Genomic DNA, 55987 nt, shown 5'->3' with positions numbered 1-55987 from the left:
TTATTTATATAATTTTAGGAAAATAAAAATTTTATGATTTATAAGAAAGTAAAAAAAGGTGATATCCGTTATTATCAACTTTTTGGATTAAATTGTGTTAAAGTCGTAAATTCAAAAAGCTTAATGTGCGTTTATTTTTTGGGCTTCAAAATTTTGAAAAGAGTTAAATTAAACTATATTAAGTCTCTTACAGAAAAATTAGCAAATGAAGTTAGTATTATTCGAACTGAGAATGTAGCTAGGTATGAAAAGTTGGAAGGCTATATCAGTGAGCATATAAGTAATATCACTTATAATATAGATAATAAATTCAATATATTTATGAATGAAATTGATGGACGCATTAATAATATTAATAGTCTATCTAAAAATATTGATAACCAATTTAATGGGTTATCTTTGAATATTAACAATATTAATGCTTATTCAAAAGCTCATATGGAAAGTTTTGCTGGTTTTAAAAATAAATTTACAGGTCAAGATATAGTCATTTTATGCACTGGTCCCACGCTTGCAAAATATCAGCCAATTGAAAATACAATCAATATTGGTGTAAATAGGGCTTTCAGACGTGATGATATTAGCCTTGATTTTATTTTTATTCAAGATATCACTGGTCTTAAAAACGATATTGATGCAATAAATAATTATAATCCTGAAACATGTCAAAAATTTTATGGAAGCAGCATAACTTTTGGTGCTTCCATACCGGAAAAAGATTTAATTAAAGCCAATGCTAAGCGATATTATGTTGGCAGTTTCTTTACCGATTTTTTCCCTGATATTACATCTTCAGTTTTTCCAGAATATGGATCCGTTGTATTTTCTGCATTAGCATTTGCTCTTTATACTCATCCAAAGCGAATTTATTTAGTTGGGTGCGATGTATGCCAAAATGGCTACTTTGATAACGATGATCAAAATGCATTTTCTTCTAATATTGATTCTCTTTTAAATGGATGGCACGTATTTAAAAAGTTCAAAGATCAGTTTTATCCTGATATAGAAATAGTTTCTATTAATCCAATAGGATTGAAAGGAGTTTTTGAAGATGTTTATCAATAGAGTTTTAATTTTTAATGCTATAAAAAGTATTTAATAATTATTTCTATTAGAAATCATTTAGTTATAAGATGTAAATAATTAACATAGAAATTAATTATATACTAGTATATATACTTTGAATGTTTTATTTTTTCTGCAATTATTTCAGCGCATTGTAAATGATTTCTAATTTTGGGATAGGTAAAAACTCAAATATAATTAATAGCTAGTATTAAATAATGTTCTGAAAATTGATTACATTATGTAATGTAAAAAAAAGGTAATAGTTCGATAATTTAATCAATACCGTTTTTTTTATAGTATAATCTTTCCAATTTACTTATATAAAATTTTAAATTATGTCCAAAAAATATAATTCCTTGACTGCACTTATAAAACTTTGGCCATTTGTAAAGCCATACAAAAAGGCTTTGTTTGTTGCAATTTTGGGTCTTTTATTAAATGCAATTACAGATTCAACTTTAATATCGTTGACCAAACCGTTGCTTGATAATGGTCTAATGGATAAAAACTATGGGCTTTTAATTACTATTGCTATTGCTATTATTGGGTTAATAGCATTAAGAGGCTTATCCAATTATGGATCAACCTATTGTTTATCTTGGTTGTCAGGTAAAGTTATCACTAAATTTAGACAAATGATTTTCAACCATTTAATGAAAAGTCCAGTTAGTTATCATGAAAAACAGTCTATTGGTGATTTAGTATCAATTATTACGTTTAACACTCAAATGTTATCGAAAGCTTCTTCTGATGCATTAATTATTCTTGTGCGCGAAATAACATACGCTGTTGGTTTATGTATAGTGATGTTTTATGGTAATTGGAAATTAGCATTAGTATTAATTATTCTTGTACCTTTAATTATTCTGGTTGCTCAATTTATTGCAAAAAGATTTAGAGAAACACTTACTTCGATGCAAAAAGGTATGGGGGAGATTACTGCCGCAGCTGATGAAATGCTAAAAGGGCATAAGGAAGTTTTAGTTTTTAATGCGAAAGAGTATGAACGATCTAATTTCAATGAAATTACTGACACTTTTCGACGTGGTTTACTTAAAATCGAATTTGTTTCCCGATTATCTACGCCGATTATACAGTTGATTGCAACATGTGGTTTAGGATTAATATTATATCTCGTTGCAAGCCAGAGTTTAGATATCACACCAGGTTCTTTTACTGTGGTTTTTTCTGCTATGGTTGCGGTGATGCGTCCACTACGGGAATTAACCAGTTTACATGTGGAATTACAAAAAGGTGCTGTGGCATGTGAATCATTATTTGAATTGCTTGACTCACCATTAGAAGAAGATAGTGGAACAATTGTTGCTAATCATATTCGAGGTGATATTGAGTTCAAAAATGTAACATATCAGTATCCAACGGCTCATTCACCAGCTCTTAATAATATTAATTTAAAAATTAATGCAGGACAAACGTTAGCTTTAGTTGGGCGCTCGGGAGCAGGTAAATCAACTATTGCAAGCTTAATTCCTAGATTTTATGACTTAGAACAAGGTGAAATATGTTTAGATTCTATAAATGTCAAAGACTATACTTTAAAGTCATTAAGAAATCAAATTGGTTATGTGTCTCAGCAAGTACATTTATTTAATGGAACTATTGCAGATAATATTGTTTACGGTGAAAAAGGTCAGCATAGTCTAGAAGAGATTATTAATGCGGCTAAACTTGCTAATGCAATGGAATTTATTGATAAATTAGAGCATGGTATTGATACTGAAATTGGTGATAATGGTATTTTATTATCTGGAGGTCAGCGGCAACGTATTGCTATTGCAAGAGTATTATTACGAAATAACCCAATTTTAATTTTGGATGAAGCAACCTCAGCTCTCGACAACGAGTCAGAAAAGCTGGTCCAAGAAGCCATTGAAAGATTACAAAAAGGTAGAACTTCGATTATCATTGCTCATCGTTTATCGACGATTGAAAAAGCTGATCGTATTTTAGTTATTGATAGCGGTAGAATTGTAGAAGATGGCAATCACCAATCACTTATCGAACAAAATGGTATTTATGCATTAATGCATAAAATGCAATTTAACTCTTAAAATAGTTGATTTAGTAAAAAAATATGACTCAAAATAACCATAAAGATATTAATGATATAGATCGAGATTCATCAACATGGCAAACTTTTTTGAAGTTATGGCCATATATTGCACAACATAAATTTATTTTATTTATATCAGTAATTTTGTTAATTATTAGTGCATTTGCTGATACTTCATTGATTGGCATATTGCGCCCATTGCTTGATCGTGGGTTTTCAATGAATGATCAAGAGTTTTTATATATGGCACCCTTTTTCATCTTTGGTTTAGTACTGATGCGAGGTATTGCAAATTATGGTTATTCTGTATTTTTAGCCTTAGTTTCAGGTAAAATTGTTATGCGGATTCGACAAAGGTTATTTGCTCACTTTGTTGATGCTCCTGTTAGCTTCTACGATCAATCTTCAACAGGAAGGTTATTATCTAGAATTACTTATGATACAGAACAAGTCGCTGCTTCATCGTCAGATGCCTTAATTACAATAATACGTGAATCAGCTTTTGTATGTGGGCTTTTCTACACAATGTTTTATAACAGCTGGCAGTTATCGTTGTCTTTAATTATTGTTACTCCTATTGTTGTTATCTTAATTACCTTTATTTCTGTAAAGTTTAGAAAATTAGCCAAAAATATGCAAAACTCCATGGGTAATGTTACCATGTCGGTCGAGCAAATGCTTAAAGGGCATCGAGAAATAATTGTATTTGGAGCCCAAGATGAAGAGTCAAAAAACTTTGAAAAAGTAAGTAATAAATTTCGTCGTGATGGTATGCGTTTAGTGTCTATATCAGCATTGTCTACACCAATTATACAATCAGTTATTTCCTTCGCAATAGCATTTGTCTTGCTTACTGCAAGTGATCCTGAACTAAATATAACACCAGGTGAATTTACTGTTGTTTTTTCATCATTAGTTGCATTAATGCAACCAATCAAAAGTTTAACGAGTGTTAATGCTAATTTTCAAAAAGGTATGGCTGCTTGTCAGACACTCTTTGCTATTTTAGAACAACCAGTAGAATCAGATAAAGGCACTGTAAATATCGAAAGAGTCAAGGGCGATATTAAGTTTAATCATGTATCTTTTGGTTATGAAACACGGCAAGATTTGGCTTTACAAGATATTAGTTTTTCAGTCCCAGCTGGAAAAACTGTAGCATTGGTTGGGCGATCAGGTTCAGGAAAAACGACAATAGCTAGTTTATTAGCGCGTTTTTATGATATTTCTGAAGGTGAAATATTCATTGACGGTTACAATATACAGGATTTAACGTTAAATTCTTTGCGTAATCAAATTGGATTAGTATCACAAAATGTTCATCTCTTTAATGATTCTATTGCTAACAATATTGCTTATGGTCGGATTGGTGAGTACACAATAGAGGAAATAGAAGAAGCTGCAAAAAAGGCTTATGCTTATGATTTCATTATAAAATGTGAAAATGGATTTGATACCAAGGTTGGTGAAGGTGGTTCGCTATTATCTGGTGGGCAAAGACAACGAATTGCTATTGCTAGAGCACTTTTACGGAATAGCCCAATTTTAATTTTAGATGAGGCTACTTCTGCGCTAGATACTGAATCAGAAAGAGCCATTCAAAAAGCCTTAGATGAATTGCAAAAAGGCCGAACAGCTATTGTTATAGCACATAGATTATCTACTATTGAAAAAGCTGATGAAATATTAGTTATTGATAATGGGCATATAATTGAACGAGGTAATCATAAAACATTACTTCAAAAAGAAGGTATTTATGCTAAATTATATTTATCAAATCAATTAGGATAATTTATTGTGGCATTGCAGATTTTACGGTTATATATTTAACAATAAATAAAATTCAAAAAAATTTGATTTGTATCGATATATTCATTGTTTATGGTGATTAATTTTAAAGCAGCAATGTAGTAAAGTTAGCTTAGAAATATAAGGTAATATGATGAGTTTAAAAAGGATTGTAGTCGATTTTATTTGTCTATTTATAAAAGATAACAAAAAAAAATATTTCTTTAAAAAGAAATATGGTAGTAAAACTCCTTATATATTATATAGAAAAAATGCAAAAATTTATGAAAATATCTATATTCCTATCTACAAGCCTAATGTAAGACTATGTTCCATTGAACCCGAAATTTACAATAAAAAAGGTGAAAAAATTCGGGTCATGTTTTTAAGAGATCGCTATCGCCCTGATGCTTCATCGCAAACAAGTAACCTTATCTATTGGGATAAATACAATTTCGAATTGCCTTTACATTTATATACCCATGGTCGTATGTTAGAAACAATGGGGTCACCACGTAATCGTTTTGGTGCTCTAGTTGAAACAAAAGGTATAAAACCAGATAGTTATGATATATTCAAAAACTATCAGGGGTTAGAAAAAGATTTTGATTTGATATTTACCTATGATGAAAAATTATTAAACGAAATACCAAATGCTCGATTTGTTCCTTTTTGTGCAGACATAAAACTTTTTACAAGAGATTTTATTATGTTACCTAACTTAGAGGGAATCTTTCAACAAAACTTATTTTATGAAAAGATAAAAAATATATCCATGATATCTTCCGGAAAAAGATTATGTGATTTACATCTTAAACGAATTGCGACTGCGATTAAATTAAAAAATAATCCCAATGTTGATACGTTTGGAACGTTTGACGGTGGTAACATTGTTGAACCTTATGATACTTTGAAAGATTATCGGTATTCTATTATCTTTGAAAATGAAATATCACCATATTGTTTTACCGAAAAATTGACAAATTGCTTTGCAACTCAGACAGTGCCTATCTACATTGGAGCGACTAAAATTTATGAATTTTTTGATGAAGATGGTATTATCCGAGTAGATGAAAGTGAAATTGATAATATTGAATATATAATTAATCAATGTAATGAGGCAGATTATTTATCTCGAAAAAAGGCGATTATGAAAAATTTCATTACCGTCCAAAAATTTGCAAATAATGAAGACTATATGTACAAAACTTATATAAAAGATAATTTTTGATATCGCATTTTAATAATTTGTTCCAAAACTATTGGATTTAACTCAAAACGATAGCTTTTAATTAGTTGGTACAACAGTGGAAATAATAAATGATTAATATTAATGAATTCCTACAAAATAAAAAAGAAATAATTTTAAATAATAAAACATCGCCCGAACAATGGCATGTGCTTCTTTGTTTTGATGATGATTATGCCTTACCTGCAGGAGTAAATATCCACTCAATTATTAAAAATAATGCAGATAAAGCATTACATTTCCATTTATTTATGCAGAATGTATCAGATGCGAATAAAAGTAAAATAGCCCAACTTGCTTCGGATTTAGTATCATTAACTGAATATGATATTAACGATAAACTCCAAATTCATACAAATAACACCAAATATTTTCCTGTTTCAGCTTGCCTACGCATAATTGCTCCATTAATTATATCTAAAGATATTAACAAATTACTTTATGTTGATAGCGATACATTATGTTTAGGATCATTAGAACAACTATTTAATACTAATTTAACTGATCAAGTTGTTGCTGCTGTCCCTGATGTTGAAAATACTCAAAAATCCCAATGCAAAAAATTTGAAATCGAATATGGTAATTATTTTAATTCCGGTGTAATTCTATATAACATCGAAAACTGGAATCAGTTAGATGTAACAAATAAAGCGCTAAATCTATTAAATGAAGGCGTAGCTTATAAATTCCCAGATCAAGATGTATTAAACCTTTTATTGAAAGATAAAGTATATTATCTTCCAAGAAAATATAATAATATTACAGTACTTACAGTTGAAGGAAATGAGGATTTGAAAATATCTGATAACGCCATTTTTATTCATTATGTATCAGGTAGCAAACCATGGTTTAGACTTTATTTGACCCCTGTATATCAGCAATATATTAATGGATCGCCTTGGAGGGACACTTCATTATTATTAGCCAATAACAAATCGCCTTCAACTACTCGCCGTTACGCTAAAATTTTATCGAATGAAGGTAAATATTGGAGAGCTTTTCTTTATTATACTCTATATTTAAAGCATAAAATTTGGAAAAAATGATTTAGCGAACTCAATAACATTTAGCTAAAATTGTATAAATCCAAGTAATCATTATTGGTGAAGAATAAAATCAGTTATATTATGAATGCAAAACAATGTATAACACATTAACGGTTTATAATTATTTTAATTAAGGTTTACATGAATATTAACCCTCTAATATCGGTAGTTATCCCTGCTTATAATACAAAAGATGTGATTGAAAAGACCCTTAAATCAGTGGAGGCGCAGACTTATCAAAATTACCAAATGATAATTATTGATGATGGATCAACCGATGGCACATCACAATTGCTAGATGAATATCAGCAAAATAATAATAAATGTATTGTTTATCATCAAACTAACAGTGGGGTATCAGCAGCAAGGAATAAAGGGATAGAATGTTCTACAGGTGAGTTTATTTGCTTTTTAGATAGTGATGACACTTATGCTCCTACCTTTTTTGAAACAATGTTATTACGACAACAGCAAACACATGGCAACATTGTTTATTGTGGATTTTATCGGATAAAAAAAAGTAGTATTGTTAAAGAGATATTTAATTTTAATGAGGGTAATATTGTCAAAAGTTTTCTTGAAAAATGCTTTCATATCTCAGGTATGCTGTTTAGACGTTCATTTTTAATCGACAATAACATCACATTCGATATCGATCTAAAAGTGTGTGAAGATATTTTCTTTACGATCAAAACAATAACTAAAAGTGATGTCTTTGTGGTAAAAGAGCACTTATTTAATTATTTTTATCGTGAAAAATCAGTAACAAATGCAACTGCAATAATTGATTTATATTTAGAAGATATTAACACATGGTCACGTATACAATTTTATTTAAATCAGAATTATCATTGTGAAGATCAACTTATTGTAAAGCAGTTGGTTCAATCAATTTTAGTCAAACTAAAAACAAAACTATTAATTGAATATTTAAAAAACTTCAACTACAAGCAAATTCGTAATTATCTTAATAAAGATTTAGGATTTATCAATGAGATAAAAATTGTTGATACACAATACTTACGTAAAACTGATCAAAAAAAAATAAAAATTATCAAATCTACTAACTTAATGGTTTGGATTTTTGGTAGCTTATATTATCGATATATTAGGCGTGGTTCAAAAAAGTAACTAAATGGATAAGTAGAAGTGTTTAATCTAATTAAACTGTAATAACAGGGCAGAAACAATATGAATAATCAAAAAATAAATATAGCCTTTTGTACAGATAGTAATTATCTTGAATATGTCGCAATTGCAATAAAATCAATTCAATTAAATAATTTACATAATTCTATACAATTCTATGTATTTTTATATGATGTTCCGAAAAGTGAACTTCAAATCTTTCAAAAACTTGATGCCCCTATTGAAATTCTGACAATTGACCAGCAAGAAATAGAAAAATATCAAAATGAGCATAAATTAAAACATATTAACCGTTCAATGTATATTCGGTTATTAGTCCCTCGACTACTATTAGGTAAAGTGGATAAATTTATCTATTTAGATGCTGATACGCTCTGTTTCAAAGACATATCTTCAATTAAACAGGTTGATATTGATACTGTAATATGTGCAGTAGTTTCAGACTCATTAAAACAGCAAAACGTAGCTAAAAATGTTAGTCGATTAAAATTAAATTCAGCGAATTATTTTAATTCTGGGTTCCTTTATATTAATACCAAAAATTGGTGTGAATTTGACGTTGAAAATAAAGTTAATGCCATTTTATTAAATCCTCAGTCAAAACTGATTTATCCAGATCAAGATGCATTAAATCTTGTTTTACAAAATCATGTTAAATTTATTGATTGTAGATGGAATTATCTTTTTACTTGGATGACTGAATCTGAAAAAGAACAATTTTTTTACCATGAAGATACTCTTCCTTATATTATCCATTTTACTGGAGCAAGAAAGCCTTGGTATCTTGAGCATATTGGGTTAGCTCAAAACTTATATGTTTTTTATAAACATTTCACGCCATGGCATAAGCAACCTTTAAAAAGTTATCTTCCGAGAATGAGAATTAATGATTATCGTATTTATGGAAAGTCCTTTTTAAAAAAAGGTAAATTATTTAAAGGGACAAAATTTTTAATAACTTATTTATTATTGAAATTAAAAAAGAAAGAAAAAAATAACAAACCAAGCTAGGATTTAAAGAGTATGAGTAATTTTGTGTGGCAAATAAAGTTTTTACGTAAAAAAATAAAATTATTTTTTCTAAATACAATAAACAAACTATTAATATGCTGTTTTCCTAAAAGAAAAGAGGAATTTGATCCTTCAAAAATAAAAACAATTTTAATTGCTCGTAATGACAAAATTGGCGATTTGGTAGTGACCACCCCGTTAATCAAAAATCTCGCGCAAGCAGGCTATGATGTATATGTATCATCGCAACAAGGAAGTCTGGCTATTATTGAGCATAACCCATATGTAAAAGGCACTTTTAGCTACAATGACTATTCAATAAAAGATTTATTTCATACCATAAAAAAAATTAGGAAAAAGCATTTTGACCTTGTTATTGACACTAGGCCTTTTTATTCTTTCGAGATGAGAAAAATTATATTTTGCGCTTTTACCAACTCAACTCATTTAATGGGATTTAATAAAAGCAATGTGAAAACTTATAATATATCTATCCCTTATTATGATAATAATGCTCATATAACAAATCAGCTAAATATGGTATATACCTATTTAAATGTGAGAACTCATGATTACAGTTATGACCTTCATACATCATCAGCAAACGAAAAATATATATTAGATTTTTTATCCCAAAATAATATAGACAAATTTGTTATCGTTAATCCTTTTGGTGGAGCAAGAAAGCGGGAATTATCTCAATGGCAAATGGAATGCCTTGTATCAAGTTTGAAAGAAACAAAGTTTGGTTATCAAATAGTATTTATTGGTGAACCTAATAAACTGAATAAAATTGATGCAAAATTAGGATTAAAATTTAAATCTAACTCAATTTTAGATATTGTTGCCTTAGTAAAAAAATCATCATATGTAGTAACCGTTGACACTTCTATTGTTCATATCGCAGCCGCCTTTAATTTGCCATGCTTAACGATCTATTCTGAATCTATCTTATATGAAGAAACTGATGATATTAATTTAAAAATGCGAAGAAAATGGAAAAACTATTTTAAGCAGTCTTGTAATTATCTTGTTGATAAGACTTATTTAAACCAACATAACTTAACAGTTGAATTACCTTATTGTTATGAACAATTATGGGCACCAAATAACCCAAATGCCAAACAAATTGTTTTTTATAAGTCTTTTTTAGGTAAAGTAGATAATAATGAATTTATCAATCGGATTTCGGATAGTATGCCATAATGAAATTTAACAAATTATTTTTATAGACTCAAATCAATATTAATCTGCCATTTGGTAATAAAACCTAATTTACCAAATGGATAATTTATTTAGTAAATATTTTTTTAGTTACTCTTATTTTTAGTATTATTTCATTAAATTAGGTTTGAATTCAAATATATCTTTTTTGAAAAGTTATTGTTATAGTATGACTAATTCATAGGTTATTAATTATCCCATTCCATTGTAATAAATACAGCTGTTTTACACTGTTTCTTATAGTATAACCTTGTATAATTTATTAAATAATTTTTAAAAGTTTATTTAAAGCTGTTTTTTTTAATTAGGTGTGATTTAAGTGATTGATGATTTTGCAGATAATGGTTTGCTAGCTAAAACTATTGAAGGCTTTGTGGCTCGAGAACCACAAAGGATCATGGCAAGTAAAATTACTGAGTCAATAAAAAAACAGCAATCGCTTGTTGTTGAAGCAGGAACTGGAACGGGTAAAACATTTGCTTATTTAGTACCTGCTTTGCGAAGTGATAAAAAAGTAATATTGTCAACTGGTTCTAAAAACCTACAAGAACAGTTATTTAGTAAAGACTTGCCAATTATCAAAAAGGCATTGAATTACACGGGCAAAGTATCGTTGCTTAAAGGACGCTCTAATTACCTTTGTTTAGAACGGTTGTATCACCAATATGCTGCTGCGGGTGATCTTAATAAAGAGCTAAGAGTGGATTTAGCACGTGTAAAGAACTGGTCAATTAAAACAAAAGATGGTGATATTAGCAAATGTGCTAACGTGACTGAAGAGAATGCAATTTGGACAATACTGACGAGCACTAATGAGTCTTGTCTTGGCAGTGATTGCGAGCATTATAACGATTGTTATGTTGTCAAAGCCCGTAAACGTGCATTAAATGCAGATATTGTTGTAGTTAATCATCATCTATTTTTGGCGGATATCGTTGTTAAAGATACTGGATTTGGCGAACTTATACCTAAAGCTGATGTCATGATTTTTGATGAAGCACATCAATTGCCAGATTTAGCTTGTCATTATTTTGGGCAACAATTGAATAGTAGGCAATTATTTGATTTATCTAAACAAATTATGCTTTGTTATCGGACGGAAGTAAAAGATATGTCTCAATTACAGCAGTGTGCAGATAAATTGCAAAAAAGTGTTCAAGATCTACGTATCATTGTTAGCCAGCAAGCCCCAAAAGGAAACTTGCGATATCTTTTGAGTCAAGAATCAATAAAAAATGAGTTGTCTTATCTATTTGATGCATTGAACTTTTGTCATGAGATTCTATTATTGGGTTTAGGGAGGTCCACCACATTAGATAACTGTTTTGAACGAGTGAATCAATATATTTTACTTTTAAAAAGATTAAGCGAAACAAAAGTAATGGGGTTTAGTTACTGGTATGAAAGTACACCTAACTATTTTATATTTGCTTTAACACCCTTATCCGTTTCGGATAAATTTGCTGAACTGTTAGTTGAACGAAAAGGAAGCTGGATATTTACTTCTGCAACATTATCGGTTGATAATCAATTAGGCTATTTTACTAAACGTTTAGGACTAATTAATGCCGATTCATTGATACTAGAAAGCCCTTTTGATTATCAACATCAAACGATATTATGTGTTCCTCGTTATATTCCTTCTCCTAATGAAAAAGGTAATGCTGAAAAACTTGTTGAAATTTTATTACCTGTAATCGAAGCAAATAACGGGCGTTGTTTTTTCTTATGTACTTCTTACGCCATGGTGAATGCTTTAGCTAAGCAATTTAGGGAACTAATACAATTACCAGTGCTAGTCCAAGGGGAAACCAGCAAAATTAAGTTACTTGAACAGTTTATTCAAAGCGGCAACGCATTATTAATTGCTACTAGTAGCTTTTGGGAAGGCATTGATGTTAGAGGCGATACTCTATCATGTGTTATTATAGATAAATTGCCTTTTATATCACCAGAAGATCCATTGATTAAAGCTCGGATGGAAGATTGCCAAATGCAAGGTGGTGACGCATTTGATGAAGTACAGTTACCCGAAGCGGTAATCACTTTAAAACAAGGTGTTGGGCGATTAATTCGCCACCATGATGATCGGGGGGCGATTATTATCTGTGATAATCGTCTAGTGATGCGACCTTATGGTGCAACTTTTATTAATAGCTTGCCACCTTCGCCAAGAACTCGAGATGTTAATAAGGTTATTAATTTCCTATTAACTAAAAGCTGATTTGAAAAGATTAATTATTTTGAGGAAAAAATGAGTACTATTTTAGCCATTGATACTTCAACAGAAGCCTGTTCAGTAGCTTTGTCCTACCAGAACGAAATCACATATGATTTTATTATCTCTGCTCGCGATCATACCAAACAAATATTGCCAATGGTTGATAAATTACTCAAACAATCTGATTGTTCACTTTCAAAAATTGATGCAATCGCTTTTGGACAAGGTCCTGGTAGTTTTACTGGTGTTCGAATCGGCATTGGGGTTGCACAAGGTTTGGCTTTAGGCATTGGTAAACCAATGATTGGTGTATCAACTCTTATGACTTTAGTGCAAGGTGTATACCGTACAGAACAGGCAACAGATATAATTGCAGCTATTGATGCGAGAATGAATGAAGTTTATTTAGGGCAGTATCGTTATATTAATAATCAATGGCAAACGATAATACCCGAATGCGTTATTGCTCCGGAACAAGTAATCGAAAAAGTGCAGAATATTAATGAAAATAGTTATAGTGCTGGTACCGGATGGCAAACTTACCCAAATATGCTTAACAATATAAAACGAAGTAATATTTTACTGCCTCATGCTCAAGATTTAATTGTGATTGCAGATCAAAAATGGAAAAGAAAAGACATAATTAACGTTGAAGAAGTTGAACCAACTTATTTGCGTAATGAAGTAACATGGAAAAAACTACCTGGACGTCAATAAAATAGAGTAAACATAAAAATTTAAGCCTCATTTTTGGGGCTTAAATTTTATATGAAAATTATTAATATTACTTATTCTTTATAAAGTCCTAAATGCTCTTTTGCATAAGCTTCGAAATCAGTACAACCGCCGATTGGTTTTTCATCAATAAAAATCTGTGGAACTGTTTCTACAGGTTTTCCAACGCTCTTAGATAAATCTTCTTTCGTGATACCTTCAGCATTAATATCTACATAACGATATGAAAAATCATCGCGTTCTTGTGAAAGCTTTTCGGCAAGCTCTTTTGCTCGCACACAGTAAGGACACCCTTGACGCCCGAAAATTACGGTATACATTTAACACCTCTGGTAAGTGAATTTAAGTTGCATTTACTATACTTAACTTTTAGAAAATTAAAAGTATCTAATTATAGTTAATCAAAAAGATTATATCCATTAATTTGACTGTTTGAAAGTGAGTTAGCTTTAAAAATAGTATCTAGCGAGTTTTTCCATTATTTTCAATTTTATGTTCTATTTATCAATACATAAGCAGTGAGCCATCTTTTGTTATCTTTGTGACCAAATAATAGATTATAATCTAACTTTGATAACTAATTGGGTGTAAATATGTTAAAAAAAATTTTATTTGTTTTAGTATTATTTCCCTTCATGGTTTTTGCATCTTATAAGGAATGCATGGTTAAACCAAGTTACAATATAACAATTAATGACCAAAATGTGCATATTTTTAATAAAAAAAGTGATATGTTAATATTACCTGATGGTGAGGTAATTTTTAATGGTAAATCGATAACCTTAGGGTCACAATTACAAAATGTAACAACTCAATTTCAGCAAGAGTTACGGCAACATCTACCACAATTGGAACAACAGACTTTAAATTTGTTAAGAGAAGTATATGAAATATTTGAAAAGGCGATTCAAACAAGATTAAATAATGATAGCCAACTAAGTAGCGAATTAAAAACATTATATAAGCGTCTTGTAAACTTATTACAGCAATCAATAGTTACTATCAACAATGAAACCTATTTTAATTATAAGAATTATAATAATTTAAAAAAAGATGGTGAAGCTATTGGTCAAGAAATTTTTTTAAATGTTGTGGGAAACAGTATTTTACAACTAAATATATTTAAAAATTACAATGCAATTAAACAAATATCTAAAAAAGAATGGAAATTGCAAAAACCGAAATTAAAAGTATTTGATGAGTATGTTTGTTCTGTTATTACCCATATAGATGAGCAATATCAAAAAATATTAATTTATCTTAATCAATTGAATGACAAGTGAATAGACATTAATAAAAACTTTTGCGAGAATATTATTTTTATTTGGATAAAGAATTAAAGCCCATGACTGCACATATAATTGATGGTAAAGCATTAGCACAACAAGTGCGAAATGACATTGCGACTAAGGTAAAAATTCGGATTGAAAAAGGGTTATCTGTCCCTGGGCTTGCAGTAATACAAGTGGGTTCAGATCCTGCATCGAAAATTTATGTTAAAAATAAGCGAAAAGCTTGCGAAGATGTTGGTTTTATTTCATTTGATTATGACTTTCCTTATTCGACGACGGATGAACTGTTAGCACTAATTGATGAATTAAATTGTCGCATTGATGTGCATGGGATTTTAGTACAACTTCCATTACCCGATAACATCGATAAAACTAAAGTGCTTGAACGCATAGAGCCGAGTAAAGACGTAGATGGTTTTCATCCATATAATATTGGGCATTTATTACAACGTGACCCAATTTTACGCCCATGTACTCCTTATGGTATAGTTAAACTATTAAAATCTACAGGTATAAACCTATCTGGATTAAATGCTACTGTTGTTGGTGCATCAAGTATTGTTGGTCGCCCAATGGCCTTAGAATTGTTGCTATTAGGTTGTACAACAACCATTACTCATAGTCGAACAATAGATCTTGCAAAACATGTAAATAATGCTGATATTGTGATTGCTGGTGTAGGTATACCTAATTATGTAAAAGGTGAATGGATAAAACCAGGTGCAATTGTAATTGATGTTGGTATTAATCGTTTACCTGATGGTAAACTAGTTGGGGATGTTGAGTTTGATACAGCCATGAAACGTGCTGGTTGGATCACACCTGTTCCTGGTGGTGTAGGTCCGATGACAGTAGCAATGTTAATGAGCAATACGCTTGAAGCATGCGAAAAATTTAATAAATAAATTATTTTATGTTAGACACATTTTTAATGTATTGAAATAAATCATTTAAAAATGGAAAATAAGGAACATGTTATGATCATACTTCATACTAATTTAGGTGACATTAAAGTTAAAACTTTTAATGATAAAGCACCAGAAACAGTTAAGAATTTTATTGAATATTGCCAAGAAGGTTTTTATAATAATACTATTTTTCATAGGGTTATTGATGGTTTTATGATTCAAGGCGGTGGCTTTGAACCCGGTATGAAACAGAAAAAAACAAAGGCGCCAATTAAAAATGAGGCGGATAATGGCATAAAAAATAATCGTGGGACATTGGCGATGGCTCGCACCCCAGATCCTCATTCGGCAACTGCACAGTTTTTCATTAACGTGGTTGATAATGATTATTTGAATTTTCGCTCGCCAGATATGAGTGGTTATGGCTATTGTGTTTTCGCTGAAGTTGTAGACGGGCTTGACGTTGTAGATAAAATTAAATCCGTAAAAACCGGACGCGATGGTATGCATTCTGACGTTCCAGTTGAAGATGTCATCATTACGAGTGTTACGGTTGAATAATCCTGCCCGTTATTTTATTGCTGATATTCATCTAGCAGACAATGAGCCTGCCTCCGGTCATTTTGGCGTGTTGGGAGGCTTTCTATCTTTTTTAGATACCTTACCTGAGAAATGTGAATTATATATTTTAGGTGATCTGTTTGATTATTGGGTTGGTGATGATGTGAGAACCAATTTGAATAAGAAGATTGCTCAAGCATTAAATGCACTATCCCAAAAGCAGATTACTAAATATTTTGTACATGGTAATCGTGATTTTTTATTAGGGAATAAATACGCTCAATTATGTGATATGACGATTTTGTCTGATATTAGCAGCTTACCAAATCAGGACAAAAATATCATTTTATTACATGGAGATTTATTGTGTATAGATGATCTGCAATATCAAAAATTTCGTAATGTTATGCACAATAAATGGCTTCAAAAGCTATTTTTATTTTTACCATTTTTCATTCGACTGAAAATTGCAGATAAATTGCGAAAGAAAAGTAGCCAGCATAATCAAATAAAACCTCAAATTATTATGGATGTGAATCAGCAAGCTGTAGTTGAAATGATGATTAAACATAATGCAAATATTATGGTACACGGTCATACTCACAAACCAGCAAACCATCATTTTTTCATTGAAGGTAAATCTGTATCTAGAATTGTACTGGGTGCATGGCATGATGGTATTTCGTACATTAAACAGGAACAAAATAGTAACCAATTAAAACTCTATAGCCATTCTTTCAAATAGTTGGTCTTTAAAATATGTTCTGTTTTACCATAATTTATTAATTTACCTTGTTCTAAAATGGCGACATGATTAGCTATTTTTTTTACTTCATTAATATTATGCGTGACATAAATAATGGGAATATCAAAATTATAATTTAATTTTTGAATATAGGTTAATAACTCTTTTTTTCTAGGCATATCAAGTGCAGAAAGTGGTTCATCCATTAGTAATAATGTTGGATCCGTTAATAATGCTCGGCCTATAGACACACGCTGTTTCTCACCACCTGATAACATTGCTGGATAACGGTTTAACAATGAACGAATATTAAGTACATCAACGATCTCGTCAAACCTATTATAGGTTAATTCATTCATCCCATAAGTGAGATTTTTGATGATTTTATAATGAGGAAATAGTAAAGCATCTTGAAAAACAGTACCAATATGCCTGTTTTCTGGTACGACAAATAGATTATTATTAGTATCAACAAGTAGTTTATCATTAAGGATAATATAACCGTGATCCGGCTTAGTTAATCCATTAATCATGCTTATTAATGTTGACTTACCTGAACCGGAAACACCTAATATTGCAGTAATACCTTGGCAGGGAATGTCATGATGAAATTGAAATAAAAAAGAAGGAATCTGCTTATTAATATGTATCTTTAACATAGTTTATTGCCCAGATAATTTATTTTTATGCCTACGGTTCAATGCTTCTGATAAAACTAGTGCAATTAATGACAATAGAATAGAAATAGTACATAATCGTAACGCTGCTGATTCACCATTTGGGGTCTGTAATAATGTATACATTGCTAATGGTAATGTGCGCGTTTCACCTTGAATATTGGATACAAAGGTAATAGTTGCGCCAAACTCACCTAAACAACGTGCAAAGCTTAAAATCACCCCCATTAAAATCCCCGGAAAAGCTAAGGGTAAAGTGATAGTCATGAAGACACGAAATTTATGTGCACCGAGTGTTCGAGCTACATTTTCTAAACGCGTATCTATTGATTCAATAGCCAAACGAATTGAGCGCACCATAAGTGGAAAAGCAACCACTCCTGAAGCTAACGCAGCACCTTGCCAATTGAAACTAAAGCTAATGTTTAAATATTCATTTAACCACTGACCAATAACACCACGTCGCCCCATAGTTAATAGCAATAAATAACCTAAAACAACAGGCGGTAACACTAACGGAAGGTGTACAAAACTGTCAAACAAGGACTTACCAAAAAATTTGCATCGAGCTAAAACCCAAGCAGTTAAAATTCCTATCGGCAAACTAAAAAATATTGCCGCACTAGCTATTTTTAAGCTTAGTAATAATGTTTGCCATTCAATTTCGGTCAATATCATATGCGTAATTTACTGTTTAGTTATAAACCCGTATTTTTCAAAGATAACTTTGGCTTGTGGTGATTGTAAATATTGATAAAAATTTATCGCATTAGTATTTAGTAAGGTTATTGGATATTCAATTGACTTAAAAGTATTGGTAGGAAAGATACCGATAATTTTTACTTTATCACTTACTTTAGCGTCAGTATTATATACAATCCCGAGGGCAGCTTCATTACGCTCCACTAACATAAGAGCATCACGAACATTGGTGGCAGGAGCAAATTGTGATGATAATTTATCAAAAACGCCTAAATTAATGAGTGATTCTTTGGCATAAAGTCCTGCTGGAACATGTTCAGGATCACCAAGAGCTATTCTTTCTTCTTTAGGTAAGATTTTATCCCAATCTGTTTTAGCATTAATTTCAATAGAATTTAATTTAGATTGTATTGGTGCGATTAAAACGAGAGTATTTTTTAATAAATCTTCTTTATTAGTCGTTAAATGATGATCAATAAGATAGGTCATCCATTTTTGATCCGCTGACATAAATATGTCTGCTAACGCACCTTGTTCAATCTGTTTAGCTAATATTGAGGAAGATGCAAAAGAAAACACAATATCGGCATTATTATGTTCATCTTTATAAATTGTTGCAATATCTTGCATAGCGTTGGTTAGGGACGCAGCTGCAAAAACTGTTATTTTTTCAGTAGCATTCGATGAGAAAATCAGCACCATTGTAGCAGCAGTAAAAATCATTCCAAATATTTTTTGCATTTTATTCCTTACATAATTGAGATGCCGATCTTATTTTTTATAAGTATGCTGCCATAACTTATATTTATCACCTTTATTAATTAGTGTTATGTAAAATGAAATATAATGATATTACCAAACTTAATTTATAAAGTACAACTAAAGTTCAGCTTTAATACAATATTCTATAAATATTAAGTTTATTTAATTTTTCGTATTATCAAAATTTTTATATAAGTAAATATGACCAATATTTGAGATGATTTTTCGTAAGTTTTGATGTCATATTTAAAAAGATTACAATGAGCTTTAGTGTGAGCAATAATTAAGCAAAAATGCTTTTTATGGTGTTAACATTATGTTTTTTCAAGAAATACAATTAATATTAAATTAAAAACGATGGTCAAGAGAGTGATTGATTGTTAATTATCATCGGGTATAAAGTTATATATCACCAAGTTAACTCAATATATCGAAATTCTATGATTAATGGAATAGAGGTAAATTATGCTATCCATTAATTTACAGCATATAATTATCGTGACTATCGTTTAGGTAAAGGAGGGATCATGTTAGAAATAGAAAAAGCATGCTTTAAGATAAATGACTTTAAAGTCTTTGATATTCAATCCCTGACTATTAAGCAAGGTAGTAATACGGCTTTTATTGGACGTAATGGAAGTGGAAAATCCATATTAGTTAAAGCATTGGTTGGCGAGCAGCAACTCTTATTTGGTAAAGTGCTTAACGAATTTAAATCGATAACGCATATTTCGTTTGAGCAGCTACAAAAGCTGATTGATGATGAATGGAAACGAAATAATACCGACATGTTGAGTGAAGGTGAAAACGATACCGGATTAACAACAGCACAGATTATCCAAGAAAATAATTCGGACAATGTGCTTTGTCAAATGTTGGCTAAACAATTTGGAATAACTAACCTTTTATCTAGACGTTTTAAATATCTTTCGACAGGTGAGGCTCGTAAAACGCTTATTTGTAAGGCATTAATGCAACAACCAGAGTTACTGATATTAGATGAACCCTTTGATGGTTTAGATGTTGCATATCGAGAAAATTTGACCAATATACTTTCTGCCTTATCTGAGCAAGGTATTACTATTGTTTTAGTTTTAAATCGGTTTAATGAAATTCCCGCATTTATTAATAATATTGGTATATTAGCTGATTGCCAGCTGTTGAAATTTGGTTTAAAAGACACAATATTAGAGGATACAATGGTTAAGCAGCTAGTCTATTTAGAAAACATATCTAACTTACCATTGCCTGATGCTGATGGCCCATCAATCCAACTAGCAGATGAATTAGATCGTATTAGTTTAAATAATGGTTATGTTAGATATGACAATAAAATCGTTATTAATGGATTAACTTGGCATGTTAAAGCACATCAAAATTGGCAAATTATCGGACCTAATGGTTCTGGCAAATCAACATTGTTAAGTTTAATCACAGGGGATCATCCTCAAGGTTATAATAATGACCTTACTTTATTTGGCCGCAAGCGAGGTTCTGGTGAGACAATATGGGAAATAAAACGACATATTGGTTACGTTAGTAGCAGTTTACATCTTGAGTACCGTATGAATATTAGCGTTAAAGCAGTATTAATATCGGGCTATTTTGATTCGATAGGTTTATACCAAGCTACAAGTGATAAACAAGTTAAATTGGCTGATGAATGGCTACAATTATTAGGTTTGCAATTGCAATCTGATAAACCATTTCATTCGCTTTCATGGGGGCAACAGCGATTAGTTTTAATAGCCAGAGCCTTGGTTAAACATCCCTCGCTGCTTATTTTAGATGAACCGTTACAAGGGCTCGATCATTTAAATAGAGAATTGGTTAAGAGATGGATAGATCGTTTAATTAAAGAGGGAAATACACAATTACTTTTTGTGTCTCATCATGTTGAAGATGCTCCAAAATGTATCACACATCGACTAACTTTTGTGCCTAATGTTGATTTTAGCTATCAATATAAGTTAGAGCAGATAAAATAATTTGTTAGTTTTCTACTATCAAATAATAGAATAAAAATAGAAAAAAACGATGTTTTTAGTATGTTATAAACCTCCTTTTTTTTCTCAAAAGTTGAAAAAAGTTTAAAAAGACTATACTTATAGAGTTATCCCCCAAGCCTGTGGATAACTCTGTTAGTAGTTTATTGAAAACAGTGATAAATTCAATTACTATCAGGATTTGTTTTAATTTGTTTAGATTGTAAGCTTTGATAATTATATTTAATTTTATCAATATGTTATTATAAATCAAGCTTTCATTTTTCTGTCATGTTTAATTGTTTTTATATTGTTTGAACAAAAAATATAATATTTTAAAAGGTCAAGTCCTTTTGGGGATAATTTTTTATTAATAGGTAAAATATTAGGTTGCGATAGAATGAAAAAATTCAAATTATGTTCTGATTTTAAACCTGCTGGCGATCAACCAGAAGCAATAAAGAAAATTAACCAAAATCTTGATGATGGGATTGCCCATCAAACATTATTAGGTGTAACAGGATCTGGAAAAACATTTACCATGGCAAATGTTATAGCCAAACATAACCGTCCAACAATTATTTTAGCTCCAAATAAAACCCTAGCAGCTCAATTATATGGTGAAATGAAGGCTTTTTTCCCCGAAAATGCAGTTGAATATTTTGTCTCTTATTATGACTACTATCAACCCGAATCTTATGTGCCTTCGACTGATACTTTTATTGAAAAAGATGCTTCAATAAATGAACATATTGAACAAATGCGTCTGTCTGCGACTAAATCTCTTCTAGAACGTCGTGATGTGGTGATTGTGGCATCTGTATCGGCAATTTATGGTTTAGGTGCACCTGAAACTTATATGTCAATGATTTTGCATTTAACGAAAGGGACAATCACCGATCAACGTTCAATTTTAACTAGATTGGCGGAATTACAATACACACGTAATGAAATTGGTTTCAGTCGTGGTACTTTTCGGGTACGTGGGGATGTAATCGATATATTCCCAGCAGATTCTGACGAGCTGGCTGTGCGTGTTGAACTATTTGATGATGAAGTCGAGCGTATTGTTATGTTCGACCCACTGACAGGTAATAGCGTTAATGAAGTATCACGAATTACTATTTATCCTAAAACACATTATGTTACACCAAGAAATATTATGGATGATGCTATTGCACAGATTAAACAAGAACTAAAGCAACGACAAAAAGTGCTATTAGACAATAACCGCCTTTTAGAAGAACAACGTTTAACTCAACGTACATTATTTGATATCGAAATGATGACAGAATTAGGTTATTGTTCAGGGATCGAAAACTATTCAAGATTTTTAGCACAACGTAACCCAGGCGATCCTCCAGCGACTTTATTTGATTATTTACCTGCTGATGGATTATTATTTATTGACGAATCCCACGTTGCTATTCCTCAATTAGGAGCTATGTACAACGGTGACCGTTCACGTAAACTTAATTTAGTTGAATATGGATTTCGATTACCCTCTGCTCTAGATAATCGACCATTAAAGTTTGCTGAATTTGAAAATATAATGCCGCAAACCATTTATGTTTCGGCAACACCTGCTAAATACGAAATTGAAAAATCAGGTGGTGAAATCATTGAGCAAGTGGTTAGACCGACCGGGTTGTTAGATCCTGTTATTGAAGTGAGGCCAGTTAATACCCAAGTTGATGATCTGCTTTCTGAAATTAAAATTCGTATTAATAATGATGAGCGAGTTTTAGTCACTACATTAACTAAACGTATGGCTGAAAACTTAACAGATTATTTATCTGAGCATAATGTTAATGTTAGATATCTGCATTCGGATATTAACACCGTTGAGCGTATGGAAATTATTCGTGATTTGCGTTTAGGTAAAGTAGATGTGTTGGTTGGGATTAACTTATTGAGAGAAGGATTAGATATTCCTGAAGTCTCTCTTATTGCCATTTTAGATGCAGACCGAGAAGGCTTTTTACGTTCAGAAAGTTCGTTAATTCAAACAGTTGGGCGCGCAGCCAGAAATGTAAATGGTAAAGCGATTTTATATGCGGATAGAATTACTCAAGCAATGCAAAAAACCATTGATGAAACTGCACGCCGTCGCAAAAAACAAGAGGATTTTAATACAGAACATAATATTACACCAAAATCGGTACGTAAAGAAATCAAAGATATTTTAGATGCAGGTTTAAGTACCAAAAAATCCATAACAAAAGTTGAAGCATTTGAACCGGGTAAACCGTATCACTATGTTTCGGTTAAAGAGGTTCAGGCTAAAGTCAAAGAGCTTGAAGTAATGATGTACGAAGCGGCACAAAATCTAGAATTTGAAAAGGCAGGCGTATTGCGTGATGAAATAAAAAAATTACGTGCTGATTTTATTACTGCATCTTAATAAATTAAAAGAAGCATCATAGAGATAATTCGAATTGAACCCGAAAATTGTTTGTAGGAAGTAGTGGTTCATAATGAAATTATTTACTATACCAGTATCCCTATCAATCTGGAAAATGATGCTTATGAGCAAATAAAAAGTGCGTTAGCAGAAATAAATCAAATTTTAGTGTTAACTAATGGTGATAAAAGATTATATTTTAGGCATAAATTCATTTGTGGTAAATAAAAGCGATTTTGTAGCAATAAAACAAGTATGCGATGAAAGGGGAGTTAGGGAGTGTGAACTTGTTGATGACTGAGAATTTTAGGTAAATGCATGGCGATTACTTAGTTGAAGCCAAAATTATTGTGGCTGTCAATGAATGAGCATAAAGCAATTATGCTCAAAAATAAATTTATTAAGTTTAATTAAAGTGAAAACTTAAAGTTACATTGCTTTTGCTTTATTAAGCCAAATTAAAACAATTTCTAATTTATAAAATAACCAAGCAACTTGTTAATTTTTTAAATTTATATTGAGTTAAAATTATTATTGTTATCCCCATGGGCAAAATATTAGTGTATACTTTGAGCACTTAATGGTTCAAATATTTAGATGGTTTTTTATGCACACTCAACCTAAAGTTGCCATTGTAATGGGTTCTAAAAGTGATTGGAATACTATTCAACATGCTGCAAACGTGCTAGATGAATTAACTATTACTTACCATGTTGAAATCGTTTCTGCTCATCGTACTCCCGATAAGCTATTTCAATTTGCCGAAAATGCAAAACTAAAAGGATTTAATGTGATTATTGCAGGTGCTGGTGGTGCTGCGCATTTACCTGGTATGTTAGCTGCTAAAACCTTAGTGCCTGTATTAGGGGTACCAATTCAAAGTGAAGCACTAAATGGTGTAGATAGCTTATATTCAATTGTACAGATGCCCAAAGGTATTCCTGTTGGTACGTTAGCGATAGGTAAATCCGGAGCGGTTAACGCAGCATTACTTGCTGCACAAATACTTTCCTTGCATGATAAAGGTATTTATCAACGCTTATCAACATGGCGATTAAGTCAAACTGATGATGTTTTAAATCATCCCGATCCTAGAGTAGATGCATAATTATGAAACTTCAAACTGTTTGCGTGTTAGGTAATGGTCAATTAGGCCGAATGCTTAAGGAAGCCGGTGAACCTTTAGGAATAAAGGTTTTTCCTGTTGGATTAGATGTAGATCCTATCTCTATTCCCTACCAACAGTCTGTTATTACTGCAGAAATTGAAAGTTGGCCTGATACACCGTTCACGCAAATTTTAGCTAATCATCCCCATTTTATTAATCGAAATATATTTCCGCTAATAGCAGATCGTTTAACACAAAAACAACTGCTTAATGAATTAAGTTTACCTACTGCTAAATGGTTCGCTTTAGAACAACCTCAGGATTGGCCAAAATTGTTTACCGAACTTGGTGACCAAATCATTGTTAAATGCCGAACTGGTGGTTATGACGGGAGAGGGCAGTGGCGAATTAATATAGATAGTGACATATCGGTTCCGGATGATATTTATCACTATGCGATTGCTGAACAAGTGATTCCTTACGAAAAAGAGATGTCATTAGTTGGAGCACGTAACGCTAAAGGGGAAATGGCATTTTACCCTCTTACTAATAATTTACATCAAGAAGGTATTTTAAAAATATGTGTCGCTAAACCGAACGAATCACCTATATTACAAACCAAAGCAGAGCAGATGCTATCAGCCATTATGCATAAATTAAATTATGTGGGAGTTATGGCAATGGAATGTTTTGTTATCGGTAATGATTTACTAATCAATGAATTGGCTCCTAGAGTGCATAATAGTGGGCATTGGACACAAAATGGTGCATCGATAAGTCAATTTGAACTTCATCTTCGTGCAATATTGGGATTGCCACTCCCTATGCCTGATGTTTTTTCTACTTCTGTCATGATTAATTTAATTGGAATTAAATTAAATCCTAGCTGGTTATCCGTTGATTTAGTTCACCTGCATTGGTATCAAAAGGAAATTAGAACAGGTCGTAAAGTTGGGCATTTAAATTTAACTCATTATCAATCCGTTAAACTAAAACAATCTTTAACTCTTTTAACGTCATTTTTACCTACTGATTATCAATCATCGATTGAATGGGCAATACAAAAATTATAGTATTATAAATACAAAGGATTGAAATATGATAGATTTTAATAAAAAAATCAGCTATCAACGTTATACAAGTAAAGTATGTGAAGATTTAACCGATGCCTATTCAATTGTACGCCAGTTTGAAAGCGATCGTGGGAGAATCATTAATTCAGCCGCTATTCGACGTTTACAACAAAAAACGCAGGTTTTTCCGTTAGAGAGAAATTCAGTTGTCAGAACTCGCCTTACTCATTCTATGGAAGTACAGCAAGTCGGCCGCTATATTGTAAAAGAAATAATGTATCGACTTGGTAAATGGCGGAAGCTTAAAACATATGGGTTAGATAGTGCAATAATGTCAATAGAAAGTTTAGTTGAAATGGCTTGTTTAATGCATGATATAGGTAACCCCCCATTCGGGCATTTCGGTGAAAAAGCAATTAATCAGTGGTTTATTGAACGGTTGGGGATCGATACTCCATCTAAATACCCATTACTTGAGTTACAGGAATCGGATACTACCGAGCTTAAAAAATTAAAAACTAAAATTCGTCGAGATTTATCAAATTTTGAAGGTAATGCTCAAGCAATACGTTTGATACATAGTATTTTACGATTAAATCTTACTTATTCGCAAGTCGCTTCAATTCTTAAATACTCTAAGCCTGCTTATTGGGCAAAAAATGATGTGCCAGCTAAATTTTCTTATCTAATGAAAAAACCAGGATATTATTTATCTGAAGAACAATTCATTCAAAAATTATCTGAACAACTTGAAATTAAGCCATTCCATCGTTATCCGCTTACTTATATTATGGAAGCAGCTGACGATATTTCTTATTGTATTGCTGATCTTGAAGATGCTGTTGAGAAGAAACTGTTTACAGTGCAACAACTTTACCATTATTTAGAAAAAGCTTGGGGAACAATTAAAGATAATGATTTGTTTAGTAGAGTTGTAAAACGCCCATATGATAATTTAAAAAAAAATGGATTTAATGCTATTGCTATTGGGCAATTTTTTATGTACGTACGCGTTAATGCAATAGGAAAGCTTGTCCCTCATGCCGCTGAGCGCTTTATTGAAAATATTGAAGATATTTATCATGGTTCGTTTAACCATGCATTACTTGAAGATAATGGTGCAGAATATCAATTATTAAAAATATTTAAAAGGGTTGGGGTTGAACATGTTTTTAATCATGAATCGGTTGAAAACATTGAATTACAAGGTTACCGTATTATTAGTGGATTATTAGATATTTATAGTCCTTTATTAAATATGTCGACGGCTGAGTTTTTGAAGCTAGCCGAAGATAATGTTCATCAAGGTTATCCAATCGAAACCAGACTTTATCATAAACTGTCGGCTAAACATTGTGATGCTTACCAACAAGCGATTAAAAATATTGAAAAAATTGAACCAAGTTTTGCTTGTTGGGAGTTTTATTATCGATGCCGACTGATACAGGATTATATCAGTGGTATGACAGATCATTTTGCTTATGACGAATATCGTAAACTTATGGTAACTTTCTGATTTATTTTTTTCTTAAAAGTCAAATGGCAACCAAAAAGTATCATCACAATATTCGTGCATAATAGGCAGTGTTTTCTAGCTATTTGTTTAATAATTTTTTTAATAAGTAATTATTATTTAAATAAATACTGCCTATTTTGATTTATTGTTTTGTAATTATAATTCCATATGTTAACTCAATATTTAAAATGATTATCATCAATTTCTTCAAATAATTTCTCTTTTAATAACTTTATGGCACGATGTTTGCATTAACTTACCCACCTATCATATTAATGAGAGAAATAATAAATGAAATTACTGACTGTGATAATTAAACCATTTAAGCTAGAAGAAGTAAGAGAATCGCTTTCAAAAATAGGTATAACGGGATTAACTGTTACCGAGGTTAAAGGTTTTGGTCGACAAAAAGGTCATTCAGAGCTTTATCGAGGGGCTGAATATAATGTCAATTTTCTACCTAAAGTAAAAATTGACTTAGCTATTAGTGATGAACAACTTGATGAAGCTATTAATATCATTACTACAACCGCTTATACTGGCAAAATTGGCGATGGTAAAATTTTTGTTGCTTCACTTGATCATGTTGTTCGTATTCGTACCGGTGAAACCGATGATTCAGCTTTATAACTGTTGTTAAGGATATAATTATGTTAATAAAATTACTTAGCTTAATAACCCTTGTTTTACTAACAGTTCCTGCTTTTGCTGAAGAAGTGACAATATCTGATAAAGCGGATAATGGCTTTATGATGATTTCTACTGTACTAGTCTTATTCATGTCATTCCCTGGAATTGCATTATTTTATGGAGGGCTGTTGCGTTCAAAAAATGTGTTATCGATATTATCACAAGTTTTAGTGACATTTTCCTTGATTGCAGTGTTATGGATTATTTATGGTTATTCGCTTACCTTTGGTGAAGGAAACTGGTTTTTTGGTAACTTTCAGCATATCTTATTGATGGGTATTGGTATTTCAGATCTGTCAGGTTCAATTTATGAATTTATTTGGATTGCATTTCAAGGATCATTTGCATGTATTACTTGTTGTTTAATTTTAGGAGCATGTGCCGAGCGAATTCGATTTTCTGCCGTAATCATTTTTATGGTGTTATGGTTCACTTTTTCTTATATTCCAATAGCTCATATGATTTGGGGTGGTGGTATTCTTTGTGATGAGGGAGCGTTAGATTTTGCTGGTGGTACTGTAGTGCATATTAATGCGGCAATTGCTGGGCTAGTAGGAGCTTATCTATTGAAAAATAGAATTGGCTTTAACCGCGAACCATTAAGACCATTCAATTTACCATATGTGTATCTTGGTGCTGCTATTCTTTATATTGGTTGGTTTGGTTTCAATGCAGGCTCATCAACACATGCGGATGAAATTGCAGGATTAGCGTTTATTAATACGATAGCTGCTACAGCTGCTGCAGTTCTAGCTTGGTTATTAGCTGAATGGATGTTACGAGGCAAGCCATCATGTCTTGGAGCAGTATCTGGTGTGATAGCCGGGTTAGTTGGAATAACACCTGCTGCTGGTTTTGTTGGAGTAGGGGGGGCACTATTAATAGGTATTATTTCTGGTTTTTCAGGGGTTTGGGGGGTATCTTCATTAAAAAGAGCTTTGAAAGTTGATGATACCTGTGATGTATTTGGTGTACATGGGGTCTGTGGTATTGTCGGTTGCCTATTAACAGGTGTTTTTACTTCAGATATTTTTGGGGGAATAGGATACGCTGAAGGTGTCACAATAATAAGCCAAGTTGGTATTCAATTAATAAGTGTGATTACGTGTGTTGTTTGGACCACTGTTGTATCATTCTTTGCTTATAAAATCGCTGATTTATGTGTTGGATTGAGAGTTTCTGAAGAATATGAAAGTGAAGGTTTAGATATCAACTGTCATGGTGAAAGAGCATTTAATAGTTAGTTGGGATTTAATAGCCAGTTGGGAATAAAGTTAATATTTCCTATTTTTAATAAACCTATTAATTTCAAAAAATTATCTACAGAGAGCCATCCCTGTAGATAATTATTTATTATTAAGGGACCATTGCTTAATCATCCCAAAGCATTATCGCATTATCTTCAGTTAAGATTAAAGGTGGCGCAAAAAGGTGCTCCTTTATTTTTGTTGGCATAACATTAACATCATTTAAATCAAGCTTGACATCAGGATAAATCTTAGCCATTTCTTTTAAACGTGTACCAAGTAATTTCTTTACTTTATTTGATTCTTTAGCCAAAGCTATATCATCTTTTAACATTCCAATTTGTTTTTCATGATGTTCCGATTCAAATACTTCACCAAATATGAAAGAAAATTCCTTATTATTACGAAAAGTATTTTTTTCGTTATACTCTTTTTCTTTATATTCAGTATGATGCAATTTAAGCTCCTTAATACGTAATGCAATAATATCATCAATACGATCAGGATAATCTAATTTTGTTTCTAAATAGCTTAAGGTTTTTTGTTTAGCTACTGATTCACTCCTTTGTACTAAGGTAAATAATGGTTTTTTATGTGTCTTCATTCTATAATTTCCTTTTTATTTCAGGACAATAATATAACGATGTATCGGACAATTAAAAAAAACGATTGTTGCTTGTTTTCTAACAACGCTTTAAGTTATCAGTATAAAAATGAATAAAATTCTTCAATTTTATTATTATTTTTTAAAATTTAATTAAATAATATCTTGTTTGTCGATTACCAAAATACTATTTAAATTATATTTAAAAACACTTAATACTTTAGATACTAAATATTTCCAAAATTAAGGTATTTGCACATTTCCTCTTTGGGAACCATTCCCCCTCCTGTTGCCCATACTAGGTGTGTTGCATTTTTTAACGCTTTTAATGAAATTTGAAAACGATCTAAATAAGACTGGTTTTCTTCTACTAGGAACGGTCCTAACATTCCAGCAAGAGCAGAAGGTTCTAATTGAATATGCTCTTGTTTATTCAACAAGCTGAGTAAATCATACATATGTTGATCGGAAATGGTATAGTAACCATCAAGTAACCTTTCCATAGCGCGACCAACAAAGCCTGAGGGTCTGCCTACTGCTAAGCCGTCAGCAGCGGTGATATTATCAATACCAATATCTTGTACCGAAATATTATCGTGTAAGCCCGTGTAAACGCCTAAAAACATGCAAGGTGAATGGGTTGGTTCGGCGAAGATACAGTGTACATTATCGCCAAAAGCGAGTTTTAATCCAAATGCAACGCCTCCTGGACCACCACCAACACCACAAGGTAGATAAACAAATAATGGATGCTCATTATCTACTTTGACATTTAATTTTTTAAATTGTTCCCTAACACGTTGACCTGCGACAGAATAGCCTAAAAAAAGTGTTTTAGAATTTTCGTCATCGATAAAAAAACAATTTGGATCAGATTGTGCAGCTTTACGGCCTTGCTCAACAGCAAAACCATAATCTTGCTGATACTCAATAACCGTTACATTATGAGAGCGCAAATTCTGTTTTTTCCATTCACATGCATTGGCAGACATATGAACGGTCACTTTAAAGCCTAATTTGGCACTTATAATTCCGATAGATAGGCCTAAGTTTCCAGTCGAACCCACAGCAATACTGTATTGACTAAAAAAATATCTAAATTTATCTGAAAATAATTGGCTATAGTCATCGTTTTTTGCTAATAAGCCATGCTCAAAAGCTAGTTTTTCAGCATGAGTGAGTACTTCATAAATTCCACCTCGTGCCTTGATCGAACCAGAAATGGGCAAATGGCTGTCTTTTTTAAGTAATAAATTACCCATAAGTTTTGTTTGATGACGTTTTTCAAGTGCAATTTTCATTTTTGGAATCATCACAATTTCAGACTCAATGATCCCTTTCATTTCGGCAGTTTCTGGAAATGCTTTACTTAAGTATGGAGCAAATCGTTGTAATCTTTGGCTTGCATCTTCAACATCATCTTTTGTAAGCGTAACATAGGGTAATGCCTCTTTTAATGTGGTCACCTTTGGGTTAAACCAAATAGTTTCCTCCAATTTCATCAATTGATCTATTAAAGGATATTGCTGTTTTAAGTTTTTAATGTCTAAAGCTTTCATAATTTCCTTCTTAAAATTATTTTATATAACGTAAGATAATAAAAAAGTACTTGCTAAGGAGATCAATGAGGCAATGAAAGTAGCTGAAGTGTAATATTTAAATATTTCATTCAATGATGCACCACAATATTGCTTAACTAACCAAAATAGTGAATCGGTAACAATAGTACAACCTATAGCGCCAGAGCCTATAGCCAATGTTATAATTTCAGGACTAATATCAGGATAAAGTGGAAGCATAGGTGAAACAATCGCAGTCGCTCCCATCATAGCTACAGTGGCTGAGCCAACAGCTGCATGTAAGATAATTGCGACCAACCAAGCTAATAAAATAGGATGTATATCTAAGTGGGATAAAATATTAGCTAGACCATCACTTAATCCACTTTCTTTTAGAATTGCATTAAATGCACCTCCAGCACCAATGATTAATAAGATGTTAGCGATAGATGAAAAACAATCTTCTGTCTTGGTTAATAGTACTGACATTCCCATATTGCGGCGATGCCCTAAAGTATAATAGGCAAAAAAAGCACCGATAAACATGGCAGTTATAGGATTGCCAATAAATTCTAAAATACCGTATATAGAACTCGATTTATCAATATTAAGTTCAGCAGTTGTTTTTATTAGCATTAAAATAATCGGTAGCAAAACCGTTAAAAGAGTTGTGCCTAACGATGGGAGTTCCTCTTCAGCCTTTACACGCATGCGAGCAAATTCTGTAGGTACAGGTTTAAAAGGTATTTTGTTTTTAATGATTTTTAAAAAAATAGGCCCACCAATTAGTGAAGCAGTAAGACCGATCGCTAAACCCAAAATAATAACTGTACCCATATCAGCACCTAATGCATTAGTTACGTACAGTGCAGCAGGATGTGGCGGCACTATACAATGAACAGCCATTAGAGCCGTACAAAGTGGGATTGCCAATGTTAATAAAGATGTTTTTGTTTTTTTTGCAATAGAAAAAGCTAAAGGAATCAGTAAAACAACTCCGACTTCGACAAAAAGAGTGATTCCGCACACTAAACCAACTAATACCATAATAACTTCAGGCGATAACCAACGAAATTTTTGTAAGGCTATTCCTATTCTTTCTGCTGCACCTGAAATTTCCATCATTTTGCCAAGAATTGTCCCTAGCCCAATGACAGCTGCTAAGAAACCTAATGTATTACCAATGCCATCTTCGATAGCAGAAATTATTTTTAAAGGAGGCATATTCATTAACGCTCCAACATAAAAGCTAGCAAGTAACAGGGCTAAAAAAGGGTGTAACTTACATTTCACGATTGAAATAACAATTAATATAATACTTGAGACTAATACACAAATAATCCAAAATTGGAAATTCATTTTTATCTACTCCTCTGTTATGTTTTATAATTATCAATATTATTAAATGTTTTTAGTTATTATTTGACAAATGATAAATAAACAACTTAACATGAATTAAATTTGTACAAAAAAATGATTTAAATCAAATAATGCGTTATTTCAAATAGTTGTATTCGTTTTTAATGTTTAGAAATGTAAATTGCCGTTAGTAGTACTGTTGAAGTCGTAAAATGAAACGCAGGAGGAATTACTGATGTATGATGAAGAAAGTTATTTGGCTAAAAATCGTGTAATTAATCGTTATCAATTAGCTAAACTATATACTTTTGAGTCTGCTGCTCGCCATTTGTCTTTTGCATTAACTGCTGAAGAACTTTGTATTAGTCCAAGTGCAGTTAGTCATCAGATTATTAAGTTAGAAGAAGAACTTGGTTTCAAATTATTTAAACGGTTTCATCGAAGGATAGAGCTTACTTTTGATGGCAAAAATTTATTTGATGTTGTAAAAAAATTGCTTAAACAATTAAATCAGGAAATCCTAGAAATAACCAATCAAGAAATCTCTGGTACACTAACAATTTATGCGCGGCCTTCCTTAACTCAGAGTTGGTTAGTGCCTAAATTATCGCAGTTCAATCGACAATATCCTTATATAACACTCAATATTTTGTCAGGCAATGAAATTATAAATTTTAATCGATATCGCATTGATTTAGCTATTTACTATGACGATCATAAGCATGATGAACTAATTTACGATTACCTAATGAATGAAACAATTACTCCTGTTTGTAGCCCATATTATGCTGAAAAACATAATTTATATCGCAATCCTAATAATTTAAAAAACTGTACTTTATTGCATGATAGCCAGGCTTGGGGATATGATTCAAGTTTTGATGAGTGGATAACTTGGGCAAATAATTTTTCATTATCTTTTGATTTTAATAATATTGCTAAAATGACATTTGATAGAAGTGATTTAGCTAGTGAAGCTGCGATATATAATGTTGGAGTAGCTATGGGACGAAAACAATTAATTGATAAATATCTTGAAAATGGCGATCTTATAACTCCTTTTCCTGAAATGGAGAAAGAATGTAAGCAGCACTATTATGTATTAAGGCCACAAGCAAAATATAATCCAAAAGCAGATATTTTTGTTAAATGGCTAAAAAAATATGTCTAATTTATCGTATAACTAAATAAGTATATTTTTTCCTGGAAATGGATAGAGAGCTTTTGTTGTATGACTATTAGGTTAAGATATTTTTTTAATAGTGCGGCAATAGCCGCACCAGAAATCGCTAAAGTTAATCATGTGGATTTTTTTAAATGCTTTAGGTTTGATAGGGTAATTGCTAACATGATTATTATAACACCTACCCATTCATTAAATAGCACTGGCTCTTTTAAATAAAAATAAGAACATGTTACTGCTATAGGCAATTCTGCTGTGGATAATATGGCGCTTAACGAAATCCCGATTTTCGGCATCCCTACTGAAAATAAAAATGGAGGTAAAACGGTACCAAGCAATGAGAGTAAAAATCCGAGTTGATAGAGTTGGTCATCAATAGGCAATTTAAAGAAAAATAATGGTGGAAAAATTAAAAAGGTTATGATACATGCACCGGTTATCATTAAGGCACTTTTTTCTAGTTTTGGTAAATCGTTTCCGATATTGCTACTCGTTATAATAAATAACGAGTACATTAGTGCAGCTAAAAAACCGAAGAAACAGCCTGTTAAGTTTAAATGAATATCTTGATTAAAAATTCCTGTAGATAAGCAACTACCTATGATAATCATAGAGATAGTGAAAAGTTGAATTATTGTTGGTTTATTTTTAAAAACAACGAAATCGATAATGACGCTGAGCCATAAATATTGCATCAATAAAACAATTGCAATCGACGCAGGTACTAACTGCACGCATTGATAATAGCATATTCCTACCAATCCAGGAAATATCCCAACACTACAAACTTTCCATTTTTTAGTGAGCGGTTTTTTTGTCGATTGATCTATTTTTGTTTTACTAATTTTTTTAACAAATAAGTGAATGCTCCATAAAATAATCATACCTAAAAAACATTGGATGCCTGTGACCTCACCAAGGGAATAGCCTGCCTTATAAGCAGTTTTTACAATCGAAGATAGTACGCCAAAACTGCAAGCACCTAAAAATACTAAAAAGCTACCTAAAAATTTTTCTTTCATATTTAAATCTCAAAATTTAAAAAATTACTTTATTGATAATAATCAATATACAAGATAGTAAGAAATCACAGGTATAATTCTGTGAGTATTTTTGTGGAAAATTATAAATTAATCAGAACAAAATGAAAGGAATTATCTTATAATGCATTATATTGTATATAATAAATTATTCCATTATAAAATATAATTTATTACGGATATAGTTAAATGATTAATAAGAATTAATAATTAATACTAGTGTGTAATTTAAAGAATTAACCATGTGGGTTGATAATTCCTGTCTTCTCTTTGTGTGTATATTAACCTATAGAGCATTTATAATTGAAATTAAATAAGCACTAAAACATTGATCATAGACATAAATAGGTCTTGTGTATTTGTTTGAATAGTTGCTCTTTTTTTTTACAAAAATCAATCCAAAGATATTATGGAAATCTATCTCTCTAAATCTAAACGAGAAAGCTAAGATTATTTTTGATTTTTATTAAAATTAATATGAATTAGCGTTAAATTGTAAACGTCTAATATAAGAAGTGTCGTACAAATGACATAAAGTAGTTCTAGCTTAATTAGCTTTTTATCCACATCACCACAATAACAATTGTTGTGCCAAATACTCTATCCTTTGATAAAACTGTTATAGTATTGAATTTGTGTTTATCCAAACAGTGATAGTGTATAGAATTTGATAAAGCGATAATTTGTATGAATGCTAAAGATTGCGTCATATTCCTCAAAATACAAAATAAAATAACAATAAGTAATCAATTAATTAATTAATTAATACGATCAGTTCCTGTATAAATAACGCCTTTATCTCCTCTAAAAAATCCAATTAACGTTATATTTGTTTGTTTAGCCATATCAACAGCCATTGATGTTGCCGCCGAAACAGCCAGTATAATTTCGATACCACAACTGGCTGTCTTCTGCACCATTTCATAGCTAGCTCTACTAGAAACAAGCACAACTCCATGTTGATATTCCAAATTCTTTTGTAATTTAATGGCTCTAAACCCCAATAACTTATCTAATGCAACGTGCCTACCTACATCTTCAAATCCTGCAAGGAAGTTACCTTTTAAATCAAGCCATACTGCGGCGTGTGTGCAGCCAGTTTTATTTCCTACTAGCTGTACTTTCCTAAGATGAGATAAACTATGATTAAAATCAGAAAGAACAATGTGGTCATTTATTGGAATACTGGGCAAAATTTGGCAAACCTGATCAATTTGTTCCGAACCACATATTCCGCAGCCTGTTCTTCCCGTAAGATTTCTACGTTTTTGTTTAAGTTCGCTAAATCGCCTTGATGATAGTTCAATATGGACCTCAATCCCTTTTGAAGTATCCATAATATCAATACTATAAATTTCATTCACGTTTTGGATAATTTTTTCCGTTAGTGAAAAACCTATAGCAAAATAGTTGAGATCTTTCGGTGTCGCCATCATAACTACATGTGATATGCCGTTATAAATTAATGCTACTGGTTTTTCGATAGCGATAATATCTTCCTGCGAATTGAAAAAATCCCTATCTTTAAATTTTTTGACTGAAATCTTTTTAATACCAATGGTCATGGTTTTCTCTTATGATTTATTTTGTTGATTTAATAGGTTAGTTCAGAGCTACGAATGTTAATAAACTATGATTAGTATTCGTTATTTATATTTTGTAAGGTTCTGACGATAGTTTGTTCGTGTTGACCAATATGTCGATTATTATGTTAAAATAATCAGTAATAATCAATTATATTATTATCAATATATATTATGTCATTACATGAAATTACCAATGCAATTATACAATTTATTGAAAATCATCAGGTATGGGCTTTGCCAATTATTTTTTTGTTAGCATTTGGTGAGTCGCTTGCCATTATTTCATTATTACTTCCTGCTACCGCCATTTTACTTGGTTCAGGCGCTTTGATTGGTTCTGGAGCTATTTCATTTGTACCTGTTTTAATAGCAGCTTCGTTGGGTGCTGCTATTGGTGATTTTGTTTCTTATTGGTTAGGAAAATACTATCATCAACAGGTTATTTCTTCTTGGCCTTTGAATAAACACCCAAAATTGATTTATCGTGCAGAGCAGTTTTTTATGCGTTACGGAATATTTGGCGTATTTATTGGCCGTTTTTTTGGACCTTTGCGTGCAATTGTTCCTTTGGTTGCTGGCACAATGCATATGCCAGCAATCAAGTTTAATGTAGCTAATGTTGTTTCAGCTCCTATTTGGGCATTTGTATTATTAGCTCCAGGCGCATTTGGGGTTCCTTTCTTAGAAACTCTTTTCGGTTAAATTGTTCCTACATTATAACTACGACGCCCACTTTTACGCCCAAGCGCTTCTAAATTAGTTTGTAAAGGTGGGAATGGTAAAGTTAAATTGTTCTTGCGATATGCTTCAAGTATTAACTTATGAATTGCACTACGTAAAAGCATTCTATGATCCATTTCAGCGGCAAAGACGCGTAATTCAAATAACTGGATGCCTTCTTGAATATCGACTAAAAACACTTGAGGTTCCGGATCACTAAGCACATATTCACATTCATTAGAAGCTTGTTGTAATAATTTAATAACCAGATCACTATCTGCATCAATTGTTGCTGGAATGGTTAGTACAATACGTGTAATAGAATCAGATAAAGACCAATTAACTAATTGCTCAGTAATAAAGGCTTTATTCGGCATTACAATTTCTTTACGATCCCAATCAACAATAGTGATTGCTCGTGTATTGATTTTCGCAATACTTCCCGTAAGCTCACGAATCGTCACAGTATCGCCAATACGGACAGGTTTTTCAAATAAAATAATCAATCCAGAAATAAAATTTGCAAAAATTTCTTGCAAACCAAATCCTAGACCAACACCTAATGCAGCAATTAACCATTGAATTTTTGACCAATCTATACCTATAAATGAAAATGCAATCATTGATCCGATCATTAAAATAATATATTTGGATATTGTAGAAATTGCATAGCCAGTACCTGGTGCTAAATCTAAGTGTTGTAAAATGCCTAGCTCTAATAAAGCAGGTAAATTTTTAACTAACTGAATAGTAATAGTCATTACTAAAATCGCAATGCACACCGCACCAAGAGTAATATACTGTTCTATTTCGGCACCGTTGACGATAGTACTGGTTCCCCAAAGTTTAATATTATTCATAAAAGCAAAGGCTGAATGTAATTCTGACCAGAGTAAAATCATACTAATTAATGCAATTAACATAATTATGGATCGCACTAAATGTAGAGATTGGGCACTAATAGCATCTAAATCTATGACTGGTTCATCGAGATTTTCATTGGTTGAATTATCGTCTTCTTGAATTTTTGCTCGTTGCATACGTTCCAGACGGCGTTGCTTTGTTCGTTCAAATTCAATACGACGTTTTTGGATCCACATCCAGCGACGAACCATAAAATAGATAACTAATAAGCCGAACCAAATGATCACAGATGCTTCAAGACGTCCTAATAATACTTGAGCTGTGGATAAATAGCCTAAGCATGCAGCAATAATGGCCAACCACGGTGCACTTAGTAAAATAAACCATAAAATATGGCTTAAAAGATTATCCCCGGTTCCTTTTTTGTCAATAAATAAAGGTACTCCAGCACGGTGAATAGAATTGGTCATAAATACTAATGCAAAGCAAAGCAGAATAAAAGCAGAACGCCCAATTGTTGCGGCAAATTGCCGATTACTAAACTGATCAAAACTCATTACGATCATAACAAGTGGGATCACTAGCCATACTGAAAGTTGATAGTATTTCATTGCAGCACGAACATTTTTTGCCAACCAACCAAAATGAGTGATAAATAAGCCATTTGGGGCCGCAAAATGCGAAGTTATAATAAAAACCCATAAAATCGGTGCGGCTGCATTAACCCCATAGCCTAATGCGACAGCAACTGGGTAATCCCAATTAATTTGTAAAGTATAACCAAAAACTGCCCATAATATAGGTATAGGCAATGCCATTATTAATGAGAAAATAACGACTTTTAAGGTTAATGAATAGCTATCTTGTGTTACTTTACCTACTCGTATTGCTGATTTATTTAAAAATGTGTTGTACTTGATACGCATTTTTAAATGGGCAAAAACGAAAAACATCGATAATATAAGTAGAAACAATGGTTTTGGTGAACTAAGTGCTTCTAAGCTTGCATTATATAGTTGTGATAATGTGTCGATTGAAAAGATAACATAAACCACATCTTTAGCTAGATTTAGAGGAAAGTTTAATGAAATAGGATTGACATTGGCAACCCAGAAGAAGTAGCGATGAGTGGCGTCATTAATTTCGTCAATTACATTAGTTAATTGTTTATTCGCTATTTTTAATTTTGCAAGTTCAAGAATTGTTGTATCTGTTCCTGAAATTAACGTTTTAAGCAGCTCTGTTTGTTCACGTAGTAAACGTCGGTATTGAGCTGCTTCTTTTGTATTATTAAAAGGAGACTTATTTAAGGAAGGATAGTTGTCTAATGCCGCTAAATTATTTGTGTAGTTAAGCTGTTGTGCTTTTTCTTCAGCAATTTCGGCATCAAGCTCATGCGATTTTGGTTTTTCTGGTAGATGTAAAAGTTGTTGGCGTAATGTTTCGCCAAGAGCAGTTGAAAAACTCAACCATTCTCCTTGTTCATCTAGTGTTGCCAGTGTATTTTGAGCGTGTGAAATTTGCGTGGTAATATTATTTTGTTCATTAATAATGCTAGTCAAATGTGATTTTTGAGAGTCCATGTATTGCCGAAGCTCATCATTTTTATTACTTAACTGGCTAATAAGTAGAGATAATTCCTGTTCATTATTAATGGTTATTGACTCTGCAAAAATTACTGAAGAACAAATCATCAGTACAAAACTTAAAATACCACGCATCCACATAAGGTTAAATCCTTTCGGCTAATATCTGTCCAACTCGAGTAATATCACCGATTTTAATATTTTTAGAAAATTCAATTGAGTTTGAAGCAAATAATGTTATCACCGTTGAGCCCAATTTAAAACTACCCATATCTTGCCCTTTGACGAGTTTTACTTCATCCTTATAATTCCAACATTTCATAATACCTTCTCGAGGCGGTGTAATTATGCCTTCCCATTGTACTTCAATGCTACCAACTATTGTTGCACCCACTAAAATTTGCGCCATAGGGCCAAGCTCAGTTTCAAACAAACAAATTACACGTTCGTTACGAGCAAAAATATTGGGAATATTTTCTGTTGTTGCTTTATTAACCGAAAAAAGTGAACCAGGAATATAAATCATTTCACGTAAAATTCCATCGCATGGCATATGAAAACGATGATAATCTTTAGGTGATAAATAGGTTGTTACATAGGTCCCATTTTTGAAAAATTTAATCATTTCAGGATGACAAGCAAGTAGTGATTCTAATGAGTAGAAATGCCCTTTTGCCTGTAATAACTGATTATCTTGAATTAAGCCAAATTGGCTAATCACCCCGTCTGCAGGCATAACTATTGTATTATTTGCTGTATTAACTGGTCTTGCTTCTTCTTTTAATTCTCGGGAGAAAAAATCATTAAAAGTCTTGTAATCTGTTGCATTAGTAAGTTTTGCTTCGCTTAAATCTACTTTATACAGTTTACAAAAACCTATGATCATCCATGTTGTAACCTTTCCTAGCTGTTTTTTAGCTAACCAACCGAATATGACAGTTAATAGCTGTTTAGGGAGAAGATACTGAATAATTGTTTTTAGCTGATTTAACATAGATTGCTCTCTAATTATGATAAAAATTGCATCATTATAGCAATATTTACAATGATTGCATTAAAGTTAATCTTAACATGATGAGTAAGTTATTGGTGTTGAGTGAGGAACATGAACAATAATTATAGAAGATGAATAATCTGTTAATAGAACATTTTTTAATATTATGACAAGGAAAAAATATTATATTGAATAATTTATTATTGAAATAGATAAAATCTAATTTGTTAAAAATGCTTATTAAATTGTATTTTTTGAACTATAACATTCAGAAATTATTGATGAAAATTTGATCTGCGGTGGGGTTTTAATTTTACTTGCTAAATCAACTCTTAGCTGGGTTTCACGAACATTCTAGATGAGCTTAAACTGAAATCTTTGTTTTTTTATGCTGGCATATTTAAGTGTATAAAATTAGTTTTTATTATTTTAATTAAAGCATCCATAAAAATTACAACTGTTTACAATTTTTAAAGTTTGTTATTAAATGCAAACCAATAAAACTATAAAAAGTATAACAGTAAGGAGAACAATAAAACTAACAATTATTAATACTTAATAAATTGCCTGAACAGCAAATAAAGGAGTTATGTAAAGTAGGCAAATTAAATGATTTAGAATGAAAGGAAATAAACAAAAATTAACTGTTAATGGGTTATAAAGCACCGATACAGAAAAAATGTTTAATAAATTAGAGTCCTAAATCTACAAAAGCGGGATAAAAATAATTAAGGATATTATGTTTTACCTAATAATTTTTTAAGTTATAAGAGATTTATAAATAAAATGGAAAAAAAATATAAAGTTATATCTAGTTTAACATCGCAGCGATGTAGCATTACTTCTGAAATATCACATCATAAAAAATTAAAAGTTAAAAAAATATTAGCTATAGCCGCGTTAATGGGAACTTCCTGTTTTTCTTATGCTGACTGTTCATCCGATAATAATATTAGGGGAGTTTTTGCAAATAATGGATCTAATTGTACGTTTTCTAATGATGTATATAAAGGTAGTAATATTGCTCGTATAGAAGGTGAAGGCACCGTAGCAACATTTAAAGCTAATAAAGTTGAGATGTATAATACTGCAGTAAATGGTACGCATTCTTTGGCAATAGGTGGTGGTAATGGTGGTAATAACATTCCTGGCGGTTCAGCTATATTTGAAGGCAGCTTACAAATTGAGGCAGGAGTCAAAACTTCTCGTGGTATTTATATGGGGGATGGCGGCAATTTACTTATTAAAGGGGATTTATCAATAAGTAAAAATTCTGCTAATGGTGCAACTATTGACATCGTAGAAAACACCAATAACGCTATTATTAATGGGACAACCAAACTAACCACAAAAGGAGCAGATGCTATACGTAATGGTGGGAACCTTACATTTAATGGTGATCTTATCATAGAAAATGATCAAACCTCTGGTATTGGAATCCATAATGGTAGATCAAGTGATGGTATTTTGACATTAAATAAAAATACGCAGATTATAACAAAAGGGATGGCTATTAAATTAGATCGAGGGACATTAACAAATAATGGTGTTTTAACTATTGATTCTTTAACTAACGATTCTATGATTGTGTCTGCAGTTTCTCAAGGGGATAGCACAATATTTAACAATAATGGCACAATAAAATCAGATTCAGCTAATGTTGAAAGTATGTTTAGTCATCAATCAGCAGGTACATTAATTGTTAATAATGGTAAATCTGGTGATCTTTCTTTCGAAAAAGGTTTGCTATTTAGCAATACATCAAATGGTACTATCCAAGTTAATAACAAAGGAAAACTTTTAGGGAAAATGGATGCAAATAGTGGTATTATCGATCTTGATAATACTGGTGTATGGCATAGTAATGGTCAATCCAACTTAAATAATGTCATTAATGCTGGTACTATTGAATTCTTGCATAATTCACCAAATGAATTTTATACAATTAATGTTAAAGGCGATTATGTAGGTAAAAGTGGTGTTGTGAAAATGCATACAGTATGGAATGCACCAGGTAATGAAAATGGAGATAATTCTTTATCAGATACACTAAAAATTGCTGGCTCAGCAACAGGAAACACCAAAATTATTCCAGTATCAGAAAATGGTAAAGAAAATATAATAGATGGTGATGTTAAATATATCGGAAAAGTGATTAATACTATTCCTGTTGTCTATGTAGCGAATAGTAGTAATGACACAGCATTTGAAGGTACAGCCAAAACTACTGGTGCTATTGAAGTTCAGTTAGCAAAGCGTATAACAACTACTGGAGATGAATATTTCTGGGTTATGGCTGTTGAAGATCCAAGTGCAAATGGGGGGATAAGCTCAGGTATGACTCCTCAATTTGATTATAATTGGCTTCATATTGGCTCTAATCCATACTTAAATTCTAAATCTGGAACACTTATTTATGCAGAATCCGTTTCTGGCTATACTTTAATGCCTCGTATTAATTTAGAGCAAGGATATTCAAGTATTGCGACTTTAAGGGAACGCCGTGGAAGTTTTTCTTGTTATGATTGTAGCTCAGATGATGATAGCCATACATGGGGACGTTTCTTTGGTAAACACCATAAACAAGATGGAAAAGAACGGTTGAATCTCGACACAAATATTTATGGTTTACAAATTGGGCATGATTTTTTAGCAAATAAAACCAGTAATAATGACCTTTTTTTACTTGGTGCTTATCTATCATATAGTAAAGCAAATACAGATTTCTCAGATAAATATCATGCTAAAAATGGCATTATCATTCGAGATAAAAAAACAGGTGATGGTAAATCTGAAAGCTTTGGCTTAGGTATAACTGGCACTTTTTATACAAATAGTGGTAGCTATATTGATTTAGTTGGTCAGCTCTCTTATTTGAACAACAAATATCATGCACGAAATGGTAATAATTCTGATAGTCAACGTGGTTGGGGAACCGCAATTTCTGCGGAAGTTGGACAATCTTTTGATTTGTACGGTGCTAATTGGTCAATTGAACCTCAAGCACAGTTGATTTACCAATATCTCAAATTAAATAGAGTTAATGATGGTGTTCGCCATATAGATCAAAATGGTCAAGATGGTTTGCGTGGCCGCCTTGGTGTAATGTTGTCCTATAATGATACTAGTGTAGTGGCTCAACATAAATCTTTTTATGTAATTGGGAATCTATGGCATGACTTTATGAGTTCTGGCGAGACTAATATTGGTCATGACAAAATAAGCGAAAAATTTAATAAAACTTGGGGGGAATTTGGTATTGGAACGCAATTATCTATAGCTCAAAACACAAGTTTATATGGTGATATCCGCTATGAACATAGCTTTAGTAGTGCTAAGCGTCAAAGTTTCTCAGGTAACTTTGGTGTGATGATAAATTGGTAATTATTTAAATTGGCATATTTACCACAAGATTTGCACTCATTTATAAATAAAATGTGTACAAATCTTGTGGTTTTATTTTGAATGAACGATAAATCAGTCAAAAAGTCATTAAGTTAATCTTGAAATTTTTCATATAAAATCCGAATATGCTTAACCAATAAGTACATAAACTTATAGTAAATAACTGTAAGATTGTTTTTATTAGAGTACATTATTTAAAATAGTATAAAAATACTTAATTATTAATAATAAACATGGCATTAATATAGTTATAAACATTGTATGCAACAAAACAAACTTAGCATGTTAATGTTGTTTTGTGTGACAATGCCTTTGATCCTAAAGTTAGGTGCATTACTGATATAACCAATAAGTTTTTTCAAATTTGTACATTAAAGATTTTATTTTGTCTTACGATAAATTAGAAAATATAAGCTAAGTTAGCGAATTATCCAAAAACTTGAAAAATGATCCAGTAAATTAATGCCAATAATTGGTTTATTGTGCCTATTGTCTTTTAATGGTATGACATTATCATCGCTGTCTACTGATAAAATAGCAAGTATAACCACGCTGATAATAAATAGATTTATAAATATTACAGTAACTATGATAATCGGTATGCAAGCTCATTCTCTATTCTAATTGATTTTGGATAATTAACACAAAAGTAATAATATTATAGTACTTTGTTTCATATAAGATTAGATAAACTAATATGCAGAATTAAACTGACTATTCTTAATAATTACTAAATCTCTGAGATTAAAATTTCAGGATAATCATAACTAATTTTTAAATAATAGTAGTTAAATTTATTTGGCTATGCCAATAAATTTAGAAAATATTAGAGCATATAAATTAGTTAAAACACTAATAGATTCTTTAATTAGGATATTTTAAGATCATTTCAAATCAACAGCCATCTACACCAACAAATTAAGACTAATTAATTTAAATAACATTAAAAAATAGATAACACTACTTTTGAGGAGTTCTTTACATTGATTGATAGTTGATAGTTGATAGTTGATAGTTGATAGTTGATAGTTGATCTTAGATATAGCTTAATATTCATTTAAAAAAGATTAAAATTTATATCGATTAAATAATTATTTAATATTGCTAACAGTATATTATTAGTAAAATTTTAGTGAGCTAGAGTATTGTATAGCTTTTTATAAATTTAATGATAGATAAAAAATATTCAATTTACATTTTTTATTTTATTCATTAGTAAGTAATATTTTATCAATATGCTCTATAATTTTAGTAAACTTTCTAAGTTGTACTCATGTTTCTATTTTGAATAGGACGCAGGGAATAATATTTATTAGATTAAAGAACTTGCTAATCAGCAAGTTCTTTATTAAGAATATTAATTTATTTCAATTGGTTATAAAGTAATTGAAGGTCGTATTTTCTGCCAAATAGATACTAGTTAATAGTATATGGCAGAATTTATTCATTTTAATTACCAGTTTATTTTCAGACCAATGTTACCTCGGAAGCTTTGGCGTTTACTGCCACTAAAATTATGTTCGTAGCGAATATCACTATAAAGCTCACTTTGATTAGTAACAGGTATATTTAAACCTAAACCAATTTCCCCCCAAGTTTTGTTAAATTTCTCGCTTATTTTGTCACGACCAATTTTTACTTCATCTGGGTTGAGGAAATCGTGCCAAATATTACCAATTGCATACACTGATGTATTTTGACCTTCTTTATCTAGTTCATTATAAGAGAGCATTAAACTAACACGACCACGTAAAGTATCTTGATTATTCTGATCAACGTGACGAACCCTGTCGGTAAATTTATTAAGTTTTACCATTTGGTAAATAAGTTGTGCTTGTGGTTCAATAGACCAATTGGTGTCATTCAATGGAATTGAATGACCTGTTTCAGCCGAAAGCGCTACTCCCCAACCATCTTGAGTAGAAGGGTTTTTTCCTGTTCGAGCATTATATTTGTTACGTAGGTAAGATAATTGCCCCACTAGGTCAATATAAGTGCCAGTGCCAGAGTAATAAGTATTTGTTATACCTAAGCTAAAACTATCAGACTCACCTTTACCAGTTTTTTTGTTGCCGATAACGATACCATTTCTAGCATGGTATCTATCTGAAAAATCAGTGTTGGCTCTTGTATAAGATATGTAGCCACCTAGCAAGCTAAGGCCATTATTACCAGTCGGTGTAACTAAGAAATCATGTCCTATTTGTAAACCATAAATATTTGTATTCAGATTTAAACGTGTTTTTCCATCTTGTTTCTGATGCTTACCGAAAATACGCGCCCAAGTGTTTTGATTATTATCTGTAGCACAATTTAAGCAATAGATATCACCACGGCGTTCTCTTAGATTTGCCAAACTTGAAAATCCTTGTTCAAAGTTAACGCTAGGCATAAGCGTATAACCAGCAACTGCATCTGCATAAATGGCTATATTCGATTTTGCATTCATGGCGGCTACATTTCCAGTATCCGATTTTATTTGTGTTGTCCAGAAATATTCATCATGGTTATCTACAGTACGTTTAGCTAACTGAACTTCTGTTGCACCTGTAGTTTGAGCTGTACCAATAAAAGCAACTTCTGCTCCACTATTAGCAACATTGACTACTGGAATAGTATTGATTAGTTTTTCAACTTCTTGTACATCACCATCGATGATTTTTTCTATACCATCATTAGATACTGGAATAATAGTAGTAATACCTTTGGCTGTACCGGCAATGTTTAAAACATCTGATTCGGAGTTGGCTTCGCTTTCGCCACTAGGCGCATTCCATACAGTATGCATTTTCACTACACCATTTTGACCGACATAATCGCCTGTAATATCAATAGTAAAAAATTCACTAGTATTACGGACTAGCGATGGTAAGTGTTTGAAATGAATAGTACCTGAATTAGTTACGTTTGTCAGCTTAGAATGTTCAGTCGTTTCCCAAACACCAGTATTATTTAGATTAATGATACCATCACTGGTTTCAATTTTACCAGACAAGATCCCTGCATTATTAGCTACAATGGTGCCTGTAGAGGTATTAGTGAAGATATTGCCGCTATCTGAGGCCAATATCCCATTTTTAGTATTGTTTATTTGCAATGTACCGGTGCCATCATGCTGGATAATAGCTTCGATATTATTCACCTTACTGATATCTAGGCTACCACTATTATTAAATGTAGCGATTTGACCTAATTGAACTGTACTATGTAAAGCTGCTTTATCATCGGCTTTTTCGAAGGTAAGTTTACCTAGATTAGATAGAGTACCACCCGCCAATTCAATTGCTGTTCCAGCATTATTTTTAGTAATATTAGTATCTTTTAACATCAGAGTTCCATCAGATAGGTATATGGCTTTAGCTTCTGATGCGATAATGTCTAATTGTGAATCTTCAGCAGCGATGATGTTTCCGCCTTCAACATGAATACCATTACCATCGTTTGCATGAATAGTAGTTTGTTTATTCAAGTTTAAGGTGCCGTTTGATATTTTAATACCATGACCAGTATCATTAGTGGTAAGGGTGGTATTAGCAGCTAAGTTAACTATGCCATCTCTCATGTTAATTGCGTTACCTTTACCATTAGTTGTGATAGCTAATAGGTTAGCTTTATCACTGCTTATGGTGCCACCGTCAATGTTAATACCATCGCCTTCTTTAGTGTTGATAATTGTTTCTTGGTTAAGGTTCAATTTAGATTTTTGACTCATATTTATACCATTACCAGTACCTTCGGCATTAAGCAACGTTTTAGTAGCTAAGCTAACTTCTCCTTCATTTTGTATTTTTATAACGTCACCAATGCCAGCATTTTTATGCTCTGGTTTACCTTCACCATGTGTAGTTGCATTAAGTTCTGAGCCAAAAGTAACCTTACTATTACCCGAAACATATAATGATGTACCAGAAGCATACCATTGATCTCCAGAACCATGTGAATCAATGTTGGTTGTTCCATCAATTTTAATCTCGCCACCATAAATATCCATGGAGTTATGGCTTCCTTCTAATATTGATGATTTTAAGTTAAGATCACCTTTAACATGGATCAAGCCAGAAGTTTGGACTATTGCTTTCCCTCTTTCTATAGAGATGTTGAGGTTTTCATCAAAAATTATATTACCTGCACTATTTTTTAAGCCTACATAATTTGCTTCAATCTCTACATTTTTTTTAAAATTAAAATCTCCACCAAATTGGGTATTATTTTGCTCTGAACCATTTCGAATGCCATCACCATCTGATTTTATATTTGTTTCATCTTTTACTATAATTTTTGCTGAATGTGCATTAGCCAAAGATACATCAATAGGTGCCCCAGTTTCATATTCTGCTTGGTTTTGATCATTTTTATCAGCCCAATGATTTGAATGGTTGATATTCAATTTTCCATTAACAATTAATTCACTATTATCGCCTATTAAGATACCGCTTGGTCGGTATTGTTTTTTTGTCTCATCTGGTGGTACAGTTTTAGCGCTAACATTAATGCTTAAATCGCCATCCACAGTAATTACCCCACCAGAACTTGGTCGATTGTTCACAGGAGATTGTCCAGGGTAAGGCTCTGCTGTACCAATCACTAATGCATGATTTTGGTTTTGGCTAGTAATTGTTACCTTACCACTAGTTGGTTTAAAGGTAACTTTTCCTCCGTTATCAACGGAAATTACTTTATTGTCTTTACCTTTAGTTTCTGTTCCTGTGTAACTATCTTCGTTAAGCTCACAGCTACTACCGCTAATATTGATCTTAGTTGGATCGCTTGCAGTACATGGGCTAGCCATTGTATTAGCAGAAAGAGTAGCTAGTGCAGTTACTGCTAACAGTTTGATGCTTTTAGTTTTTCCCTTTTTTGCTAGCTCTGAAACAACAACCCATTGTCGCTTAGATGTATGCCAGACTATTTTGTAAACTTTGTTCATATCCTCACCTATAGATAAAAATTACTTCTGTATCTAACTTTATTTGAACTTATTTAAAAAGAGTTCTCAGTTATTTTTGATTATTATTAATTAACGATAGTAATTGTTTTAATTAATATAAAGGACATTTATATTAATTAGATTTTTACCATTAAATGATAATAAAACGTAATATATGTATATAAATTGATTAAATTGTTATTTATATGTTAAAGATGGACCATTCTATTGTTATTTATTTTATATGTATATAAAAAAATTATTTTTATGTTTGAGTGTGTAATTTTTAGGCATAGGTGAGTTGTTTACAAAATAAAAGTTTTATTAGGTTGCATAAGCAAGTAATACCAAAAGTGGTATCACTGATACTCATACCACTGTTGGTTATAAAAAAAATAACAAGTTGTTGATTGCGAATACTGGAGTTAATATTCCAATGGACCATTTCATGTAGCCAAAAAAACTAGGCATGTTAATTTTATTTTGGATAGCAATACTTTTAACCATAAGGTTTGGAGCATTGCCAATATAGCTAAGTGCTCCCATAAAAACTGACCCTATTGATATGGCTAATAAGGTTTTTTCAAGTGTAGTCATCAAGGTTACCGCATTGCCCGATGCCAAGTTAAAAAATACCAGGTAAGTTGGTGCATTGTCTAAGAAACTAGATAGTAATCCTGAAAACCAAAAATACATACTATTAATTGGTTGACCTTGTTGGTTATTGACTAATGATACAAGTGAGGATAATGCACCATTGTTTCCTGCTCTTAAAATCGCAAGCACTGGTACAATAGTGATAAATATACCGAGAAATAGTTTAGCTACTTCAACAATTGGTTCCCAATTAAAATCATTACTAGCTCGAATTGATTTTGAAGTAATGAATGTAGAAGTGATGGTGATAATTATAAAAAAAATATCTCTTATAAGACTAGATAAACTAAGATGAGTATCCAAAATAGTTATCCCTAATGAGGTTTGCCAAAGTCCTGATAATAAAACCATGGTTATAATCATAGCTAATAAAAAGATATTTTTTATACCATATAGCTTAATGGATTTATTTGTTTTTATAATTGTAATCAATTTAATACTGTTGTATTGTAATTGGAAATAGTAGCGATCAATAAAATAAAAAATAGTCAGCAATAACAATGAACTCAACAAAACGGGTAACAACATATTTTTAACAGTCCAGAAAAAATCGATACCTTTTAAAAATCCGATAAACAATGGCGGATCACCAAGTGGTGTTAATCCTCCGCCTATATTAGCAACTAAAAAGATAAAGAAGATAATAATATGAACAGCTTGTTTTCGATTACGATTTGCTCTAATTAGTGGGCGTATCATTACCATGGCTGCTCCTGTTGTCCCCATGATTGATGCTAATAAAGTACCGATTGCTAACAAGCTAACATTTAATTCTGGTGTACTGATGATTTCACTTTTAATGAAAATACCACCTGAAACCGTAAACAAAGCCATTAGTAATAAAATAAAAGGAATATATTCTGCTAATATTGCATGAGTAATCATCTCTATCGTGGTTTGATATCCAAAACAATAAAAAGCCGATATCATAAATAGTAATACCCAGAAAATAATGATTTTTCCATAATGATGATGCCAAATACGCGGAGTGATTAATGGTAATAAAGCAATGGAAATTAAAGTTCCAGCAAATGGAATGCACCAAATTAATGAAAAATGATGTTGGCTAAAATCATCAGCATAAAGATCAAATGGTGTGAATATCAATATTGGTATTAGCGATAAAGTAATAAAATGCTTCATTAGATTAATTATTTTTCTTTAATTTAACAATATCATAGCAAATAATCACAACTTTGTACTGATTTTTATCTCTTAAATTACCCTAATAATGAATTAATGAATATTATTATGCAGTTATTTATAACAATAAAAGGCTTTTTATATTTATCCACCCTTTATTATATATTCAACATGTTATGAGTTCACACAGTAACTATTTGTTATCAAATAAATGTCGACTATTAAAAAGTTTTAATTAATTGCTATATGGAAGCGATTAGTTCTTTCTTAAAAATTAAAGATAACGGAATTACTTTCTAATAAGTTAAAATGGTTATAGCATAAGCAATATTGAGTCAATATCCATTTGCGATTTAAGGAAATATCTATGAGTATGTATACAACAAAAAAGTTTGTTGAAAAGTTACAAAGTATTGTAGGTAAAAAACATACTTTAACAGATTTTTCTCGTACATTACCTTATCGTCAAGGTATTCGTTTTGGTGAAGGTGATGCATTGGCAGTTGTTTTGCCGGGAACGTTAGTTGAACAGTGGCAGGTGTTAAAGGCATGTGTTGAAGCGGATGTGATTGTTATCACACAATCCGCAAATACTGGTTTAACTGGTGGTTCAACGCCTGATGGTAATGACTATGATCGTCCTGTTGTTATTGTTAGCACTCGTCGCTTGGATGGAATCAAAGTGATAGAAAATGGTGAACAAGTTGTCTGCTTACCGGGTAGTACACTTTTTCGTCTAGAAAAGGAATTAAAAAAATATCATCGAGGTCCACATTCGGTTATAGGTTCATCTTGCATTGGCGCTTCTGTGATGGGTGGGGTATGTAATAATTCGGGTGGAGCACTGATTCAGCGTGGGCCTGCTTATACTCAAATGGCGGTGTTTGCTCAATTAGATGCGCAAGGGCAATTGCGTTTAGTTAATCATTTAGGTATAGAATTGGGTGATGAACCAGAAACAATTTTACAGAATCTTCAAAATCATACTTATACTGATAAGGATATTAAACATGATGCTGGTTTAGGCCATGATCACCATTATTGTGAGCATGTTCGTGAAGTAGATGCCGATACGCCTGCTAGATTTAATGCTGATCCTGCTCGTCATTATGAAGCATCAGGTAGTGCTGGTAGATTAATGGTATTTGCTGTGCGCCTTGATACATTTCCGTTAGATAAAAAATCAGCCGTATTTTATATTGGTACAAATGATATTAATGAATTAAATGGTATTCGTCGCCACATTTTAAGCCAATTTAAAACCTTGCCTGTGTCGGGCGAATATATACATCGCGTGGCTTTTGATATTGCCGCAGTTTATGGGAAACCGACCTTTTTAGCCATTAAAAAGTTAGGTACAGATATGATGCCACGCATGTTTGTATTTAAGAACTTTGTTGATCGTGTTACCGCTAAAATTCCATTTTTTCCAAAGAATTTTTCGGATCGGTTTTCTATCTTTGCTTGCAAATTTTTGCCAAATCATTTACCAAAATCAATGCGTGATTATCGTGATCGTTATGAACATCATCTTATTTTAAAAATGGCCGATGATGGGATTGCAGAAGCCGAGGCTTTTTTAAAAGATTATTTTCAAAATAAAAATGGTAATTACTTTTTATGTGATGAAAAAGAAGCCGAAGCAGCAATGCTACACCGTTTTGCAGCAGCAGGTGCTGCAACGGCATATCGCAATGTACATAGTAAAACAGTGGAAAACATTGTTGCATTAGATATTGCATTACGACGCAATGATACCGATTGGTTTGAGACGCTACCAGATAATATTGATCAGAAATTTATTTATAAAATGTATTATGGGCATTTTTTCTGTTATGTATTTCATCAAGATTATATAGCTAAAAAAGGGGTGGATTGCGATAAAGTTAAAGAAGAGATTTTAGCATTGCTTGATCAGCGTGGTGCGCAATATCCAGCCGAGCACAATGTGGGGCATTTGTATCATGCCAATGAGGATTTGAAAAAATTCTATCAAGAGCTTGATCCTACAAACAGCCTTAATCCGGGCATCGGTAAAACATCTAAGAAGAAAAATTGGGCTTAATTTTTTTAAATTCTAGATGCTTAAAACCAACCGCTCGAAATCACATCTAGCGGTTTTTTCAGCATAACATCACAATAGAACAATTAGTAGTTATTTGATCACACCAACTTTTTTAATTGATATAAAATTTCTAATGCTTGTTTTGGTGTTAGAGCATCAGGATCAATCTGTTTTAACGCTTCTTCAACTTCCGAAGGTTCAGGTTCGTTGATAAAAGAAAGTTGAGATTGAGCAACGCCACTGTTAGCCGTTTGTTTTGAAATAATCTCGAGTTCTTTCAATTTTTGTTTAGCTCGCTTTAATACTGTCTTAGGCACACCGGCAAGTCCAGCAACAGCAATACCAAAACTTTTACTCGCTGCGCCTTCAGATACTTCGTGGATAAAAGCAACGGTATTATCGTGTTCAATGGCATCAAAGTGGATATTATAAACACCTTGCATATGTTCGGGTAATTGGGTTAATTCAAAGTAATGAGTGGCAAAAAGCGTCATTGATTTGATTTCATTTGCTAAATTTTCAGCACAAGCCCAAGCTAATGAAAGCCCATCATATGTTGAAGTTCCTCGACCAATTTCATCCATTAATACTAAACTTTGTTGAGTTGCATTGTGCATAATGTTAGCCGTTTCGGTCATTTCGACCATAAAAGTGGAGCGTCCAGATGCCAAATCATCAGAAGCACCAATACGTGTAAAAATGCGATCAACAGGTCCAATGACTGCTTTTGATGCAGGGACAAAGCTACCAATATAAGATAGTAAAACAATTAAAGCAGTTTGACGCATATAAGTACTTTTACCGCCCATGTTTGGACCTGTAATAATTAACATACGTCTGCTTGGTAATAATGAGAGCGAGTTTGCAATAAACGGTGTTTGTAGCACTTGTTCAATCACCACATGTCGACCATCTTTAATTTCTATTCCTGAGTCGGTTGATAGTGTTGGTTTTTGATAGTTAAGTGTTAATGATCGTTCCGCTAGGTTGGTAAGCACATCAAGTTCGGCAATGGCCTCAGCACTGATTTGCATAGTGGCTAGATCTGGAATTAATAGATCAAATAGCTGTTCGTAAAGTTGCTTTTCGAGTGCTAATGCTCGTCCTTTGGATGTTAGCACTTTATCTTCGTACTCTTTAAGTTCGGGGATGATATATCGCTCAACATTTTTCAGTGTTTGACGACGAGTATAATGAATTGGTGCCAAATGGCTTTGCCCACGGCTGATTTGGATATAGTAGCCATGCACAGCATTAAATCCAACTTTTAATGTGTCAATGCCAAGTGTTTCACGTTCTCGGATTTCTAACTGTTCTAAATAATTGGTTGCACCATCGGCTAAACTTCGTAGTTCGTCTAGTTCTGCATTATATCCATTAGCAATAACCCCACCATCACGAATAATTACTGGCGGTGTTTCAACAATAGCCTGATTTAATATTTCGGCTATACGGTCAAATTGATTTATTTTTTTACGCAAATTAATTAACGCAGGTGAAGTAAGACCACTTAATAGTGTTTGTAATTGTGGTAATAAATTATAAGCATCACGTAAACGAGCAAAATCACGAGGTCGAGCCGTATGTAATGCAAGTCTTGCTAAAATACGTTCCAAATCACCAATTTGTTTTAATAATGGATTAACTTCATCAATATAATTTTGTAATTCGCCAATAGCTTGTTGTCGATTTTGTAATATAGTCAAATTACGAATTGGTGAATGCAACCAACGTTTAAGCATACGGCTACCCATTGGTGTTTGAGTTTTATCAAGTATTTCCGCTACAGTATTTTGAGTTCCACCAGATAGGTTTTCGGTGATTTCTAGATTACGACGTGTTGCGGCATCTAACACGACAAAATCATAAGCCGACTGTTTGACAATTGAACGTATATGAGGTAGAGCTGTTCGCTGGGTATCTTTAACATATTGTAACAAACAGCCAGCTGCACAAAGTGCATAATGACAGTCTTCCACACCAAATCCAATTAAATCATTAGTGCCAAATTGTAGATTAAGCTGTTGTTTTGCTGTTTCAAGATCAAAGTCCCATTGCGGGCGACGGCGCAATCCAGAGTTATTTTCAATTAATGGCATGGATTGAAATTCTTCTGGATATAATAATTCGACAGGACTTGTACGTTGCAATTCGGCTTGAATTTCCTCGAAATTGTCACATTCGAAAATATAAAATCGTCCGGAGCTAATATCGAGCGTGGCATAGCCGTAATAATTTTTATATTGCCAAATTGATGCCAGTAAATTGTCTTTGCGATCTTCTAATAATAGCTCATCACTTACCGTACCAGGCGTTACAATACGGACAATTTTTCGTTCTACTGGTCCTTTACTAGTAGCTGGATCGCCAATCTGTTCACAAATAGCAACCGATTCACCTAGTCCAATTAACTTTGCTAAATAACTTTCAACTGCATGATAAGGCACCCCTGCCATAGGAATTGGTTCACCATTTGACGAGCCACGCTTTGTGAGAGAAATATCTAAAAGCTGCGAGGCACGCTTGGCGTCATCATAAAACATCTCATAAAAATCACCCATGCGATAAAAAAGCAAAATATCGGGATTTTCTGCTTTTAATTTTAGATATTGTTGCATCATTGGGGTGTGGTTGGTTAAATTGTATTCATTAGTCATGGCATTATTTCTATACTTGCATTTCAAAATCTATTAATTTTACTATCCCGTATTAAAAATAGCTCAATATTTTATAAATTATTAGTCAGTTGTATAACAAAAAATATAATCGATTTAACCCATATAAAATAATATAATTTCATTTCATTATAACCTATTATTGGAATGGGTTGTATGAAATTAACTGAAAGCATTTATAACAATTAGCGCCTACTTTTATTTTTTTGTTTGTAATGAAGATCATATTAAAGCGATACCAACTAATTTTGTAACTTCTAATATTTTTATTACAATAGGTTAAAGATCTACATTATTATGAAATAAGTTCTAAAAATGTCGGTAACAAATAATAATATTACGATTAAAGTAACGTTTTAAACCTAAATTGCTACAATTTATTTTG

At 32.0% G+C, this 55987-nt stretch carries 39 protein-coding genes; 25 read left to right on the top strand and 14 right to left on the bottom strand.

Annotated elements, in window-relative coordinates; translation table 11 throughout:
* Window positions 1-33 precede the first annotated feature (33 nt).
* The 10 genes from A9G48_RS01315 to tsaB all read left to right on the top strand — a co-directional run bounded on the left by A9G48_RS01315 (window position 34) and on the right by tsaB (window position 13547).
* The gene (locus tag A9G48_RS01315) at window positions 34-1065 is read left to right on the top strand and encodes a hypothetical protein (RefSeq protein WP_051824997.1); all 1032 of its coding nucleotides are present in this window, start codon (window positions 34-36) and stop codon (window positions 1063-1065) included.
* Between the two features lie 338 nt (window positions 1066-1403).
* Entirely contained in the window at window positions 1404-3140 is a 1737-nt protein-coding gene (gene msbA / locus A9G48_RS01310; RefSeq protein WP_034943357.1) for a lipid A export permease/ATP-binding protein MsbA, read from the top strand.
* Window positions 3141-3163: 23 nt separating this feature from the next.
* Complete coding sequence (gene msbA / locus A9G48_RS01305) at window positions 3164-4933, top strand: lipid A ABC transporter ATP-binding protein/permease MsbA (protein WP_051824995.1); 1770 nt, start codon at window positions 3164-3166, stop codon at window positions 4931-4933.
* 151 nt (window positions 4934-5084) lie between these two features.
* A complete protein-coding gene (locus A9G48_RS01300; RefSeq protein WP_051824993.1) occupies window positions 5085-6161 on the top strand; it encodes a glycosyltransferase family 10 domain-containing protein in 1077 nt (358 codons plus the stop codon).
* Window positions 6162-6250: 89 nt separating this feature from the next.
* Window positions 6251-7225: a glycosyltransferase family 8 protein gene (locus A9G48_RS01295; RefSeq protein ID WP_034943355.1), complete on the top strand. Its 975-nt coding sequence runs from the start codon at window positions 6251-6253 to the stop codon at window positions 7223-7225.
* Window positions 7226-7366: 141 nt separating this feature from the next.
* A complete protein-coding gene (locus A9G48_RS01290; RefSeq protein WP_034943353.1) occupies window positions 7367-8356 on the top strand; it encodes a glycosyltransferase family 2 protein in 990 nt (329 codons plus the stop codon).
* Between the two features lie 60 nt (window positions 8357-8416).
* Window positions 8417-9385, top strand: coding sequence for a glycosyltransferase family 8 protein (locus A9G48_RS01285; protein ID WP_034943351.1), 969 nt, complete (start codon window positions 8417-8419; stop codon window positions 9383-9385).
* A gap of 12 nt (window positions 9386-9397) precedes the next feature.
* The gene (locus A9G48_RS01280) at window positions 9398-10591 is read left to right on the top strand and encodes a glycosyltransferase family 9 protein (RefSeq protein WP_034943349.1); all 1194 of its coding nucleotides are present in this window, start codon (window positions 9398-9400) and stop codon (window positions 10589-10591) included.
* Between the two features lie 337 nt (window positions 10592-10928).
* On the top strand, window positions 10929-12833 hold the full coding sequence (locus A9G48_RS01275; protein ID WP_034943347.1) for an ATP-dependent DNA helicase: 1905 nt from the start codon (window positions 10929-10931) through the stop codon (window positions 12831-12833).
* Window positions 12834-12863: 30 nt separating this feature from the next.
* Window positions 12864-13547 carry a tRNA (adenosine(37)-N6)-threonylcarbamoyltransferase complex dimerization subunit type 1 TsaB gene (gene tsaB, locus A9G48_RS01270; protein WP_034943345.1) on the top strand — a complete coding sequence of 228 codons (684 nt, stop codon included), beginning with the start codon at window positions 12864-12866 and terminating at the stop codon, window positions 13545-13547.
* Window positions 13548-13618: 71 nt separating this feature from the next.
* On the opposite strand, the gene A9G48_RS01265 is transcribed toward tsaB, so the two are convergent.
* Window positions 13619-13885 (bottom strand): GrxA family glutaredoxin, encoded by a 267-nt coding sequence (locus A9G48_RS01265; protein ID WP_034943342.1) that lies wholly within the window; start codon window positions 13883-13885, stop codon window positions 13619-13621.
* Between the two features lie 273 nt (window positions 13886-14158).
* On the opposite strand from A9G48_RS01265, the gene A9G48_RS01260 reads away from it, so the two are divergent.
* From A9G48_RS01260 to A9G48_RS01245, 4 genes are all read left to right on the top strand, one after another.
* The gene (locus A9G48_RS01260) at window positions 14159-14848 is read left to right on the top strand and encodes a DUF2884 family protein (protein ID WP_034943340.1); all 690 of its coding nucleotides are present in this window, start codon (window positions 14159-14161) and stop codon (window positions 14846-14848) included.
* 62 nt (window positions 14849-14910) lie between these two features.
* On the top strand, window positions 14911-15762 hold the full coding sequence (gene folD, locus A9G48_RS01255; protein ID WP_034943338.1) for a bifunctional methylenetetrahydrofolate dehydrogenase/methenyltetrahydrofolate cyclohydrolase FolD: 852 nt from the start codon (window positions 14911-14913) through the stop codon (window positions 15760-15762).
* 72 nt (window positions 15763-15834) lie between these two features.
* On the top strand, window positions 15835-16326 hold the full coding sequence (ppiB, locus tag A9G48_RS01250; protein WP_034943336.1) for a peptidylprolyl isomerase B: 492 nt from the start codon (window positions 15835-15837) through the stop codon (window positions 16324-16326).
* Window positions 16295-17071, top strand: coding sequence for a UDP-2,3-diacylglucosamine diphosphatase (locus tag A9G48_RS01245; RefSeq protein WP_051824992.1), 777 nt, complete (start codon window positions 16295-16297; stop codon window positions 17069-17071). The genes ppiB and A9G48_RS01245 overlap by 32 nt, the downstream gene beginning before the upstream one ends.
* On the opposite strand, the gene A9G48_RS01240 is transcribed toward A9G48_RS01245, so the two are convergent.
* Genes A9G48_RS01240 through modA form a run of 3 tightly spaced genes read right to left on the bottom strand, consistent with a single transcriptional unit; the run spans window position 17050 to window position 19191 of the window.
* Window positions 17050-17730 (bottom strand): ATP-binding cassette domain-containing protein, encoded by a 681-nt coding sequence (locus A9G48_RS01240; RefSeq protein WP_034943332.1) that lies wholly within the window; start codon window positions 17728-17730, stop codon window positions 17050-17052. The genes A9G48_RS01245 and A9G48_RS01240 overlap by 22 nt on opposite strands.
* Window positions 17731-17733: 3 nt before the next feature.
* Window positions 17734-18426, bottom strand: coding sequence for a molybdate ABC transporter permease subunit (modB, locus tag A9G48_RS01235; RefSeq protein ID WP_034943329.1), 693 nt, complete (start codon window positions 18424-18426; stop codon window positions 17734-17736).
* Window positions 18427-18435: 9 nt separating this feature from the next.
* Window positions 18436-19191: a molybdate ABC transporter substrate-binding protein gene (gene modA / locus A9G48_RS01230; protein ID WP_034943327.1), complete on the bottom strand. Its 756-nt coding sequence runs from the start codon at window positions 19189-19191 to the stop codon at window positions 18436-18438.
* Window positions 19192-19739: 548 nt separating this feature from the next.
* On the opposite strand from modA, the gene modF reads away from it, so the two are divergent.
* The 7 genes from modF (at window position 19740) to amtB (ending at window position 29232) form a co-directional block, all read left to right on the top strand.
* Window positions 19740-21200, top strand: coding sequence for a molybdate ABC transporter ATP-binding protein ModF (modF, locus tag A9G48_RS01225; protein WP_034943325.1), 1461 nt, complete (start codon window positions 19740-19742; stop codon window positions 21198-21200).
* Between the two features lie 397 nt (window positions 21201-21597).
* Window positions 21598-23601, top strand: a complete 2004-nt coding sequence (gene uvrB, locus A9G48_RS01220) for an excinuclease ABC subunit UvrB (protein WP_034943322.1) — start codon at window positions 21598-21600, stop codon at window positions 23599-23601.
* Between the two features lie 607 nt (window positions 23602-24208).
* A complete protein-coding gene (gene purE, locus A9G48_RS01215) occupies window positions 24209-24709 on the top strand; it encodes a 5-(carboxyamino)imidazole ribonucleotide mutase (RefSeq protein ID WP_034943320.1) in 501 nt (166 codons plus the stop codon).
* 2 nt (window positions 24710-24711) lie between these two features.
* On the top strand, window positions 24712-25782 hold the full coding sequence (purK, locus tag A9G48_RS01210; RefSeq protein WP_034943318.1) for a 5-(carboxyamino)imidazole ribonucleotide synthase: 1071 nt from the start codon (window positions 24712-24714) through the stop codon (window positions 25780-25782).
* Between the two features lie 25 nt (window positions 25783-25807).
* Window positions 25808-27298 carry a dGTPase gene (gene dgt / locus A9G48_RS01205; RefSeq protein ID WP_065575680.1) on the top strand — a complete coding sequence of 497 codons (1491 nt, stop codon included), beginning with the start codon at window positions 25808-25810 and terminating at the stop codon, window positions 27296-27298.
* A gap of 291 nt (window positions 27299-27589) precedes the next feature.
* Window positions 27590-27928: a P-II family nitrogen regulator gene (gene glnK / locus A9G48_RS01200; protein WP_034943312.1), complete on the top strand. Its 339-nt coding sequence runs from the start codon at window positions 27590-27592 to the stop codon at window positions 27926-27928.
* A gap of 20 nt (window positions 27929-27948) precedes the next feature.
* Window positions 27949-29232, top strand: a complete 1284-nt coding sequence (amtB, locus tag A9G48_RS01195) for an ammonium transporter AmtB (protein ID WP_065575679.1) — start codon at window positions 27949-27951, stop codon at window positions 29230-29232.
* A 127-nt stretch (window positions 29233-29359) separates the two neighbouring features.
* Here the strand turns inward: amtB and A9G48_RS01190 are convergent, their stop codons facing one another.
* The 3 genes from A9G48_RS01190 to dsdX form a co-directional block, all read right to left on the bottom strand.
* Window positions 29360-29839, bottom strand: coding sequence for a hypothetical protein (locus tag A9G48_RS01190; protein ID WP_034943308.1), 480 nt, complete (start codon window positions 29837-29839; stop codon window positions 29360-29362).
* Between the two features lie 227 nt (window positions 29840-30066).
* A complete protein-coding gene (locus tag A9G48_RS01185) occupies window positions 30067-31398 on the bottom strand; it encodes a D-serine ammonia-lyase (RefSeq protein WP_034943306.1) in 1332 nt (443 codons plus the stop codon).
* A 21-nt stretch (window positions 31399-31419) separates the two neighbouring features.
* Window positions 31420-32757: a D-serine transporter DsdX gene (gene dsdX / locus A9G48_RS01180; RefSeq protein ID WP_034943305.1), complete on the bottom strand. Its 1338-nt coding sequence runs from the start codon at window positions 32755-32757 to the stop codon at window positions 31420-31422.
* Window positions 32758-32992: 235 nt separating this feature from the next.
* Between dsdX and dsdC the strand changes: the two genes are divergently transcribed.
* Complete coding sequence (gene dsdC, locus A9G48_RS01175) at window positions 32993-33928, top strand: DNA-binding transcriptional regulator DsdC (protein ID WP_034943302.1); 936 nt, start codon at window positions 32993-32995, stop codon at window positions 33926-33928.
* A 128-nt stretch (window positions 33929-34056) separates the two neighbouring features.
* Here dsdC and A9G48_RS01170 read toward each other — a convergent pair whose 3' ends face one another.
* Window positions 34057-34962, bottom strand: a complete 906-nt coding sequence (locus A9G48_RS01170) for an EamA family transporter (protein ID WP_034943300.1) — start codon at window positions 34960-34962, stop codon at window positions 34057-34059.
* Window positions 34963-35738: 776 nt separating this feature from the next.
* Window positions 35739-36545, bottom strand: coding sequence for a formate dehydrogenase accessory sulfurtransferase FdhD (fdhD, locus tag A9G48_RS01165; protein ID WP_034943298.1), 807 nt, complete (start codon window positions 36543-36545; stop codon window positions 35739-35741).
* A 192-nt stretch (window positions 36546-36737) separates the two neighbouring features.
* Between fdhD and A9G48_RS01160 the strand changes: the two genes are divergently transcribed.
* Window positions 36738-37268 (top strand): DedA family protein, encoded by a 531-nt coding sequence (locus A9G48_RS01160; RefSeq protein ID WP_034943296.1) that lies wholly within the window; start codon window positions 36738-36740, stop codon window positions 37266-37268.
* Here A9G48_RS01160 and mscM read toward each other — a convergent pair.
* Both mscM and asd read right to left on the bottom strand, forming a co-directional pair.
* Window positions 37265-39871 carry a miniconductance mechanosensitive channel MscM gene (gene mscM, locus A9G48_RS01155; protein WP_176701984.1) on the bottom strand — a complete coding sequence of 869 codons (2607 nt, stop codon included), beginning with the start codon at window positions 39869-39871 and terminating at the stop codon, window positions 37265-37267. The two genes, A9G48_RS01160 and mscM, sit on opposite strands and share 4 nt — an antisense overlap.
* Before the next feature lie 10 nt (window positions 39872-39881).
* Complete coding sequence (gene asd / locus A9G48_RS01150; RefSeq protein WP_051824987.1) at window positions 39882-40730, bottom strand: archaetidylserine decarboxylase; 849 nt, start codon at window positions 40728-40730, stop codon at window positions 39882-39884.
* A 786-nt stretch (window positions 40731-41516) separates the two neighbouring features.
* On the opposite strand from asd, the gene A9G48_RS01145 reads away from it, so the two are divergent.
* Window positions 41517-44114 (top strand): autotransporter family protein, encoded by a 2598-nt coding sequence (locus tag A9G48_RS01145; protein WP_065575678.1) that lies wholly within the window; start codon window positions 41517-41519, stop codon window positions 44112-44114.
* Window positions 44115-45588: 1474 nt separating this feature from the next.
* Here the strand turns inward: A9G48_RS01145 and A9G48_RS01140 are convergent.
* Window positions 45589-49062, bottom strand: coding sequence for an autotransporter outer membrane beta-barrel domain-containing protein (locus A9G48_RS01140; RefSeq protein WP_065575677.1), 3474 nt, complete (start codon window positions 49060-49062; stop codon window positions 45589-45591).
* A 384-nt stretch (window positions 49063-49446) separates the two neighbouring features.
* Window positions 49447-50862: a sodium:proton antiporter gene (locus A9G48_RS01135; RefSeq protein WP_034943293.1), complete on the bottom strand. Its 1416-nt coding sequence runs from the start codon at window positions 50860-50862 to the stop codon at window positions 49447-49449.
* A 373-nt stretch (window positions 50863-51235) separates the two neighbouring features.
* Between A9G48_RS01135 and dld the strand changes: the two genes are divergently transcribed.
* The gene (gene dld / locus A9G48_RS01130; RefSeq protein ID WP_065575681.1) at window positions 51236-52927 is read left to right on the top strand and encodes a D-lactate dehydrogenase; all 1692 of its coding nucleotides are present in this window, start codon (window positions 51236-51238) and stop codon (window positions 52925-52927) included.
* Between the two features lie 98 nt (window positions 52928-53025).
* On the opposite strand, the gene mutS is transcribed toward dld, so the two are convergent.
* The gene (gene mutS, locus A9G48_RS01125) at window positions 53026-55584 is read right to left on the bottom strand and encodes a DNA mismatch repair protein MutS (RefSeq protein ID WP_065575676.1); all 2559 of its coding nucleotides are present in this window, start codon (window positions 55582-55584) and stop codon (window positions 53026-53028) included.
* Between the last annotated feature and the right edge of the window lie 403 nt (window positions 55585-55987).

Source organism: Gilliamella sp. wkB18, assembly GCF_001690875.1.
In the GTDB taxonomy this organism is placed as follows: Bacteria; Pseudomonadota; Gammaproteobacteria; order Enterobacterales; family Orbaceae; genus Gilliamella; species Gilliamella apicola_A.
The sequence above is the reverse complement of the archived record's forward strand: the minus strand, read 5'-3'. Positions and strand labels throughout refer to the sequence as shown.

Coding starts and splice junctions, on each gene's coding strand:
- A9G48_RS01315 (WP_051824997.1), top strand. CDS start 34: ATGATTTATAAGAAAGTAAAAAAAGGTGATATCCGTTATTATCAACTT.
- msbA (WP_034943357.1), top strand. CDS start 1,404: ATGTCCAAAAAATATAATTCCTTGACTGCACTTATAAAACTTTGGCCA.
- msbA (WP_051824995.1), top strand. CDS start 3,164: ATGACTCAAAATAACCATAAAGATATTAATGATATAGATCGAGATTCA.
- A9G48_RS01300 (WP_051824993.1), top strand. CDS start 5,085: ATGAGTTTAAAAAGGATTGTAGTCGATTTTATTTGTCTATTTATAAAA.
- A9G48_RS01295 (WP_034943355.1), top strand. CDS start 6,251: ATGATTAATATTAATGAATTCCTACAAAATAAAAAAGAAATAATTTTA.
- A9G48_RS01290 (WP_034943353.1), top strand. CDS start 7,367: ATGAATATTAACCCTCTAATATCGGTAGTTATCCCTGCTTATAATACA.
- A9G48_RS01285 (WP_034943351.1), top strand. CDS start 8,417: ATGAATAATCAAAAAATAAATATAGCCTTTTGTACAGATAGTAATTAT.
- A9G48_RS01280 (WP_034943349.1), top strand. CDS start 9,398: ATGAGTAATTTTGTGTGGCAAATAAAGTTTTTACGTAAAAAAATAAAA.
- tsaB (WP_034943345.1), top strand. CDS start 12,864: ATGAGTACTATTTTAGCCATTGATACTTCAACAGAAGCCTGTTCAGTA.
- A9G48_RS01265 (WP_034943342.1), bottom strand. CDS start 13,885: ATGTATACCGTAATTTTCGGGCGTCAAGGGTGTCCTTACTGTGTGCGA.
- A9G48_RS01260 (WP_034943340.1), top strand. CDS start 14,159: ATGTTAAAAAAAATTTTATTTGTTTTAGTATTATTTCCCTTCATGGTT.
- folD (WP_034943338.1), top strand. CDS start 14,911: ATGACTGCACATATAATTGATGGTAAAGCATTAGCACAACAAGTGCGA.
- ppiB (WP_034943336.1), top strand. CDS start 15,835: ATGATCATACTTCATACTAATTTAGGTGACATTAAAGTTAAAACTTTT.
- A9G48_RS01245 (WP_051824992.1), top strand. CDS start 16,295: ATGTCATCATTACGAGTGTTACGGTTGAATAATCCTGCCCGTTATTTT.
- A9G48_RS01240 (WP_034943332.1), bottom strand. CDS start 17,730: ATGTTAAAGATACATATTAATAAGCAGATTCCTTCTTTTTTATTTCAA.
- modB (WP_034943329.1), bottom strand. CDS start 18,426: ATGATATTGACCGAAATTGAATGGCAAACATTATTACTAAGCTTAAAA.
- modA (WP_034943327.1), bottom strand. CDS start 19,191: ATGCAAAAAATATTTGGAATGATTTTTACTGCTGCTACAATGGTGCTG.
- modF (WP_034943325.1), top strand. CDS start 19,740: ATGTTAGAAATAGAAAAAGCATGCTTTAAGATAAATGACTTTAAAGTC.
- uvrB (WP_034943322.1), top strand. CDS start 21,598: ATGAAAAAATTCAAATTATGTTCTGATTTTAAACCTGCTGGCGATCAA.
- purE (WP_034943320.1), top strand. CDS start 24,209: ATGCACACTCAACCTAAAGTTGCCATTGTAATGGGTTCTAAAAGTGAT.
- purK (WP_034943318.1), top strand. CDS start 24,712: ATGAAACTTCAAACTGTTTGCGTGTTAGGTAATGGTCAATTAGGCCGA.
- dgt (WP_065575680.1), top strand. CDS start 25,808: ATGATAGATTTTAATAAAAAAATCAGCTATCAACGTTATACAAGTAAA.
- glnK (WP_034943312.1), top strand. CDS start 27,590: ATGAAATTACTGACTGTGATAATTAAACCATTTAAGCTAGAAGAAGTA.
- amtB (WP_065575679.1), top strand. CDS start 27,949: ATGTTAATAAAATTACTTAGCTTAATAACCCTTGTTTTACTAACAGTT.
- A9G48_RS01190 (WP_034943308.1), bottom strand. CDS start 29,839: ATGAAGACACATAAAAAACCATTATTTACCTTAGTACAAAGGAGTGAA.
- A9G48_RS01185 (WP_034943306.1), bottom strand. CDS start 31,398: ATGAAAGCTTTAGACATTAAAAACTTAAAACAGCAATATCCTTTAATA.
- dsdX (WP_034943305.1), bottom strand. CDS start 32,757: ATGAATTTCCAATTTTGGATTATTTGTGTATTAGTCTCAAGTATTATA.
- dsdC (WP_034943302.1), top strand. CDS start 32,993: ATGTATGATGAAGAAAGTTATTTGGCTAAAAATCGTGTAATTAATCGT.
- A9G48_RS01170 (WP_034943300.1), bottom strand. CDS start 34,962: ATGAAAGAAAAATTTTTAGGTAGCTTTTTAGTATTTTTAGGTGCTTGC.
- fdhD (WP_034943298.1), bottom strand. CDS start 36,545: ATGACCATTGGTATTAAAAAGATTTCAGTCAAAAAATTTAAAGATAGG.
- A9G48_RS01160 (WP_034943296.1), top strand. CDS start 36,738: ATGTCATTACATGAAATTACCAATGCAATTATACAATTTATTGAAAAT.
- mscM (WP_176701984.1), bottom strand. CDS start 39,871: ATGCGTGGTATTTTAAGTTTTGTACTGATGATTTGTTCTTCAGTAATT.
- asd (WP_051824987.1), bottom strand. CDS start 40,730: ATGTTAAATCAGCTAAAAACAATTATTCAGTATCTTCTCCCTAAACAG.
- A9G48_RS01145 (WP_065575678.1), top strand. CDS start 41,517: ATGGAAAAAAAATATAAAGTTATATCTAGTTTAACATCGCAGCGATGT.
- A9G48_RS01140 (WP_065575677.1), bottom strand. CDS start 49,062: ATGAACAAAGTTTACAAAATAGTCTGGCATACATCTAAGCGACAATGG.
- A9G48_RS01135 (WP_034943293.1), bottom strand. CDS start 50,862: ATGAAGCATTTTATTACTTTATCGCTAATACCAATATTGATATTCACA.
- dld (WP_065575681.1), top strand. CDS start 51,236: ATGTATACAACAAAAAAGTTTGTTGAAAAGTTACAAAGTATTGTAGGT.
- mutS (WP_065575676.1), bottom strand. CDS start 55,584: ATGACTAATGAATACAATTTAACCAACCACACCCCAATGATGCAACAA.